This window comes from Mucilaginibacter sp. UYCu711 (assembly GCF_050433825.1).
Classification (GTDB): domain Bacteria; phylum Bacteroidota; class Bacteroidia; order Sphingobacteriales; family Sphingobacteriaceae; genus Mucilaginibacter.
Genome location: NZ_JBNPWM010000007.1, coordinates 288,357 through 346,027 on the forward strand (window position 1 = coordinate 288,357; position 57,671 = coordinate 346,027).

Annotated in this window: 42 protein-coding genes, 4 tRNA genes and 5 rRNA genes (2 of these 51 cut by a window edge); 27 read left to right on the plus strand and 24 right to left on the minus strand. The window is 44.0% G+C overall.

Features of this window, described 5'->3' with window-relative positions; translation table 11 throughout:
* The 4 genes from ABIB50_RS16740 to ABIB50_RS16755 all read right to left on the minus strand — a co-directional run.
* Positions 1–2,342 (minus strand): 23S ribosomal RNA (locus tag ABIB50_RS16740) (it extends 536 nt beyond the left edge of the window).
* A 262-nt stretch (positions 2,343–2,604) separates the two neighbouring features.
* Positions 2,605–2,681: transfer RNA gene (locus tag ABIB50_RS16745), tRNA-Ala, on the minus strand.
* Positions 2,682–2,777: 96 nt separating this feature from the next.
* A tRNA-Ile gene (locus ABIB50_RS16750) sits at positions 2,778–2,852 on the minus strand.
* A gap of 301 nt (positions 2,853–3,153) precedes the next feature.
* Positions 3,154–4,675 (minus strand): 16S ribosomal RNA (locus tag ABIB50_RS16755).
* The 16S and 23S rRNA genes sit together here with 2 tRNA genes alongside, the layout of an rRNA operon.
* A gap of 720 nt (positions 4,676–5,395) precedes the next feature.
* Here ABIB50_RS16755 and ABIB50_RS16760 point away from each other — a divergent pair.
* Together ABIB50_RS16760 and ABIB50_RS16765 are read left to right on the plus strand one after the other, a co-directional pair.
* Positions 5,396–6,766 carry a methyltransferase RsmF C-terminal domain-like protein gene (locus ABIB50_RS16760; RefSeq protein WP_429381437.1) on the plus strand — a complete coding sequence of 457 codons (1,371 nt, stop codon included), beginning with the start codon at positions 5,396–5,398 and terminating at the stop codon, positions 6,764–6,766.
* A gap of 82 nt (positions 6,767–6,848) precedes the next feature.
* Complete coding sequence (locus tag ABIB50_RS16765) at positions 6,849–7,898, plus strand: glycoside hydrolase family 130 protein (protein ID WP_429381438.1); 1,050 nt, start codon at positions 6,849–6,851, stop codon at positions 7,896–7,898.
* 69 nt (positions 7,899–7,967) lie between these two features.
* On the opposite strand, the gene ABIB50_RS16770 is transcribed toward ABIB50_RS16765, so the two are convergent.
* The gene (locus ABIB50_RS16770; protein ID WP_429381440.1) at positions 7,968–8,333 is read right to left on the minus strand and encodes a CoA-binding protein; all 366 of its coding nucleotides are present in this window, start codon (positions 8,331–8,333) and stop codon (positions 7,968–7,970) included.
* 142 nt (positions 8,334–8,475) lie between these two features.
* Between ABIB50_RS16770 and ABIB50_RS16775 the strand changes: the two genes are divergently transcribed.
* The 3 genes from ABIB50_RS16775 (at position 8,476) to ABIB50_RS16785 (ending at position 9,785) form a co-directional block, all read left to right on the plus strand.
* Positions 8,476–9,051: an RNA polymerase sigma factor gene (locus ABIB50_RS16775; protein ID WP_429381441.1), complete on the plus strand. Its 576-nt coding sequence runs from the start codon at positions 8,476–8,478 to the stop codon at positions 9,049–9,051.
* A gap of 11 nt (positions 9,052–9,062) precedes the next feature.
* Entirely contained in the window at positions 9,063–9,473 is a 411-nt protein-coding gene (locus ABIB50_RS16780) for a hypothetical protein (RefSeq protein ID WP_429381443.1), read from the plus strand.
* A gap of 96 nt (positions 9,474–9,569) precedes the next feature.
* Complete coding sequence (locus ABIB50_RS16785; RefSeq protein WP_429381445.1) at positions 9,570–9,785, plus strand: hypothetical protein; 216 nt, start codon at positions 9,570–9,572, stop codon at positions 9,783–9,785.
* Positions 9,786–9,813: 28 nt separating this feature from the next.
* Here the strand turns inward: ABIB50_RS16785 and ABIB50_RS16790 are convergent, their stop codons facing one another.
* The 7 genes from ABIB50_RS16790 to hsdR all read right to left on the minus strand — a co-directional run bounded on the left by ABIB50_RS16790 (position 9,814) and on the right by hsdR (position 21,462).
* Positions 9,814–11,403, minus strand: a complete 1,590-nt coding sequence (locus ABIB50_RS16790; protein ID WP_429381447.1) for a DUF1501 domain-containing protein — start codon at positions 11,401–11,403, stop codon at positions 9,814–9,816.
* A complete protein-coding gene (locus tag ABIB50_RS16795; protein ID WP_429381449.1) occupies positions 11,400–13,037 on the minus strand; it encodes a DUF1800 domain-containing protein in 1,638 nt (545 codons plus the stop codon). Before ABIB50_RS16795 ends, ABIB50_RS16790 begins: the two co-directional genes overlap by 4 nt.
* Positions 13,038–13,094: 57 nt before the next feature.
* A complete protein-coding gene (locus ABIB50_RS16800) occupies positions 13,095–13,571 on the minus strand; it encodes a DinB family protein (protein WP_429381450.1) in 477 nt (158 codons plus the stop codon).
* A gap of 6 nt (positions 13,572–13,577) precedes the next feature.
* Complete coding sequence (locus tag ABIB50_RS16805) at positions 13,578–15,125, minus strand: NAD(P)/FAD-dependent oxidoreductase (protein ID WP_429381452.1); 1,548 nt, start codon at positions 15,123–15,125, stop codon at positions 13,578–13,580.
* Between the two features lie 483 nt (positions 15,126–15,608).
* Positions 15,609–17,582, minus strand: a complete 1,974-nt coding sequence (locus tag ABIB50_RS16810) for a restriction endonuclease subunit S (RefSeq protein ID WP_429381453.1) — start codon at positions 17,580–17,582, stop codon at positions 15,609–15,611.
* The gene (locus tag ABIB50_RS16815; protein ID WP_429381455.1) at positions 17,582–19,018 is read right to left on the minus strand and encodes an N-6 DNA methylase; all 1,437 of its coding nucleotides are present in this window, start codon (positions 19,016–19,018) and stop codon (positions 17,582–17,584) included. Before ABIB50_RS16815 ends, ABIB50_RS16810 begins: the two co-directional genes overlap by 1 nt.
* Positions 19,015–21,462: an EcoAI/FtnUII family type I restriction enzme subunit R gene (hsdR, locus tag ABIB50_RS16820; RefSeq protein WP_429381456.1), complete on the minus strand. Its 2,448-nt coding sequence runs from the start codon at positions 21,460–21,462 to the stop codon at positions 19,015–19,017. Before hsdR ends, ABIB50_RS16815 begins: the two co-directional genes overlap by 4 nt.
* 245 nt (positions 21,463–21,707) lie before the next feature.
* Here hsdR and ABIB50_RS16825 point away from each other — a divergent pair, with 245 nt between their 5' ends.
* The 7 genes from ABIB50_RS16825 to ABIB50_RS16855 all read left to right on the plus strand — a co-directional run bounded on the left by ABIB50_RS16825 (position 21,708) and on the right by ABIB50_RS16855 (position 29,093).
* Entirely contained in the window at positions 21,708–24,098 is a 2,391-nt protein-coding gene (locus ABIB50_RS16825) for an alpha-L-rhamnosidase C-terminal domain-containing protein (protein WP_429381458.1), read from the plus strand.
* Positions 24,099–24,240: 142 nt separating this feature from the next.
* A complete protein-coding gene (locus ABIB50_RS16830) occupies positions 24,241–24,597 on the plus strand; it encodes a hypothetical protein (RefSeq protein ID WP_429381460.1) in 357 nt (118 codons plus the stop codon).
* Between the two features lie 531 nt (positions 24,598–25,128).
* On the plus strand, positions 25,129–25,290 hold the full coding sequence (locus tag ABIB50_RS16835) for a hypothetical protein (protein WP_429381461.1): 162 nt from the start codon (positions 25,129–25,131) through the stop codon (positions 25,288–25,290).
* A 287-nt stretch (positions 25,291–25,577) separates the two neighbouring features.
* Entirely contained in the window at positions 25,578–26,645 is a 1,068-nt protein-coding gene (locus ABIB50_RS16840; RefSeq protein WP_429381463.1) for an endo-1,4-beta-xylanase, read from the plus strand.
* Between the two features lie 21 nt (positions 26,646–26,666).
* On the plus strand, positions 26,667–27,029 hold the full coding sequence (locus ABIB50_RS16845; RefSeq protein WP_429381465.1) for a hypothetical protein: 363 nt from the start codon (positions 26,667–26,669) through the stop codon (positions 27,027–27,029).
* Positions 27,030–27,094: 65 nt separating this feature from the next.
* On the plus strand, positions 27,095–27,805 hold the full coding sequence (locus ABIB50_RS16850; RefSeq protein WP_429381467.1) for a redoxin domain-containing protein: 711 nt from the start codon (positions 27,095–27,097) through the stop codon (positions 27,803–27,805).
* Positions 27,806–27,977: 172 nt separating this feature from the next.
* A complete protein-coding gene (locus tag ABIB50_RS16855; protein ID WP_429381469.1) occupies positions 27,978–29,093 on the plus strand; it encodes a serine hydrolase domain-containing protein in 1,116 nt (371 codons plus the stop codon).
* 57 nt (positions 29,094–29,150) lie between these two features.
* Here ABIB50_RS16855 and ABIB50_RS16860 read toward each other — a convergent pair whose 3' ends face one another.
* The 3 genes from ABIB50_RS16860 to ABIB50_RS16870 form a co-directional block, all read right to left on the minus strand.
* A complete protein-coding gene (locus tag ABIB50_RS16860; RefSeq protein WP_429381470.1) occupies positions 29,151–29,846 on the minus strand; it encodes a DNA/RNA non-specific endonuclease in 696 nt (231 codons plus the stop codon).
* A 98-nt stretch (positions 29,847–29,944) separates the two neighbouring features.
* On the minus strand, positions 29,945–31,129 hold the full coding sequence (locus tag ABIB50_RS16865) for a glycosyltransferase WbsX family protein (RefSeq protein WP_429381472.1): 1,185 nt from the start codon (positions 31,127–31,129) through the stop codon (positions 29,945–29,947).
* A 274-nt stretch (positions 31,130–31,403) separates the two neighbouring features.
* Entirely contained in the window at positions 31,404–31,613 is a 210-nt protein-coding gene (locus ABIB50_RS16870) for a helix-turn-helix domain-containing protein (RefSeq protein WP_429381474.1), read from the minus strand.
* A 152-nt stretch (positions 31,614–31,765) separates the two neighbouring features.
* Here ABIB50_RS16870 and ABIB50_RS16875 point away from each other — a divergent pair, with 152 nt between their 5' ends.
* From ABIB50_RS16875 to hemH, 8 genes are all read left to right on the plus strand, one after another.
* On the plus strand, positions 31,766–32,677 hold the full coding sequence (locus ABIB50_RS16875) for a serine hydrolase (protein ID WP_429381476.1): 912 nt from the start codon (positions 31,766–31,768) through the stop codon (positions 32,675–32,677).
* Between the two features lie 51 nt (positions 32,678–32,728).
* Positions 32,729–33,547 (plus strand): alpha/beta fold hydrolase, encoded by an 819-nt coding sequence (locus ABIB50_RS16880; RefSeq protein WP_429381478.1) that lies wholly within the window; start codon positions 32,729–32,731, stop codon positions 33,545–33,547.
* Complete coding sequence (locus ABIB50_RS16885; protein ID WP_429381480.1) at positions 33,544–34,167, plus strand: lysophospholipid acyltransferase family protein; 624 nt, start codon at positions 33,544–33,546, stop codon at positions 34,165–34,167. Before ABIB50_RS16880 ends, ABIB50_RS16885 begins: the two co-directional genes overlap by 4 nt.
* Positions 34,168–34,791, plus strand: a complete 624-nt coding sequence (locus ABIB50_RS16890) for a 1-acyl-sn-glycerol-3-phosphate acyltransferase (protein WP_429381481.1) — start codon at positions 34,168–34,170, stop codon at positions 34,789–34,791.
* Positions 34,791–35,879, plus strand: a complete 1,089-nt coding sequence (locus ABIB50_RS16895; protein WP_429381483.1) for a glycosyltransferase — start codon at positions 34,791–34,793, stop codon at positions 35,877–35,879. Before ABIB50_RS16890 ends, ABIB50_RS16895 begins: the two co-directional genes overlap by 1 nt.
* Positions 35,858–36,556 carry a carotenoid biosynthesis protein gene (locus tag ABIB50_RS16900; RefSeq protein WP_429381485.1) on the plus strand — a complete coding sequence of 233 codons (699 nt, stop codon included), beginning with the start codon at positions 35,858–35,860 and terminating at the stop codon, positions 36,554–36,556. Before ABIB50_RS16895 ends, ABIB50_RS16900 begins: the two co-directional genes overlap by 22 nt.
* A gap of 249 nt (positions 36,557–36,805) precedes the next feature.
* Positions 36,806–37,657 carry a 4-hydroxy-3-methylbut-2-enyl diphosphate reductase gene (locus ABIB50_RS16905; protein WP_429381487.1) on the plus strand — a complete coding sequence of 284 codons (852 nt, stop codon included), beginning with the start codon at positions 36,806–36,808 and terminating at the stop codon, positions 37,655–37,657.
* Positions 37,658–37,765: 108 nt separating this feature from the next.
* On the plus strand, positions 37,766–38,782 hold the full coding sequence (hemH, locus tag ABIB50_RS16910; RefSeq protein WP_429381488.1) for a ferrochelatase: 1,017 nt from the start codon (positions 37,766–37,768) through the stop codon (positions 38,780–38,782).
* 98 nt (positions 38,783–38,880) lie between these two features.
* Here hemH and ABIB50_RS16915 read toward each other — a convergent pair whose 3' ends face one another.
* Entirely contained in the window at positions 38,881–39,903 is a 1,023-nt protein-coding gene (locus tag ABIB50_RS16915) for an aldo/keto reductase (RefSeq protein ID WP_429381490.1), read from the minus strand.
* Between the two features lie 57 nt (positions 39,904–39,960).
* Here ABIB50_RS16915 and ABIB50_RS16920 point away from each other — a divergent pair, with 57 nt between their 5' ends.
* Complete coding sequence (locus tag ABIB50_RS16920) at positions 39,961–40,290, plus strand: hypothetical protein (RefSeq protein ID WP_429381492.1); 330 nt, start codon at positions 39,961–39,963, stop codon at positions 40,288–40,290.
* A gap of 125 nt (positions 40,291–40,415) precedes the next feature.
* Here ABIB50_RS16920 and ABIB50_RS16925 read toward each other — a convergent pair whose 3' ends face one another.
* Positions 40,416–41,396 carry an acyl-ACP desaturase gene (locus tag ABIB50_RS16925; protein ID WP_429381494.1) on the minus strand — a complete coding sequence of 327 codons (981 nt, stop codon included), beginning with the start codon at positions 41,394–41,396 and terminating at the stop codon, positions 40,416–40,418.
* A gap of 48 nt (positions 41,397–41,444) precedes the next feature.
* Entirely contained in the window at positions 41,445–42,590 is a 1,146-nt protein-coding gene (locus ABIB50_RS16930) for a glycoside hydrolase family 5 protein (protein ID WP_429381496.1), read from the minus strand.
* 61 nt (positions 42,591–42,651) lie between these two features.
* Here ABIB50_RS16930 and ABIB50_RS16935 point away from each other — a divergent pair, with 61 nt between their 5' ends.
* From ABIB50_RS16935 to ABIB50_RS16960, 6 genes are all read left to right on the plus strand, one after another.
* Positions 42,652–43,998 carry a sensor histidine kinase gene (locus ABIB50_RS16935; protein ID WP_429381498.1) on the plus strand — a complete coding sequence of 449 codons (1,347 nt, stop codon included), beginning with the start codon at positions 42,652–42,654 and terminating at the stop codon, positions 43,996–43,998.
* A gap of 11 nt (positions 43,999–44,009) precedes the next feature.
* The gene (locus ABIB50_RS16940; protein ID WP_429381499.1) at positions 44,010–46,091 is read left to right on the plus strand and encodes a cellulose biosynthesis cyclic di-GMP-binding regulatory protein BcsB; all 2,082 of its coding nucleotides are present in this window, start codon (positions 44,010–44,012) and stop codon (positions 46,089–46,091) included.
* Positions 46,092–46,189: 98 nt separating this feature from the next.
* The gene (locus ABIB50_RS16945; protein WP_429381501.1) at positions 46,190–48,031 is read left to right on the plus strand and encodes a glycosyltransferase family 2 protein; all 1,842 of its coding nucleotides are present in this window, start codon (positions 46,190–46,192) and stop codon (positions 48,029–48,031) included.
* Positions 48,028–49,605 (plus strand): hypothetical protein, encoded by a 1,578-nt coding sequence (locus ABIB50_RS16950; protein ID WP_429381502.1) that lies wholly within the window; start codon positions 48,028–48,030, stop codon positions 49,603–49,605. The genes ABIB50_RS16945 and ABIB50_RS16950 overlap by 4 nt, the downstream gene beginning before the upstream one ends.
* A 74-nt stretch (positions 49,606–49,679) precedes the next feature.
* On the plus strand, positions 49,680–50,510 hold the full coding sequence (locus ABIB50_RS16955; RefSeq protein WP_429381504.1) for a DUF3667 domain-containing protein: 831 nt from the start codon (positions 49,680–49,682) through the stop codon (positions 50,508–50,510).
* 86 nt (positions 50,511–50,596) lie between these two features.
* On the plus strand, positions 50,597–51,667 hold the full coding sequence (locus tag ABIB50_RS16960) for an AI-2E family transporter (protein WP_429381506.1): 1,071 nt from the start codon (positions 50,597–50,599) through the stop codon (positions 51,665–51,667).
* A 2-nt stretch (positions 51,668–51,669) separates the two neighbouring features.
* Here the strand turns inward: ABIB50_RS16960 and ABIB50_RS16965 are convergent, their stop codons facing one another.
* The 6 genes from ABIB50_RS16965 to ABIB50_RS16990 all read right to left on the minus strand — a co-directional run.
* The gene (locus ABIB50_RS16965) at positions 51,670–52,566 is read right to left on the minus strand and encodes an alpha/beta fold hydrolase (RefSeq protein WP_429381508.1); all 897 of its coding nucleotides are present in this window, start codon (positions 52,564–52,566) and stop codon (positions 51,670–51,672) included.
* A gap of 120 nt (positions 52,567–52,686) precedes the next feature.
* Positions 52,687–52,798, minus strand: a 5S ribosomal RNA gene (rrf, locus tag ABIB50_RS16970).
* A gap of 258 nt (positions 52,799–53,056) precedes the next feature.
* Positions 53,057–55,934, minus strand: a 23S ribosomal RNA gene (locus ABIB50_RS16975).
* Positions 55,935–56,196: 262 nt separating this feature from the next.
* Positions 56,197–56,273 (minus strand) — tRNA-Ala (locus tag ABIB50_RS16980).
* A gap of 96 nt (positions 56,274–56,369) precedes the next feature.
* Positions 56,370–56,444 (minus strand) — tRNA-Ile (locus tag ABIB50_RS16985).
* A 301-nt stretch (positions 56,445–56,745) separates the two neighbouring features.
* Positions 56,746–57,671 (minus strand): 16S ribosomal RNA (locus ABIB50_RS16990); it runs 596 nt beyond the window's last position.

Consider the following 57,671-nt stretch of genomic DNA (forward strand, 5'->3'; position numbering starts at 1 on the left):
AGTCAAGCAAGCTTATGCTATTGCACTCCGCGTACGGTTACCAAGCGTACTGAGCTTACCTTTGAAAGCCTCCGTTACCTTTTTGGAGGCGACCACCCCAGTCAAACTACCCGCCAAACAATGTCCCCCTCAATGAAGGGTTAGACACCAAATACAGAAAGGGTGGTATTTCAACGTTGACTAACCGACTCCTAGCGAAGCCGGATCACAGTCTCCCACCTATCCTACACATCCTGTATCCGATATCAATGTTAAGTTGTAGTGAAGGTGCATGGGGTCTTTCCGTCCCGTTGCGGGTAACCGGCGTCTTCACCGATACCACAATTTCACCGAGCTCATGGCTGAGACAGCGCCCAGATCGTTACACCATTCGTGCAGGTCGGAACTTACCCGACAAGGAATTTCGCTACCTTAGGACCGTTATAGTTACGGCCGCCGTTTACCGGGGCTTCGATTCAATGCTTCGGTTTAACCCTAACATCCCCTCTTAACCTTCCGGCACCGGGCAGGTGTCAGGCCATATACGTCATCTTTCGATTTTGCATAGCCATGTGTTTTTGTTAAACAGTCGCCTGGGCCTTTTCACTGCGGCTGACATTGCTGCCAGCGCCCCTTCTCCCGAAGTTACAGGGCCATTTTGCCGAGTTCCTTAGCCATGATTCACTCGAGCACCTTAGGATTCTCTCCTCGACTACCTGTGTCGGTTTACGGTACGGGGTTTTATAACCTGAAGCTTAGCAGGTTTTCTTGGAAGTCTGATTACCTGAACTATCCTCTTACCCGAAGGCTCAAGGTACTATCAGCTTTCAGCAAATCTGGCGTACTTAACTACCAAACCTATACCTACGGCCTTTAACGAACTATTCCGTCAGTTCGCGTCAGTTTCACTACTCCGTCACTGCATCGCAGTTATAAAACGTACTGGAATATTAACCAGTTATCCATCGGCTACGCCCTTCGGCTTCACCTTAGGCCCCGACTAACCCTGATCCGATTAGCGTTGATCAGGAAACCTTAGTCTTTCGGTGGGCGGGTTTCTCTCCCGCCTTATCGTTACTTATGCCTACATTTGCTTTTCTATTCCCTCCACAGTCGGTTATCCTCCTGCTTCACCGGTAATAGAATGCTCCCCTACCAGATGCATTACTGCAAATCCATAGCTTCGGTATACTGCTTAATGCCCGTTTATTATCCATGCCCGATCGCTCGACTAGTGAGCTGTTACGCACTCTTTAAATGAATGGCTGCTTCCAAGCCAACATCCTAGCTGTCTGTGCAATCGGACCTCGTTAGTTCAACTTAGCAGTAATTTGGGGACCTTAGCTGATGGTCTGGGTTCTTTCCCTCTCGGCCATGGACCTTAGCACCCATAGCCTCACTCCAGCGTATATTAATAAGCATTCGGAGTTTATCTGGATTTGGTAGGATTTGACTCCCCCGCACCCAATTAGTAGCTCTACCTCTTATTAACTCAACCGCCAGGCTGTTCCTAAAAACATTTCGGGGAGTACGAGCTATTTCCCAGTTTGATTAGCCTTTCACCCCTACCCACAGATCATCCGGAAACTTTTCAACGTTTATCGGTTCGGTCCTCCAGTACCTGTTACGGCACCTTCAACCTGTCCATGGGTAGATCACAAGGTTTCGCGTCTACCCCCTCTGACTATACGCCCTATTCAGACTCGCTTTCGCTTCGGATCCGTGTCTTAAACACTTAACCTTGCCAGAGAGGAGTAACTCGTAGGCTCATTATGCAAAAGGCACGCCGTCACGGAACAAGTCCGCTCCGACCGCTTGTAAGTACACGGTTTCAGGTTCTATTTCACTCCCCTGTTCGGGGTTCTTTTCACCTTTCCCTCACGGTACTGGTTCACTATCGGTCTCTCAGGAGTATTTAGCCTTACCAGATGGTGCTGGCAGATTCCCACAAGGCGTCTCCGACCTCGCGGTACTCAGGATACCACTATCCTATCATTACTTACTTATACGCAGCTCTCATGCTCTATGGCCAGGTTTCCCACCCTGTTCTAATTCATTTTGATATTCATGTTGTGGTCCTACAACCCCGGTTATGCCGTAACATAGCCGGTTTGGGCTCTTTCCCTTTCGCTCGCCACTACTCAGGAAATCATTATTATTTTCTCTTCCTCTGCTTACTTAGATGTTTCAGTTCAGCAGGTTCGCGCATTTATGCAACTATTCTTCAAATAGTTAGGTTTCCCCATTCAGAAATCTACGGATCAATTCATATTTGCTGATCCCCGTAGCTTATCGCAGCTTATCACGTCTTTCATCGCCTCTGAGAGCCAAGGCATCCCCCGTGTACCCTTTCTTACTTTCTTCTACTATACCGCCTTTTGCTCGGTATGTATGCTTTTTGATTCTTGTTGCGTCCGTCAGATCAAAGTACTTAGTATCAAGTATCAAGACCGAAGCCTATCCTCTCTATTTTCGTAAATATCTCTTTCAGAGCCTCAACAGTCCTCTATACTGTTGTCTTCTCTTTATTTTACTTCTTCCAATATGTCAAAGAACGTTTACCCCGGACTGTCCTAAAACAGTTCCTTTATCAATATCCATCCCTTGGTAGGGTTATGGTGGGTATGGTGGAGAATAACGGATTCGAACCGTTGACCCCCTGCGTGCAAGGCAGGTGCTCTAGCCAGCTGAGCTAATCCCCCGAAAGATTCATGTATGAATTAGTGAGTGACTGAATTAGTGAATGGTTAACAATTCAATAATTCAATAATTCTTTCCTTCAGTCATTGCCTTTATTGTAGTCCCGAGCAGATTTGAACTGCTGACCCCTACATTATCAGTGTAGTGCTCTAACCAAGCTGAGCTACAGGACTATTTGATTTAGTTCGCAGTTCTGAGTCTTGAGTGCTGAGTCTTTACGACTCCGACTTCCGACTGCTACTGCCAACCGTGTCCCTGCTCCCTTTCGGTTACAACCACTGATGGCTTCATCTTTGGGTTTACGTTTAATAGATATAATTAATGAGTTATTGAATTAATGAATTATTGATCGTGAATATCGCTATTCAACTAATCTCTAATCACCAATCTCTAATCACTAACATCTATTTTAGAAAATAATCATGTAGAAAACAGTTTTGCACTACTTTAAAAGGAGGTAAGGTATTGCTCCAGAAAGGAGGTATTCCAGCCACACCTTCCGGTACGGCTACCTTGTTACGACTTAGCCCCAGTTACCGACTTTACCCTAGGACGCTCCTTACGGTTACGCACTTCAGGCACTTCCAGCTTCCATGGCTTGACGGGCGGTGTGTACAAGGCCCGGGAACGTATTCACCGCATCATTGCTGATATGCGATTACTAGCGAATCCAACTTCACGGGGTCGAGTTGCAGACCCCGATCCGAACTGTGATCAGCTTTGTGAGATTGGCATCCTGTTGCCAGGTAGCTGCCCTCTGTACTGACCATTGTAGCACGTGTGTAGCCCCGGACGTAAGGGCCATGATGACTTGACGTCGTCCCCTCCTTCCTCTCTATTTGCATAGGCAGTCTGTTTAGAGTCCCCACCTTAACGTGCTGGCAACTAAACATAGGGGTTGCGCTCGTTGCGGGACTTAACCCAACACCTCACGGCACGAGCTGACGACAGCCATGCAGCACCTAGTTTCGTGTCCCGAAGGACTAAAGCGTCTCTGCTTTATTCACTAACTTTCAAGCCCGGGTAAGGTTCCTCGCGTATCATCGAATTAAACCACATGCTCCTCCGCTTGTGCGGGCCCCCGTCAATTCCTTTGAGTTTCACCCTTGCGGGCGTACTCCCCAGGTGGAATACTTAACGCTTTCGCTTAGACGCTGACCGTATATCGCCAACATCGAGTATTCATCGTTTAGGGCGTGGACTACCAGGGTATCTAATCCTGTTTGATCCCCACGCTTTCGTGCCTCAGTGTCAATAAAACCATAGTAAGCTGCCTTCGCAATTGGTGTTCTGTGACATATCTATGCATTTCACCGCTACTTGTCACATTCCGCCTACCTCTAGTTTATTCAAGCCCATCAGTATCAAGGGCACTGCGATAGTTAAGCTACCGTCTTTCACCCCTGACTTAACAGGCCACCTACGCACCCTTTAAACCCAATAAATCCGGATAACGCTTGGATCCTCCGTATTACCGCGGCTGCTGGCACGGAGTTAGCCGATCCTTATTCTCAGAGTACATTCAGCTCATTACACGTAATGAGGTTTATTCCCCTGCAAAAGCAGTTTACAACCCGTAGGGCCGTCTTCCTGCACGCGGCATGGCTGGTTCAGACTTCCGTCCATTGACCAATATTCCTTACTGCTGCCTCCCGTAGGAGTCTGGTCCGTGTCTCAGTACCAGTGTGGGGGGCCATCCTCTCAGATCCCCTAAACATCGTAGCCTTGGTAAGCCGTTACCTTACCAACTAGCTAATGTTCCGCATGCCCATCTTCGTCCTATAAATATTTGATTATTAAATAATGCTATTCAATAATGTTATGCGGTCTTAATCTCTCTTTCGAGAGGCTATCCCCCTGACGAAGGTAGGTTACATACGTGTTACGCACCCGTGCGCCACTCTCATGGAAAGCAAGCTCTCCAATCCCGTCCGACTTGCATGTATTAGGCCTGCCGCTAGCGTTCATCCTGAGCCAGGATCAAACTCTCCATTGTAAAATGTTATGTTTGATTGCTCTGACCCTATTATTAAAATAGAATCTGTTAATCTGTATTATATATCTTTATACAATACCCTAACCTATTCCTCTTGTTCCTGCAAACCGTATCTTCGTGTTGAGCTCCGAGTTTTGAGTCATCAGCTATTACTAACCACATCCTCTCTACTATCAAGCTGCCTACTTCAGTCCGGCCCGCTTTACTACATGATTTTCTATTTCCTAAAAGAACTTTATCGGTAACACTGTCGCAGTGAACCTGTATTTATGTTTCTCATCCTAAGATGATGACTTTTTCAATTTTGCTAACCGAAATTCGCTTTCGATTTTTTCGCCTTTCGACTACCCCGTTTTGGGATTGCAAAGGTACGAACCTTTTTCATCTTTACCAAAAATATTTTAAAATAATTTTGGAGGGTTTTTCAATATGTTTTAGAACTTTCCGCTACTTCGTTTGCGGGTTGCAAAGGTACATTTTAAATCGATATCTGCAAAGTGTTATTTCACTTTTTTAATATTTATTTTAAACCTCCTCTTTTCAAAAAACAACCGCTCTTTTTGCTTGAGCGGGTTGCAAAGGTAGAAATAATCTGCCGCCCGGCAAAGAAATTCTTCGCTTTTTTCAACAATGTTTATAACCTGCTGGAAAACAGCGATTATAAATTGCACTTACACTCAAACATTCAGTCAATTTTGGATTTCGTATATTTGAAATCACATGCAAGACCACCAGTTTCCAGCAAATTTCCTCGAATCGTTAAACAACGAACCGGGCTTTGACCGCGAAAATTTTGTTGAAGTTCATCAAAATAATTCCTCCCCAACGTCAATTCGCATCAATCCATTTAAAAAATCGGCGCAAAAAACCGGCGAACAAGTGCCCTGGTGCGCCGAGGGCCTTTATTTAGACGTACGCCCGTCGTTTACTTTCGACCCGCTTTTTCATGCCGGCAGGTATTACGTGCAGGAGGCATCGTCCATGTTCATCGCCCATATATTAAAACAAATAAAACCTTCCGACCCGGTAAAAGTGTTGGACCTATGCGCCGCGCCCGGTGGTAAAAGTACTTTGCTTAACTCGGCCATGACGCCCGACGACCTGTTGGTTGCCAACGAAATTATTAAAACCCGTGTACCCATACTGGCCGATAACCTGAGCCGCTGGGGTACCGCCAATACCATAGTAACTAATAACGACCCTAAAGATTTTAACCGCCTAACCGGTTTCTTTGATATTATATTAGTTGACGCACCCTGCTCCGGCTCGGGCATGTTCAGGAAAGACCCGGCAGCTATGGACGAATGGAGCGAGGCAAACGTTAACCTTTGCCACCAACGCCAGGAACGGATATTGGCTGATATTTATCCGGCACTGGCAGAGGACGGATACCTTATATATAGTACCTGTTCTTACTCGCACCAGGAAAACGAGGAGATCCTGGATTGGCTCTGCACCGAATTTGATTTAGAAACCGTGCGTATACCTATTAATAAAGAGTGGGGTATTGTTGAAACACAATCGCCGGCCAAACAGGCTTGGGGATATCGGTTTTATCCCGGCAAGGTTAAGGGCGAGGGTTTGTTTGCATCGGTACTTAAAAAGAAAGAAAGCAGCGGCACCTTGCTATCGTTTAAAAACAACCGTAATCAAAAAGTAGATAATACCGCCTTTGAACAGATCAAAGCTTATATTAATAAACCAGAAGACTATTATTTTTTTAAAGTGAACGACGACTGGTTAGCCATCAACAATCAGCATAAAGAAAGCCTGAACTTACTGCAACACCATTTATATATCAAAAAGTCGGGCGTGCGGATTGGGAAATTGGCCGGTCGCGATCTGATACCCGACCATGACCTGGCGTTAAGCAACATAGTTAATAAAGGTATGGTTGCCGAAATCGAGTTAGATTACGATCAAGCCATCCTTTACCTGCGCCGCGAGAATTTGGTTATGGACGAAGTTAAAAAAGGCTGGACGTTGATGAATTTTGAAGGACAAGCCATGGGATGGGCCAAGTTATTGCCTAATCGTATTAATAACTACTACCCCAAAGAGTTGAGGATACTGTCGCAAGGGCCGAGGTAGGGATTACACGATCGGCCTATATAAATTTTCTCCAAACCTTATGCTATAATATACTGTTAAAAAAACAGACACTATATATAGTATGAAAGATATCGCCCAACGTTTTCCCGAAAATCCTTTATTATCTCCTATTGATCTTAAGTGCAGCGAAGACGGCCTGCAGATCATCTGTCTGCTTAATCCGGGTGTATTTAGGTTTGAGGGTAAAACCTGGCTCATCCTGCGGGTGGCCGAGAATGCCATACAAAAAGAAGGTTCCATATTCTTCCCTATAATAAATGAGCTTGGTAAAGTCGAAATAATGGAACTGCCGTCCGAGCATCCGGAACTGATAACTACTGATCCGCGGGTTATACGCTATATGGGGCTGGATTACCTGACTACCCTATCGCACCTGCGCCTGCTTTGCAGTGATAACGGCATACATTTTTACGAGCCGGAGGGCTATGGCGCGTTATTCGGCACAGGTAAATTAGAATCATTTGGCATCGAGGATTGCAGAGTGACATTTTTGGAAGGCAAATATCACCTTACGTTTACCGCAGTATCGGCCAATGGTGTTGGTGTGGGCATGCGTACTACTACCGACTGGAAGACTTTTGAGGATCACGGCATGATCATCCCGCCGCATAATAAGGACTGCGCTATTTTTGAAGAGAAGATAAACGGACTGTACTATTGCCTGCACCGCCCAAGCAGCGTGGATATTGGTGGCAATTACATCTGGCTGGCACAATCGCCTGATGGTGTGCATTGGGGCAATCATAAATGTATTGTAAAAACCCGTAAGGATAACTGGGACTGCCAACGCGTAGGCGCCGGCGCCGCACCTATCAAAACCGACAAGGGCTGGCTGGAGATCTATCACGGTGCCAACTATGATCATCAATATTGCCTGGGCGCTTTCCTGTTAGATCTGAAAGATCCGTCAAAAGTGATTGCCCGAACAGATGCACCTATTATGATACCCACCGAACAATATGAGCTAAGCGGTTTCTTTGGCAACGTGGTATTTACCAATGGCCATATTGTTGATGGCGATACGGTGACTATATATTATGGTGCGAGTGATGAGTTTGTTTGCGGGGCGAAGTTTTCTATTAAGGAGATATTTGGGGCGTTGGGGGTGTAAACAAAAAAAGACGCAAATATTGCGTCTCTACATTTCCATTATTGTTCCCCCTTCAGGAGGTTAGGGGGCTTAATACTCTCCTATAGATAACAACACCAACGTACATGCATATTCCGTAGCAATTCCCTCGGCATTGGCCAAGCGTTGCAACTCGTTGTTTTCCGTTCCGGGATTAAAGATGATGCGCTTGGGTTTGGTGGCTAATATATAATCATACAAGGGTGGCTGGTTTTGCGGGCCAACGTATAAAGTGATGGTATCTATATCGGTATAGATCTTTTCGGGCTTTTCAATAGGCACACCGGCTACCTCGCCGCTTTTTAAGCCTACATTAACTATAGTGTGGCCATGGTTCACCAATCTATTGGCGGCCAGGTAAGCGTACCGGCCCGAGTTTGGGGTAGCGCCTATTATCAAAGTTTTTTTATCAGACATAATTATGCTAATGGGTCAAATATTGCGCCAAGGTGTAATATTTCGCGGTTTTGACAGTCAGAATAGCATCACAATAAAATAATTAAAAAAATTTAAAATGTTTTTAAACGTGAATCGTCTTTACCTTTAAACAAGTAATAAATTGATAACAGCATTAATGCCCGAAGAAAGAGAAAGCCATATCATAAGCACCATTAAGGCTTATGGTAAAAATTTGCTTGGCTTTATCCGTAAGCGGGTTAAGAGTGATGCTGATGCTGAAGATATCCTGCAGGATGTGTGGTACCAGTTTAGCAACCTGGTAAATTCTGAACCAATTGAACAGACAGGCGCCTGGCTGTATAAAGTGGCAAGGAACAAGATCACCGACAAGCATAAAAAGAAATCAGAAACCTTACTTGACGACCTGTTTAGCAGCAACGACGAAAGCGACGATGATACATCAAGCTTTAAGGACCTGCTGATGCCCGAAGAGAGCACACCTGAAACGGAGTACATGCGCAATATTTTTTGGGAGCAACTATTTAGCGCGCTGGATGAGCTGCCCGAAGAACAAAAGCAGGTATTTATATGGCAGGAGATGGATGATATGACCTTCCAGGAAATATCAGAACTGACGGGTGTTAATGTTAACACGCTGGTATCGCGCAAGCGGTACGCGGTGCTGCATCTGCGCGACAGGTTACAACAGTTATACAAAGAGATTACACAATATTAAAATTTAAAAACATGAAAAATCTATTTTACAAGGGCCGGTTTATATTTATACCCATCGCGGCAGCGGCCTTTATATCAGCCATCAGTTTTGTAGTGATGCAATTATGGAACCATTTATTACCTGATATTTTACACGTAGCTACCATAACTTTCTGGCAGGCCATGGGTATATTTATACTATGCAAAATACTGTTTGGCTTTGGCCATAAAGGCGGCCGCGGCTGGGGCGGACGTGGCGGCGCACCATGGATGCGTGCCAAAATGGAAGAGCGCTTTAAAACCATGACGCCCGAACAAAAAGAAAAATTTAAACAAAAAATGCGCGACCGTGCTAATTGCGGCCCATGGGGACGCCACGAGCATCCTTTTAACCGCGACTGGGATCAGTTTGATACTGAGGCCCCGAAAGCAACACAAGAATAATTAGTTGCAGTAGCAGCGGCGGGTAGCAGTAAATTATCAACTGCTACTTGCTACTGTAACTGCCGTTTTAATACAAACTCACAAACCTACACTATTATGGACATACTTATATTCTCAACAAGTGTAAACAAACCCGAGGACGTTGAACAGGTGCAGCCGATACTAACTTCGGTGCAGGCTATTGAAGACTGGAACTTCGACCTGGAAGATTGCGATAATATCCTGCGCGTAGTATCGCATGATCTGCCACCGCGATATATTGAATCGTTATTAAATAACGCGGGGTTTAAGTGCGAGGAGTTAGCTTATTAAAATTCTTTACTTTTTAAAGGGACAGAAATTACCTGGCCAATATCATAGTGCGTACTTGTTGCAGGCTGCCATTTTGCAGCCGCGCATAGTAAGGTCCCGGAGTATGGCCCTGGCTGTTGAAAATAACTTTATGGCTGCCTTTTTCTGTAATTCCATCTGTTAATGTCCCTACCAAATGGCCTTGCGCATCAAACACCTGTATAAGCGCGTGCCCGCCTTGCGATTGAAAATTTATTGTAGTTGACCCGGTAAACGGATTGGGATAATTACTGATGAGATTAGTGCCGGCCTGAACATTAGCGATATCTTTAACTGCCGATGCACATGGCGCGGTATCTTTTACACAAGGCAACTCCTGGAAATTTTTGAGTATGATATTGTTCAAAACATCGTCAGACACGCAGAACCAATTTTTTAATACCGAAGCATAAACCGATCTGAAATCATACTGCATCGGTATGTTATCATTAACTCCAACCGTAGCACTTATAACCGGGCTGGTACCCAGTACACCGGGTTGTACATAATCGCCAAATAAAAATAGCGGTGCAGCAGCACCATGGTCGGTACCCGCACTGGCGTTTGACCTGATACGGCGGCCAAATTCAGAAAAAGTCATTCCCATTACCCGCTTAGATGCACCCAGGCCTTTCAGATCGTCCATAAAAGCTTTAACTGCGTCTGACAACCGGAGTAGCAGGTTAGCATGTGTCCCGGTTTCCGTCGCACCCGCATTAACCTGTGTAGCGTGTGTATCAAAACTGCCTATACTAACCATATATACACGGGTCTTTAATCCGCCGGCTATTAAGCGAGCCACTATTTTAAGCTGATCTGCCAGTGTATTATTAGTGGGGTAAGTTCCTTGTTTAGTAACTTTTGCGGCGGCGGCTTTTATAACCGTTCCATATTGCTGTGTTTGTTGCGATACCTGGCGTATATAAGTTAATTCTTTACCGGCTTTGGTATTTGGGGCAACATCCTGTATGCCATTTATTAAATTATAAAAATTGTTAGGATCTGTTATAGCTAAACCCATGTTTACAGCGGGGCCTTGCATAGCTGGCGATACTGTAGATCCAATTTGAATAGCCAGTGGGTCGGGCATTATGGTGTTGGGGTAGCCCACAGGATAATTAGAATATTCCTGGCTCAGGTAGCGCCCGGCCCAGCCGGTATCTAAGGTTACATCAGCATTTGCGCCGGTAAGCCAGATATCTGTCGCCCTGAAATGTGAAAAATTAGGATTAGGATAGCCTACCGATTGTACAATTTTTGCAAGGCCTTCATTATAAAGGCTTTGTAGTCCGGTCATCGCCGGGTGCAATCCTGTCATACTGGTACCATCAAGTGCCAATATTTTCTTTTGAGGCAGTATGATATTTGAACGCGCGTTGGCCAGGTTTCCATACTGATCAAACGGAACAACCATGTTTAAGCCATCATTACCGCCATTCATTTGGATAATCACCAAAACATGGTCTGTCTCTGTAGGCGCTGCAGTTAATGCTGATATAAGCGATGAAGGGCCAAATGCTTTAAACATATGGCCATTTATCAATGCGGGCATTACTATACCAGCCGGCCCTGCTGTTTTTAAAAAATCCCGTCTCTTCATGATAACTGGTATTCAGGAAGGTCCATAATATATTTATAAAACGCTGTAAGCCGCGTGCTAACTATTTTTTTGTTGGTCGCGTCGGTAGGTAATGATTTATAGGCAAACCAGGCATCGCTCCAATAATGATCTGCCAGCTGTGCCGACAAGAGTATCGATTTTAAAAAGTCTTTAACCTGTTGTGATACGTTAACCACGTATAGCTGTGCAAGTGCATCGGCTACCAGTGCATTCGGATCTGCAGGGTTAGGCAATGTATCAGTAAAAGCAATAGGGTCTATTACGATAGTTTTACCGTTACGTGTATAGCCCTTTGCGATCATATTATCGGTAAACTGGTTGCGTTTGGGCAGCGTATCGGTGTTTATCCAAAGCTCGTGATATTGCGGCTCAAGGTAATAAGCGGGCCAGCCGGCAACGTTGGGCGGGTCGCCAATGTTTTGCGAAATGGTAGCAGCCTGTGCACGAATATAGTCCCACATATAATAAGCGTTCACATAGTCGCTCTCTGCCGGAAACATTATTCCAAAATCGCGGCAAACGCCAACATACAAATCAATAGGGCTTTTAATGATACAGCCCTTGTTTACAGGGTCAAAGAAATGATCGCTGGTTAATAACGCTTTTAAAACAGGTTTTATCTCGTAATTATTATTTCTAAAAATAGTTGCCAGCGGGGCTATAACATTGGCTTCTGTGGCCGCGTCAATATCGTAATAAACAAAAAATCGATATAATTTTCGGCATATAAATAACGCGCATTCCTGCATTCCAAATATCATATCCAGCATATCATCCAGCTCGGTAGCACCTGCCACGCCCGTTTTGCCGGTAATTACCTTGCTATTATAAAATGCCGAGAATTGCTTGTTGGTAACATCGTGTTTTGTAGCATCAAATGTTGATGTTATTGCGGTTGCATTAACGTTAAAACCGGTAAGTACTTTCGCAGCGGCCTTCACATCATCCTCGGTGTATTTTGAATTGGGTCCTTTTCCTATGGTAAATAGTTCCTGCAACTCGCGCCCATAATTTTCATTGGGCGATATCTTTACATTTTGATGGCCGTTTAAATAGCGCAGCATAGCCGGGTCGAGCGTAATTTGCTTAACCAACTGTTTAAAGTTGCCTAAAGCATACTGGCGGAGCAAGGCATTATGCTTGTATTCATACCGCGCGTCTCCAATTACAGATACTTGTGTCGAAAAATGGTTATGCCAAAAAAGCACCATTTTCTCTTCGATAGTTTGTTGTTGGGCCAGCATGCGGCCCACCCACCAGGATTTTAAGCTTGTAGCGCGGCGGCTGTCGGCAGTACCATCTGTATAGGGCGCATTTACCCAAGTTTGACCCGCCGGAACACCGGCATCAGTATAACTGCTATCATTATAATTATTTATGGGAGGAGCAGGTATTGCAGCGGCTGTTAATAAGTTATCAACCACAGCACTTAATGATTTGCCGCTTTGATTTTGGAAATCAACCGTCCTTACCCCAAAAAGTGTACGTTTTAATAAATGAACCAGCTCTGCCTTATCGAAAGTGCCGGTATAAGCGGAAATACCTGAAAGCGAGCGAAATGTGGACATTTTAGGGATTGCACGAGTTACGTACAAATATATTAATTGTAACATACTTATTACGATTAATATATAATTAAAAAAATTTCGCCGTACGATTAAGGAAGAAGTTTACCCAATAATGGCCCTAACCAACAGCGCAATTTGCCCGGCGTGGTAAATTTGATGCTGGACGAAGCCGTATAGTAATTCTTTATAAGTAGTGACTGGTTCGTCGTTACGCTCATCAATTATTGGTTCGTCCCATTTTTCTTCGGGGAAATCCCGGATGGTTTTGATCAGGTTAACGTTAACCAGTTTAAAATCATCTATCCAAAGTTGCCATTTATTTTCATCAGGATCGCCGGGATTCGGCCAGTTGCCGCTTACCGGTAATGAAGCCGGCTTATCATTCATACGGTCCATCACCTCTTCAGTCCAGCTTACCATGTGCAGGACGAGTTCGGCTATAGTATGGGCATGGCCCACGCGCTCGTAAGCGCTTTCAAAAGTTACCTTATCTAAGATGTCATATATAGGGTCACCATACCAAGGTTGGCCCGATAGGGTGTTTTCTAATTCAAGGGTTAGCTTTTCGTTTGTTGTCATAGTCTGTTAAATTATTTTTCCTGCCGCTACCGCACAATTTATCCCATCAATAGCAGCAGAAATTATGCCACCTGCGTAGCCTGCGCCCTCGCCACAGGGGAATAATCCAGCTATCTGCGGATGCTGGAAAGTCTCCTTATCCCTTGGTATTTTTATAGGTGATGAGGTGCGCGATTCCACCCCCACCAGTATAGCCTCATTCGTATAATACCCCTTCATCTTCTTGCCGAACATCGGCAGGGCATTGCGCAACCTGTCGTTTATCCAGTCGGGCAGCACCTCTTTTAGCTCGATGCTTTTGGTGCCGGGCAGGTACGAGTTTTCGGGGAGGTCTATAGACAGCCTCCCGTTCACAAAGTCAACCATCCGCTGCGCGGGCGCAACCAGTTTACCGCCGCCGGCTTTAAAGGCCAGCTGTTCAATACTATGCTGGAAGTCCAGCATCTTGAACGGGTCGGCATTATCACCTTTAACATCTTCCATGTTGATCTGTACCACCGTGCCCGAGTTGGCGAAGGGGTTGTTCCGTTTCGACGGACTCCAGCCGTTCACTACGATCTCGTCGGCTTCGGTAGCGCAGGGGGCAATGATACCGCCCGGGCACATGCAGAACGAGAACACCCCCCGGCCATCCACCTGTTCTACCAGGTTATAGTAGGATGGCGGCAGCGCCTCGTCGCGCACTTCGCAATGGTATTGGGCGCGGTCTATGATCTCCTGCGGATGCTCTATGCGGACACCCAGCGCGAACGGCTTGGCCTCCATCAGGATCCCCTGCCTGCGCAGCATTTCGAACACGTCGCGGGCCGAGTGCCCGGTTGCCAGTATAACGGCGTTAGCTTTCAGCACCTCGCCCGATGCCAGCTTTACACCCCCGATCTTATCAAACTGCACCAGCAGCTCCGTCACTTTGGCGTCGAAGAGCACCTCGCCGCCGGCTTGCAGGATCGTCTCGCGGATGGCGGTGATGATCTGGGGCAGCTTGTTGGTACCTATGTGCGGGCGGGCATCAACCAGGATATCTTCGGTAGCGCCGTGGGCCACAAAGGTTTTGAGCACCGCGTTCACATCGCCGCGCTTGGTGCTGCGGGTGTATAGCTTGCCGTCCGAGTAGGTGCCTGCCCCGCCCTCGCCAAAGCAGTAGTTGCTCTCGGGGTTAACCAGGCCCTGTTTGTTGATGTTGGCCAGGTCGCGGCGGCGGTCTTTTACGGCTTTGCCACGCTCTATGATGATGGGTTTTAGTCCCATTTCGATGCATTGCAGGGCGGCAAACAGCCCGGCCGGGCCGGCACCGACTATGATCACCGGCTTGCCGTCTTTAACGTTAGGGTATTGTTGGGTATAGGTCTCGGGGTGGTGGGCCTCATCTATATACACCTTTACCTGCATGCGGTAAACCACGCGGCGGCCCCGCGCGTCAATGCTGCGTTTATATACCTGTACCCCGGTAACTTTTTGTGGTGATATGTTTAATGCCGCGGCGGATAGTCGTTTTAAAACTTCCTGGTCGTCCTGCTGGCCGGGGGGGCATACTATTTCTATTTCCTTTATCATGGTGCTGCCCGGTTTTTATCCGGGGATGGCGCAAATATAATGGTAATTGTAGTTAGGTTAGGTGCGCGTTGTTTCACGCGTGTGTGAAACAAATGAAACAAGTGAAACAACATTTCGACTTAATTTATTGGTAATTAACGCTTTACAAAAAACTCATGAAACAAAATGAAACAAGATTCAGCTTTAACCGATTGATAATAAGGTATTAATAAAAATATTAATTGTTTAAACATGCAATTGAAAAGTAAATTGTCCTGACAAACCAGCGCCACCACTTTGTTAAATCAGGTTGCCGTACTTTGTAATGCCGGGAAGATAAAGAGGAATATTTTTGGCAAGAAAACACCAGGAGTGTCATCCTTCGGGCGTTGCTAACTGCCAACTCATAACTGCAAACTGAACAAGGGCGTTGCCTGCGGCCGGGTTATCCGCTCATACGCCTGCAGGCCTTAGGCGCGAAAAGGCCGGTATCCGCTTCTACCCCTAACGCGAACGCGGCACGATTCCTTGTACTTCCATCCATCTGAGTGCATCTATAATTTCCGCGTTAGTATATTTGCTTTTATGTTCGGACCAGTCGTAAAACTCTGCAATTAAAGATGCATCGTTAATTAGTTGTTTCTTTTCTAACATTCTCTCCCAACATGCATAAAGTGTTGCAACTATTTCAATTCGTGCTGATGTTGTGTTTTCAAAAATATCTATCAAATGATAAATAGCTTCCAAATCATTTTGGAATAGTTCTTTGAAATCTTGTTTATGCCCGCCTGCATTTTTTAACATTTTATATTTTAACGGTTCATCCTCATTGTACTTAAACCACTCTCGTTCCTCTAATTCATTATCAATGTATAACTGCAGTTCCCGGTCATAAGGCCCCATGGCTCTCCGTAAGAATTTAACCGGGAGGTTCATGTTTTGCGCTCTATCACACAAATAAATCATCTTTTGTAATTTAACATGGCCAAGTGTTTGCTTTTGACTTAACTTCCATACTATTTCAGCCGAAAGAAGTAATGTTTTATATTGGTTGTCTGGTTGAACCAAAAAGTTATGTTTTTTATAGGTTTTATTATCCGATAATCCTCTTAATGCTTGCTGTTGCAATTGCTGATTTTGTTGTTGACTAATCCTTATGCTGTCATCTAAAATATCGCAGATTTGCATCAGTTCTTCTACCTTCTGTACGATACGATATTGCTCGGCAAGCGGAGGAAGTGGTACAAATGTATTTTCAAACTGTTCATTTGTTATACTTGGAGAATTAAAACCTACCATCAATTTTTTATATTTTTCATTTAGATCGGGAGACAATAAAAAATTAAAAATATATTTGTCAAAAGCTATAATGGTTTTAAATACGCTGAAACCCGTTGACCCTATTAAATTAGGTTTATCAACTTTGACAAAGGCCATGTTTTTCAGATAGGGCCTAACCGTTGAATAAAGTATGTATCCTTGTTCTAACACTCTTCTTGCACGAGTTGATAACTCGCTAACTTTTCTGACTTTTATTTCTTTAATGATATGCTCACTATTATCAATTGCATCGATGTCTATATAGTTAATATTAGTTTCTGGACTAAATTTTTTATGAATGTCAAGATTTTCACAATAATTAATAATTTCACCCAACCTGCACCAAGCCCAATTACTAGGGATTACAAAGGGCACATCTTTTTGATTAAACGGTAGTAATTTCTTACCGTTTTTAAGCTTCTTGCTTCTTGTTAGGTGCTCCCTTTCAAGTTTTATTTGTTGTAGTAAAATATTAGCCGGTTCATCGTTAAGATCTTGCTCAACTAATTTTCCTTGAATTGCATCCTGTAACAATTGTTGACGTAGTTTTTTTAATGTTTCGAGTTGATCATTAAGCTCAATTGCCAGCAATTCATTGGAAGTCATTAAAGCTATTATTTGTTTTAACCCATATTTGTCATTACCAATATTAAAGTTCTCAAGCTCAAAAGTTTTTAAGACATCAACAATTTCTTTTTGTTGATCCAAATCAATTATTGGGATCATAATATTTGATATCCTTTTTAGGCTTATAACCGGTTGTGCAGATGTGTTCGCAAATTGGTTAATTTCACAAAAATTCAAATACTCAATTAGGAAATTGATATTATATTCGGGAGATATATCTGTTGCAAATAGCGCGTTATCAGTCACCCATGATTTGGGCTGGATTTCAAAAACACAACCGCATCTAGCGCCGACGCGACCTATACCTAGCGTTCTCGAGTGTATATTATATTCGTTGTGACTTTTATTCGTTTTACCGCCGCCGCCGTATACAAAATAATCACCTACTACCATTGCACTACTGGGCAAATAATCGCCACTTGAAAATTTAACAACCTTGAAAATTGGTTGGTGTTTATGTTTAGCTAAAGAATAAAAAATTTTACTCCTTACAGCTGTGTGCTTAATATTCTCTATATAAGTTTTTACCATTATTTTAACGCTTCCCTCAATTGTTCTAGCAATAGATTACTTTTCTCAATCGACGCACGTAATAACTCCATCAACTCGGTGCTGTTCTGCGAGTACTTTTCTTCTTTTTTGGTTGGATTTTTTATGTCCAAATCATAACCTCGCTCAATAATGCTATCAATATCTACTTGCCAGGCAGAGTCATTTTTATACCGATTATTCCACCATAATTTTATCGGTTCGAATTCTTTTAGTTGAATGGGGCGTGTTTTACTATAAGCTTTATAGTTTTCTGGCATTTTATGCTCATAATACCAAACAGCTTTGGTAGATGTGCCTTTTTCAAAAAATAGTAAATTAGTTGCAACAGTAGCATATGGCTGAAATACAGAACTTGGTAGCCGAATTATAGTGTGTAAATTGCAATCTTCTAATAGTTTTTGTCTAACTCGTTGCTTTATACCATCACCTGTTAAACTACTATCAGGTAATACAATGCCTGCTCGCCCTCCTTGTTTAAGTAATTGCATCATTAATATCAAAAACAGATCAGCGCTCTCTTTTGTGCGATAAGTTTGAGGAAAATTGGTTTCGTTATTATTGGCCACGATTCCTCCGAAAGGTGGATTGGCTAATATTACATTAACGCGATGTTTTTCAGTAAAGTTACTTAGTGGCTGATCCAAAGCGTCACCGAATCGAATATTCGGCACTTCAATATCATGAAGTATTAAGTTGGTAGTTGCTAACAAATAAGGTAATGGTTTGTATTCCCAACCAGCAATGTTTTCTTCAATGCTTTTCCGTTCATCCACGTTTTTAACTTGTTTCTTCAAATGTTCGATGGCGCAAGTTAAATACCCGCCGGTCCCACACGCTGGATCCAGAATTTTTTCACCGAGTTGAGGGTTTATAATATCGGTAATAAATTGCGTAATAGCACGTGGCGTATAAAACTCGCCACTTTTACCAGCACTTTGTAATTCTTTTAATATGGTTTCGTACAATTCGCCAAAGGCATGACGGTCTTTAGCGATATTAAAATCTATTTCATTTAGTTTGTTCAACACTTTGCGAATGTTGATGCCGCTTTTCATGTAGTTGTTGTTCCCGTCAAATACTTCGCGTACAATAATTGCGCGTCTATTACCGGTACTTAGATCTATGCTACGTAAAACCGGAAATAACTGACGATCAACAAACTCTAATAGTTCATCCCCAGTCATGCCCTCATCGTCACCTGCCCAATTACCTTTTTCTTTCACCCAGTGAAACTTATCTGGGATAGGCGATACATATTTATCGTCCTTCATTTCAAGCTCTTTGTCCTTATCAGAAAATATTTTCAGAAACAACATCCACCCCAATTGTTCAATACGTTGCGCATCGCCATTCAACCCGGTATCCTGCCACATTATATTCTGGATACTCTTTATTACTCCTCCTATATTACTCATGCTGTTTGATACAATTCCTTTTCTAAATCCTTAATCGCGTCCTGATAATTGCGTTTGCCGCCAAAAATACCATTTACTATTTCATATGTCGAGCCAAATTCATCAAGGGGAGCTATCCTTAATATTTCCATGCTTTCGATATCGGCTATACCTTCGCCTGCATATTTATCTAATAATGCTTCCAAAACCTGTTTTGCCTGGTCGCCATATTTGGTAAAGTAGTTACGCTTCTTTACATTATTTGCCCGCTCTTTCCGGGTAAGCGGTGGTTGGTCATACGCTACATGGCATATCAGATCAAAAAGGTCAACCTCCTTGTTTACAGCGTTATATAATGCTTCAACCATTACGCCTTGTTCTTGTAATTCGGCGATAATAGCTTCCTTACGTTCGGTATTATTCCATTTATTCAAAAAATCATCCAGTGAAGTAAATTGTTGTTTAATTATTTCCTTGGTGTGGTCTTGTAAGCTAATAGTAATTGGTTTACCAAATTGGTCGAAATACATTTCGCGGCTTATTAAAACCGACACATCCACGCCATTAACATATACCTTTGTCCGTTTTTTATGACCGTGGGGCCCATCAACTAAATCTCTTATTTCAGGCTCTTCTATTATTATTTCTGTACCAGTAATATCATCTATTATCGGCGTGGTGTCTTCTTCCTCTTCCTCAATGATATTGCCTAAATCAGTTTCCTCGGATACTGGTTTAATACGGATTGGATCGCCATCGAAATCTTCATCAGCGAATAAGTCGGTAGCATTTCTGAAATCTAAAATGGTGAAATACAGCTTGCCAAATTCTTCATTAATACGGGTACCACGGCCAATGATTTGTTTAAACTTAGTCGGGGAAGCTATATTGGAATCTAATACTATGACTTTGCAGGTTTGCGCATCTACGCCGGTTGTCATTAATTCAGATGTCGTTGCAATTACCGGGTATGGTTCTTCGGGATTTATGAAGTTATCTAATTCCCGTTTACCTTCCTCATTATCACCGGTTATCTGCATTATATACTTGTAGTTGGCGGCTACCAAATCAGAGTTTTGTTTTGCCAATGCTGTTCGCATTCGCTCGGCGTGGTCTATATCACTACAGAATACTATGGTTTTTGCAAACCGGTCATAGCCCTTTAAGAACTCTGTGAGTTTTTTTGCAACAAGTTCAGTACGCTCATCAACTACTAGCGTTTTATCGAAATCTTTACGGTTATATATCCTGTCCTCAACTTCAAATCCCTCTTTGTCTTTTTTTCCATATTCCGGTCGCCAGCCTTCAGCGTCAATATTTAAAGCAACTCTTATCACCCGGTAAGGTGCAAGAAACCCATCATCAATACCTTGTTTTAAAGAGTAGGTATAAACCGGTTCGCCAAAATATTCTGTATTACTGGTTTCTTTTGTTTCTTTTGGTGTTGCAGTTAAACCAACATGCGAGGCGTTTTTAAAATAGGATAATATCTCCCGCCAGGTACTATCTTCTTTTGCGCTTCCTCGGTGACACTCGTCTATTATAATCAAATCGAAAAAGTCCGGCGAAAAATCTTTGTAGGCATCTTCTATTCCAGGCTCGTAATTACTTAGCCCTTGATACAACCCCAGGAAAACCTCAAATGCTTTGTCAGTGGAATCTATGCCTCTTTTTTTAGATGATACTAATTCCTCTTTGCCGTCACGGGTTTGAACAACCCTCTTTCGTATGACAGTCATTTTACCTTTGAAATGCTTGAAATCACCGCGGCGGGTTTGATCAATCAATGCTGTTCTATCAGCCAAAAAAAGTATTCTCTTTTTTAAACCGGACTTCCATAATCTATATGCTATTTGAAATGCAGTATAAGTTTTACCGGTACCGGTAGCCATAACTAACAGTAATCGGTTTTGTCCTTTTGCAATAGCTTCTACCGTTCTGTTAATAGCAATTTGTTGGTAATATCGTGGCTTACGGCTTGTACCGTCAAAAAAGTATTCCTGCGAAATTATTTTTTCTTCGTCCGGAGTGGTAATTCCCTTGTATTGTTTATACTTTTCCCATAATGCCTCGGGCGGAGGGAAATCGTCTATACCTAATTCTGTTTCTACATTATCGGTTGCCGTTCGATCATGAAATAGAAATCCATCGCCATTACTGGAAAACACGCACGGTATATCTAATATTTTACCATAATCTAATGCTTGCTGAATACCCGACCTAATAGAATGCTTATTATCCTTTGCCTCAATTATCGCAATAGGTATATTGGGTTTGTAGTAAAGAATGTAGTCCGCCCTTTTTTGTTTGCCTCTGGCGGTAAGTTTACCACGCACATATATCTTTCCATCAGTAAAAGAAACTTCTTCTAACAGCTGCGTTAGTTTATTCCAACCGGATTTTTCAACCGCAGGTGTGATAAACTTGGTACAGATATCCCTTTCCGATAAAGTTTTTTTATCCATTTACGTGATTACAGGCAAGTATTTACAAATCTAATTTTATTTAGCACATTTTTGTTAAAATCTATACGGGCTTTTGCGCTGGCCGCGTTAACGATGGGAGCGTATACCGGCCCCGCGCCTAACGCCTCGTGTGCGTATGAGCGTACAGCGTAGGCCGAAGGCAACGCCAAAACCAATAGGACAGTACAGGATGCACATTCCACCAAAATATCCCTATCTTTAATTTCCAACTTGTATATACCTGCATGAAACCTATTATTATCGCTTTACTGCTTATCGGCAGCTTACTGCCTGCTCCGAAGGAGTCCTACGGACAAAACACCGCGCGCGCCCAGGGCCCCGAGTCTTATAAACCCTGGAACGCTTTCTGGATAAATGCCCGTGGCGAAACCGGCAGAGATTATGGGGTGTTCTGGTTCCGCAAGCAAATTGACCTGGCTGCGAAGCCGGCTACGTTTAGGATTAATGTATCGGCCGATAACCGGTATAAGCTATATGTTAACGGTACGCTGGTGTCGTTGGGACCGGCGCGGGGCGATACGTATTACTGGAACTATGAGCAGGTAGACCTTGCACCGTACCTAACAGCAGGTAAAAACGTGATTGCCGCGCAGGTTTGGAACGAGGCCGAGGTAAGGCCCGAAGCACAGATTAGCCTCCGCACCGCCTTTATTTTACAGGGCGCAACCGCCGCCGAAGAAGTGCTGAACACCAACAACACCTGGAAAGCCATGCGCGACCCGGGGTATAAACCGCTGGCCGTATCGCTTGGCTATGGCGCTTATTACGTTGCCGGCCCGGGCGAACTGGTTGACCAAAGCAAGATCATCAAGAACGCCACCGCTGCCGACTTTAACGACACCGCCTGGCCGGCCGCCGCCAATATGGACCGCGGCAAACCCAAAGGCATGGCCGACGCGTTCGGCTGGATGCTGGTGCCATCGCAGATCCCGCAAATGGAGCGGGTTTACCAGCGGATCCCCTTGGTGCGTAAGGCAGTGGGGGTAACCGTTCCGCAGGGGTGGCCGGCGGCTAAAAGGGCGTTCACCATCCCGGCTAATACAACGGCTACGCTGATATTGGACCAAACCTTTTTAACCAATGCCTACCCTACCATTAACTTCAGCGGCGGCATGGGGGCGGGCATTTCGCTCACCTATGCCGAGTCGATGTTTGATAACCTGAAGAAATACGGCATCCGCAAGGGCGACCGTAACGCTGTGGAGGGCAAGGAAATTGGCGGCCGCAAGGATAGCCTGCTGGCCGATGGCAGCGCCAACCAAACTTTTACCAGCCTGTACTGGCGCACCTACCGCTATATCCGTTTAATTATACATACCCAGGCCGACCCGCTAACGATAACCGACCTGTACGGCACCGCCACCGGCTACCCGTTTGTAATGAACGCGCGGCTAAAAACCGACAACCCCGAAATGCAGCAGATGCTGGATATTGGCTGGCGCACCGCCCGCATGGACGCTATTGAAACCTATATGGATTGCCCGTATTACGAACAGCTGCAATACATTGGCGATACCCGCATACAGGCCATGATAAGCTACTACAACAGCGGCGACGACCGCCTGATGCGCAACGCCATAAACCTGATGGACCAAAGCCGCCTGGGCGAAGGCATTACGCTAAGCAGGCACCCGAGTTATAGTCCGCAGATCATCTCTACGTTTTCGTTATGGTACATTGGCGTGCTGCACGATTACTGGATGTACCGGCCCGACAGCACTTTTATTAAGAGCAAGCTACAGGGCGAGCGCGGCGTACTGGCCTGGTTCGCCAACTACCAGCAGGCAGATGGCTCGCTGAAGAACGTGCCTTACTGGACGTTTGTTGATTGGTCGGCAGGGTTTGGTAACGGCATGCCGCCCAAGGGAAGCAAGGGTGGCAGCGCGGTGCTGGACCTGCAATTGCTTACCGCCTACCAGCAGGCCGCGCAAATGGAAGCCAAACTGGGTATGCCTGCCTTTGCCAAACTATATGCCGCCAACGCCGCGCAGCTGGCCAAAACCATACAACAAAAATATTGGGATGCCGGTAAAGGCCTGTATGCCGATACCGAGGATAAGAACAAATTCTCGCAGCATACCAACTCGCTGGCTATACTTACCGGGCTGGCCGGTAAAACCGTTATGCCCGGCATAGCGCAAAAAATGCTTACCGATGCCGGCCTTACGCAATGCACCATTTACTTTAAATACTACCTGCACCTGGCCCTAACCCGCGCCGGCCTGGGCAACGACTATATGAAATGGCTTGACCTGTGGCGCGAGGACATGCGCCTGGGCCTTACCACCTGGGCCGAAATGAGCGACGTGCCCAACAGCCGCAGCGACTGCCACGCCTGGGGCGCCAGTCCGAATGTGGAATTTTACCGCATTATCCTGGGCATTGACAGCTACGCCCCCGGTTTCGCCAAAATAAAGATAGAGCCGCACCTGGGCGCCCTTAAGTCCGCCGAAGGTGAAATACCGCACCCCAACGGCAAAGTAGCCGTAAGCTATGTGCAGCAAGGCACCGCCTGGCGCATCAGGCTAACACTGCCTGCAAAAACAACCGGCGTGTTTGTTTGGAAAGGGAAGCAGTTGGCGTTGAGGAGTGGAGAGAATTTGTTTAGGATGTAGGGTAATTAGGGCGTTACCCTGCGGGTCAGGCTTTCCGCTCATACGGCTACAGGCCTTAGCCACAGGCAGGTATCCGCTGCAATCCTTAACGTAATCGTTCCCTTTGGCATACCGTTTGTTACCTCTTACAAAAAATAAGACTATGAAAAAGGCAGCATATTTAACAGCTTGGATTTTGGCATTTGCAATTACCAGCACATTTGCAGTAGCAGTAGGCACTACCGGTACCGCGAATGGAACAGGCACTAAAGGCATGGTAACAGACACCATCAAAAAACATACAACCTGGCATACAAAAAAGGCAAAACGCGCGGCACGCAAAGCCGACAGCATTGCATTAAATAAAGGCAGTGCAACACTTAGCGACGGTACAGATGCAAGAGGAAGCGGTAATAACGGAACTGGTGGTAACGGAACCGGCAACGGCGGTAATGGCGGTGTAGGCACCGGCAAGCCCCAGGGTGGCGGCACTGGCAGCGGGGTTAAAGTAAAACCTTAAAAGTAATTCGCTTTAATTAAAAAGTATTAAGGGCCTTTATAAGGCCCTTTTTTTGTTGCCGGTGGATAGCCAAAATATTCCCCCTCTCGAGAGGGCGTGCGGGATTGTGCGGCTTGCAGGGGTGTGTTAAACGTGCGAAAGGACACACCCCTCCGCCCCTCTCGAGAGGGGAATCGCACGGCCCCACCATTCTCAAATAATCAATATCCCAATAATGAAAGCGACCGGCCTAATCTCTGATTAACCAATCTCTAATCACTAATACCTATTTTTTTTCATCTTTTTTTCATCCGGCAGCACCTCGCCAACCATTTCCCTAACCAACTCTACTTTAGTTAACTATTGATTAAATACAGCGACTTGTAAAGTCAAGTAAATGTATACACAAGTATAATTTGGCTGTTTTTGGTATCGTTCAACGAAAATAAAGCCTGCAAACGGGTCGTTATATATCCGGATAACCGCCGGGTCCTATTACTAAAAAGGCCTTGGCATCCGGACAATTTTATTAAACATCTAAAATTAAAAACTATGAAAAAGCGATTAATTATGCTGGCACTCGTATCGGCATTCGGTTTACAGGAATTTGCCTTCGGGATGCAGCAAGACACTACTAAAAAACAAAAGAAAACGCACGACACAGTAAAGCGCGACACCACTAAAAAGGACACGCTTAAAAAGATTAAGCCATAACAATTGGTAATTAATATTTAACATCCTGCGGTTAGCTACGTTGCCGCCGGGGTGGGATATTTGAAAGGCCCCGGATTTTTGTTCGGGGCCTTTTTGGTGTTGGCGATCATGATGCAAATTGATTAGCTTATATAGAGATTGCTTCGTTCCCTGCAATGCCGCGCAGAAGAGGTTTATTACCATCCAGAGCACAAGGTTCCGCCGGTCGAAGTCTCCCAACTTCAAACCATTATAACTACAGCATACGGGTTTAATTTTTATAACTTAGTGGCTTACTTGCTGTGGGTATGTTAAAAGTTATTTTAAAAGGACGATTATTATTGTTCCTCATCATTTTTAAGGGTGCGGCTGCCGTGGCTCAGTCGGGTAGTGATAAAGGGCTTAAAGATTTTTATAAAGGCTATTTCCCTGTAGGGGTGGCTGTAACGCCCGCGCAACTGCGCGACCCGGCACAGCAGGCATTGATACTGCAACAATTTAACAGCCTGACGCCCGAAAACGCCATGAAGATGGGCCCCATCCATCCCGAAGAGAACCGTTATTACTGGAACGATGCCGACGCTATTGTCAACTTCGCGCAGCAGCATGGGCTGAAGGTGCGCGGGCATAACTTATGCTGGCATACCCAAACACCTGCCTGGATGTTTCGCGACAAAGAAGGCAAACTGGTTACCAAAGAAGTTTTGCTGGAGCGGCTAAAGCAACATATTTACGCGGTTGTTGGCCGGTATAAAGGCAAGATATATGCCTGGGATGTGGTGAACGAAGCCGTTGCTGATGAAAATGACCGGCTATACCGCAACTCGTTATGGTACCAAATCTGCGGCGACGATTATATTTTAAAAGCATTTCAATACGCCCATGAAGCCGACCCGGACGCTGTGCTGTTTTATAACGAATATGGCACCGAGCAACCCAAAAAACGCGACCGCGTTTTCCAGCTGCTTAAAAAACTGGTTGATGCCGGCGCCCCGGTTAATGGCGTAGGCTTACAAGCTCACTGGTCGTTAACCGACCCAGGTGCCGGGCAGATCAACGATGCTATAAAGTTATATACGTCGTTAGGTATTAAAGTGCAGATAACCGAACTGGATATATCCGTTTATGGACCTGACCGAAGGGATACAACCGGTTATACACCAGAGCGCGAACAAAAGCAAACCGAACGGTACGGCGCTATCTTTAAAGTATTCAGGGACAATAAACAATATATAACCGGGGTTACCTTCTGGAACCTAAGCGACCGCCATAGCTGGCTGGATAGTTTCCCGGTGCCTGGCCGTAAAAATTACCCGCTCCTGTTCGATCAAAATTTACAGCCAAAAAAGGCGTATCAAAGTGTAGTGAGTTTTTAAATTTTTCGACCATCAAACCCCATGCATTTCACCAAACTTGTACCCAGCGTTTTTTATACCGACATCAATATCGGCCTTAAAACTTTTGTGGACTGCCTTGAATTTACCCTGGGCCACCAGGAGTTGAGCGCGGCCACGCCTTTTTGCGTGGTTAGTAAAGACAACCTGGATGTAATGATATTCCAGGACCCGACCCAGGCCAAGCATGACCACCCCGAATTGCGGCTGGTAACAAACGACATTGAAGAAGTTTATAAAAAGGTTGCCGCGCAGTTCCCGGAGCTGCTGCACCCTAATCTGGATAAAGTTAACCTGAGGCCCTGGGGAGCCAGGGAGTTTGCGATCATTGACGGGCAGATCGGTATCAGGGTAATGCAATGGTAATGGATTGCCCTTGCATAATTAACACCTATCCTGTATCTTGTACTAGCCTTAACCTAACCGGCATCATGAAAAAACTGATCATATCCTTCGCTTTATTATTATCGGCAACGTTTTGTGTGCAGGCACAAACAGCGGCGCCTAAACCCACCATGAATTCGGTTGTTATTGATTCGTCGGGCATGAAATACCCCGCTTTCCTATGGCAACGAATGCTGCAAACCGGGGATTACTGGTTAAAGCCCCTTCAACCATCAAAACAAGACACCCCGTTTTTATTGGTGGAATATACTGAGGAACAAAAAAACGCCTACTTCGCGCGCTTGCCCAAACCAGCCGAGAGTACCAACTTTAAAACCGGCCAGGTTATCAAGCCTTTTAAAATCAGGGATATCAACGGCAAAAAACTGGAGGCTAAAGACTGGGCCGGCAAAACCCTGGTATTTAATTACTGGTTTATTGGCTGCCCGCCCTGCCGCGCCGAAATACCTGAGTTAAACCGGCTGGCCCTTAAATATAAGGACGATCCGAATGTGGTTTTTGTAGCCTTTGCGCTGGATGGTGTTACCGAGGTTGAAGATTTTGTTAAAACCAACCCGTTTGCCTACAGGCTGGTAAGCAACGCCGATGATTATGCGCATCAATTTAATATCCACCTGTACCCAACCAACGTGGTTATTGATAAGGAAGGCAAAGTACGCCTGCATTATGTTAGCTACGTTGCTAACGGGCCGTACTGGATGAATAAAACCATACAGGAAATTGAAAAAGGGATGTAGTACAATCTCGCGGGCCGGCATTTTGACCCTGCAATAATCTGTACCAAAACTGAACAACTATTGTATCGAAACCGCGCATATAAAATCAACTTATTTTTAGAATGAATTGACCATTAGCAACTTACAACAATCGCATAATATTAGCTGAAAACATGGCATAGATATTAAAACAATGGCGATTAAAAACTTAACAACCCGCGCTGTAAGCATTTTGCTAGTAGCGTTAATGTTTACAATGCCGGTTAGTGCGCAGTCGGTTGATGCTAACGTAAGCAAATTCATTGATGAACAGATCAAACTCCATCATATCCCCGGTATGCAGGTGGTAGTGGTGCAATACGGTAAAATTGTTTATTCAAAATCTTTTGGCATAGCCAATATAGAAAACGCTGTGCCGGTTACCAGTCAGACGTTGTTCCCGGTTCATTCAATCACCAAAGCGTTTGTGGGTGTAGCTATAATGCAATTAATAGAAGCCGGAAAGATCAACCTTGATGCACCTGTTTCCCGTTATTTAGATAGCCTGCCTTCTCCTTGGGAGCCTGTTACCATCAGGCAGCTGCTTACACATACCTCGGGCTTGCCTGATATTTGGGATGGTAATTCGACTGCCATTGATATTGATGCAGACTATGCGTGGCAAAAGGTTTTAAAAGCCCCGCTTAATGGACAGCCGTTAGAGAAATTTCAGTATGTTCAAACCAATTATATCCTACTGGGTAAAGTTATTACCAAACTTAGCGGCATGCCTTTTACAGAATTCATAAGGCAGCGCCAATTTAAACCCTCCGGTATGACCACCAGTGGGTTTGGCGATGCCCACAACATTGTACCTCATCTGTCGGGCAGTTATACTTACAGGCATATTGTTAACCATCAAGTAGAGGTATCTGACACGCTGCAAAATGCCATCCTGGACTGGCCGCCCTACCTTTGGACCGCGGTGGGCCTAAACACCACAGCCGATGAATTGGCAAAATGGACCATCAAACTTCAGGACGGCACCTTATTAAATAAAAAAAGCCTGCTAACGCTTTGGGCGCCTGGCATACTTAAAGATGGCACCCACCACGGTTTTAGCCCTATACTGGATGGATATGCTTTAGGCTGGCCGGTTTCGTCGCGCCCAATGCACCCGGTTGCCGGGCCTACCGGCGGCGGCCGGGCCGCATTTTTTATCTATCGCAATGATGACCTCACCGTAATTGTATTAACAAATATGATCTTTTCGGCACCTCAGAGTTATATTGATGGCATTGCTTCTTTTTATATTAAAGGCTTAAAGTAGGGGCACAAAATCAAGTCCTTACAATCCCTCATCAACGCAATCCATTAATCAACGACATCAACGGTCCAGACCCGTCAACTCATACCCCAATGTCCCCTTCAAAACATTAAGCGGCAAGTCCCAAGCCTTACCGGTAGTATCATTTGGGAACAGCAGGCAAAAAACCGTTCGGCGGCTTGCCGAGTCGATTACCACTTTATAACAATAATCGGGCACGGCAACGTGTTTACCAGGCTTAATGAGCTTGTTGGTAAAGATGCCACCGGCAGTAATATAAAGCGTGTTGGTTTGCGATAAGGTGCGGATGCGGGTTTCGTATACCTTCCAGATGCCGCGGTTAAGTCGCGGGCTTTGGGGTAGGCAATTGTAAAAGCTAAAGGTTTTTTTGTCGAGCTTACAATCGTAGGCAAAGTCTTCGGCGTTGGCCAGGTGGCCTTCGTCGTAACCCGAATGCGTGTAGTCGGCAGCAGTGGCGGTTAGCGCACCATCGGCCTTAAACTTATAATGCGCCCGGTTGCAGTCGCCGCCGCCATGGCTCAGCTTATACGTTACGTATAAAGGTTCTTTAAGGTCGTACGAATAATGCAAGGTATAATTACCCATGTTAACCACCGTATCCGCACACTCTGCAAAATGCGGGACCGTGAATGGCGGGGGCGCTATGAATTGCTGTGTGGTAACCGTGGGGGCCGGTTGCTGTTGGCATCCTGCAAGTATAACTGTCAACACCAATAATTTTGTAACACGCTTCACCCGGCTAATTTAGCGAATTGGGTAGCCCCGACGGAGCAAATCAAATTAATTCTTTGCTTTCCACAAAGTTGTAGCCCCCACGGGGATATTGGTTTCGCCTATTTGTTATCTACAAACACATGTTTAATAGCATCCAGGTAACCGTAGCCATAAACATTATCGGGTTGCAGGTAGCTGGTTTCGGTCCATTCGTTCCAGCTGTTAATGGTAATGAGCGGGGCCTGTTTGGGGTGCGCGTCAACATAGGCCCTGGCCATTCTTAATCCCTTTTCAAAATTTTCGGGTGTGTTGTTGCGTACCACCGCGCTTTTACCGGTGCGGGGGCTGTTGTCCCACCCTACACTAATGTGCGGGTAGTAAGGCATATCAAAAGTAGCGTCAATATGATCCCATTCCTTTTTAACATTGGCAAGGATGTTTACATAATCATCGTTAACATTTACAAAATGGGCAAACTGGTAATGGGTGCTGCTGGTAAAACCCAGTTGCTTTACAAAGGCATTTTGCGGCTTTTCTGTCTTGCTGCCATCAAAACCGCTATAGTTTAGGTTAATGCCCCACATGGTTAATTGCAATTCCAGCCCCGGAAAGCCTGCGCGTTTTGTTTCTTCTTTAAACCATTTCAGCGCGGCGGCGGCTTTCTCAATACCTCCTAAACCTGTTATAAACTGCGGGATATCATAGATCATGTAAACCGGCTTGCCATCTATCTTATAATAATTAGGCTGCTTAAAATACTTTTCGATGGTGCGTTTGGCAATTTTTTCAAACTCGTCGCGGCTTACCTGGCCCTGCCATATCACGTTGTTCTCGTTAAACTTATTTATACGGGTATCCCAGGTGTTTACCACGTCGTGGTTGGCCCACATCAGGTAAAACTTCATTTTGTCTTTGTTATCAGCTTTCAGGAAACCGTTGTTTAAGGTCGTCTCCATAAACGGGCGTCCATCATACCAATACCAATCAAAAATAAAAACGTTTACCCCATGTTTGGTGGCCTCGTTTATCTCCATGGCCATTATCGACGGGTCGGCCTCATTAATTGTACCCCAGGTTGGTTTGCGGTTCCAGTAAAAGCCCGGGAACCTATCCTGCACGTTGGTAACGGTCTCCCACTCGCCAATACCTTTTGGCCAGAACGGGCGCAGGCGGGGGTCGTCATTAACATAGGCAGGGTATAAAAAGGCGGCTATGTCGTATTTTTTTGTTTGGGCTAACGCGATCTTATTTATCAGCATCGCAGCAAAAACTAACAGCAGGAAAGTGCTCCTTTTAAAACTCATACAGAATGTAAAATAGGTGTATAATTGGTTATTTCAAAGCTGTTGTTTTTTGATCATAAAACCATCATGCACTGTCTGATATTTTAGTTTGGCTTTGGCTGATGTATGTAAATTGCCCCCTTGCACCGTCACACTAAAAAACCGCCGGGCCGGTAACCATTAGTAATGATTGCCGGCCTGGTGGTAGTGTTATTATTTGTCGCGGTGTCAGTATTGGCGATGATGTGTTATTCTGCCCAACCTTCCTGTGCGAAGGCATGGCAATTACATTGGTTCAAATTAGCTGTTTTGGCTGTACGTTTAATATGCCGGCAATTTCATATAAACGAGCTAACGACATTTTTGTCTTCGCCGTTTCAATTTTACTATACGCGTTCTGTGTTATTTTTAACGTTTGGGCCATTTGGTTTTGCGATAAACGAAGGCGGGTACGTCTTTCTTTAATGTTGCCGGCAACGGCTTTTAATTGTGCATCTACGTTCATGGTGATTTAAGTTAGTTAAAGTTAACGGTCTGTTTTTAAATATTAAACTCTTTAAAATAATGAACAAAGTGAACAGGAAAGCATTAACTGTACTACCTGATGACATTAGGTAACTAAAATTTATCTTGTATATTTAGCTAAACAAAATACCTATGCGCTATAAATTACTATTGTTTCTATTATTAATTGCTCCGGCAGTTTTTGCACAGACCGATAAAAAACTAACCACCCGGTTACAGGATGTTGTTAAAGGCTTTAAAGGCGATATTGGTGTGTACGTGCAAAACTTAAAAACAGGCAAAACTGCCGCTATTAATGCCGATACGTTGTTCCCGACAGCCAGCATGGTTAAGGTGGCGATACTTTGCGGCTTGATGGATAAAGTTGAAAAAGGCGAATTGAAATATAACCAAAAGCTGGGCTATCGCGATTCGTTGCTTTATGCCGGCAGTGATATTTTAGGATCTTTTAAAGATAAGGATACCATTATGCTAAGCAAGGTTGCCATGTTGATGATAACCATGAGCGATAATACCGCCAGCTTGTGGCTGCAAAAGTTAGCCGGTGGTGGCACCGATATTAACAACTGGCTTTATCAAAATGGGTTTAAATCTTACCGCGTAAATAGCCGTACGCCCGGCCGCAGCGATATGCAAAAGCGGTATGGCTGGGGTGTAACAACACCTTACGAAATGTGTAAATTGTTTACCATGATCCGCAATGGAACAGCCGTTAGCCCCGGCGCAAGCGAACGGATGTACCGTATTTTGGGACGGATATTTTGGGACGAGCGGGCACTGTCGCAAATACCGCCGTATGTGCATACCATATCCAAACAGGGTATGGTAGACGCGGCAAGGTCTGAAACCGTATTGGTAAACGCCCCGCATGGCGATTACGTTTTTTGCATCGCCACCAAAAACAATAAAGACCAGACCTGGACCCCTAATAACGAAGCCGAGCAGCTGATCCGCAAAATCTCGGCCCTGTTATACCATTATTATGAGCCCAAGGATAAGTGGGCACCCGCCGAAGGCGTAGCTAAGTATATGCTGAATGAATAACAAGGCAGGAAACTTTAGCTAAATTTCTACTTTATCCTTATAATTGCCTTAATGGGCTTTCTACACCTGGCCGGCTTAGGCAAAGTACATTTTCATGAATATGGTAAAGGGCAAAAACCAATGCTTGCCTTTCATGGCTACGGCATGACGGGTAAGCAGTTTCATGTGCTGGAGAAATCTATTTTAAAGGGTTACCACATTTATGGTTTCGACCATTTTTTTCATAACGAAAGCAAGATAGCCGACTGGACCGAGCAGCAGATCATAACCGGTATGCCCAAGGCCATGGTTAAGGCGTATGTGGAAGAATGGTTCAAGATCTATGGCAGGCAACGGTTCTCGGTAATGGGCTATTCTATCGGGGCCAACCTGGCGCTTATATTAGTGGAGGAGTATGCCGACCTGATAGACGAAATAATTTTAATGGCACCCGACGGCTTATCTGTTTATAAAGGCTTTCATTTTTTAATGCACCGGCCGGTTGGCCGCTGGCTTTTTAAACACGTAACTAAAAGCAGCTGGCTGGCTACAACCATACTGAATACGCTGAAGAAGATTGGTTTTATTGATGCCAGCCTTCATCAAATTGGATACAGCGAAATGGACACCCCAAAAAAAAGGCTGGATGTTTATTATACATTGAACCTAATCAGGCTGTTAAAGCCCGATACCGAAAAAATTGCCGCGCTTATCAATCAGCATAAAATACCATGTAAGCTAATATTTGGGCAGCACGATAACTTGTTCCCAAAAACGGCTGCCCTGCCCTTTATACAAAAACTAAACAATGCCGAGGTGCATGAGTTACCTTTAGGGCATTGGCTGGTTATACCTGCTCTTGACGAATATTTAGCTAATTTTGAGATATGATACCCGCACGCAGAGTAAATTTATTTAGCAACTGGTTTGCTTACTACATGCGTTTTAGAATGCGCAGCTACTTTAACCGGCTGGTAGTAATGCCATTTGAGCCGAAAGAAGGGCACTCCATATTATTGCTGTGCAATCATTTTAGCTGGTGGGATGGTTTATGGGGTAATTACCTGGCTTATTGGCACCTTAAGCGTAAACTTTACATCATGATGCAGGAAGACCACCTGCGCAAGCGGATGATGCTTAACCTTTTCGGCGGTTTCTCTATCAACCGCACATCGCGCGAAATGATCAAATCATTACAATATGGCGCCAATTTGCTTAACGATAAAGAGAACCTGGTAGTTGTTTTCCCGCAAGGGCAATTGATATCCAACCATACTACCGAGATATTAGTTGAAAAAGGCATCGAGCGCCTCATCAAAAACATTAAAGGGCCCTGCCAGATAGTGTACTCGTGCGCGCTGATAGATTATTTTGAAAGCTTAAAGCCGTCGGTGTTTTTCCACCTGTATGACTGCGGCGTAGCGGGCGAGGTGCCTTTTGATACCCTGGTTGAAAACATCAACGCTTTTCATACCCAGGCATTAAAAGACCAGGTAAATGTAGAGCATTAAATGATCTACCCTAAAAAAAATATCCTGTTTAAATGGAGCATTTATGCTTATGTATACTGGTTAGCCCGCCGCAATTTTAAGGAGATCAATTTTAACTCCGTAGAGGTCGATAAGAACAAGTCGGTATTATTAATAGCCAACCATTTTAGCGCCTGGGATACGATTATTTTATTCTGGATAAATCAGAAACTGCTTAAAAAGGAGTTTCATATAATGATTCTGGAGAGTACCGCTATAAAAGAGCCGTTCTTAAAATATGCAGGCGCATTTTCGATCAATAAAACATCAAAAGATATGATCCACTCGCTTGATTTTGCAGCGAAGCTTTTAGATGATCCGGCCAACCTGGTGCTGATATTCCCGCAGGGAAGGATCTATTCTAACATGGTGAGCGAGGTGCCATTTGAAAAAGGGATTATGCAGGTGATAAAAAAGGCTGCCGGTAAGTTCCAGCTGATCTTGGCTGCTACATTTATCGAAAATTTTGACAATTTTAAACCGGTTGCCAACACATCTTTAAAAACAGGTGTCGCTAATAGTTTTAATAGTATATTAGATTTGCAGGAGGCTTACCAGCAACATTACACCAAGGGCCGCCAACAACAAATACAAATAGTTAAATAGTGATAACCGTTATAGCCGTTACCTTCTTCTTTATGATCCTGCGGTTTGCGGTAACACTGTTTAATTTTATATCCGACCCAAAACTGCGCCGCGTTAACCGGCATTATGAGGATCTGGTTTCTATCCTCATCCCGGTCAGGAACGAGGAGGGGAATATCCTATCGCTGCTGCAATCCATCACCCAACAAGATTATCAGAATTATGAGGTTTTGATCCTGGATGATGAATCGACAGACAACACCTATAAAGTTTGCGCCGGTTTTGCCGCGACGCATTCAAACTTCCGGATAATAAAAGGCGAGAAATTACCCCATGGCTGGCTGGGTAAAAATCATGCCTGCCACCAGTTAGCTAACGAGGCCCGGGGCAATTTCTTTTTATTTGTTGACGCCGATGAACAAATAAGCGTGGGGCTGATAAACAGCGCCATACACCGTATGCACGCCAACAAACTAAGCCTGCTAAGCTTATTTGCCAACCAGCAAATGCAAACCATTGGCGAGCGGCTGGTAGTTCCACTTATGCATTATATCCTTTTAAACTTACTGCCCCTGCGGTTAATATACCTGGTTAAAAACTATACCGTTGCGGCAGCCAGCGGCCAGTTTATGCTATTTAATGCTGATGATTACCGCCGCCATCAATGGCATAAACAGGTTAGGGATAAAGTGGTGGAGGATGTAGAAATAATGCGGCTCATCAAATCAACCGGGCGCAATGGCGAGGCTTTGCTGGCAAACGGGATGATCAGCTGCCGGATGTACAAAAACTATAACGAGGCTATTAATGGCTTCAGTAAAAATTTCCTGGCTGCATTTAATTATAACATCCTGTGGTTTTTGATATATATTTTATTGATCATAGGCGGCCCCATGATTGTGATCATGACGCTTGATTTCCAGTTGATATTTTTTATGGCCGGCCTGATTGCTCTTACCCGGGTAATGGTTTCGCTGGCTGCAGGGCAAAATGCCTGGTACAATATTTTACTGCACCCGGTGCAAATGTTTAGCATGACCCTGGTTGCCTTTTTAGCCATACAACGCTACCTAACCAAAACCATGATATGGAAAGGCCGGAAAATATAAAGAGCCTCAAAGCAACTATGTCGGTAAGGCTCATCATTATATTTCATTTGGTGGGGATTGCGGGCCTGTCCATCGCCGAAACCAAGCCACTTTTTTTGATGCTGGTACCGTATCATTTATTACTGATGACGCTGGTATTGTTTTTTACGCATGATGGATTTGGCGCCAGGTTCATATTGTTCTTCTTGTTGGTGTTTATCATAGGTTTCGGGGTAGAATGGGCGGGTGTACATACCGGGCAGCTTTTTGGCAGTTATACCTATGGCCCAACATTGGGGTTTGGCGTTGATGGCATCCCGCTGATAATGGGCGTAAACTGGTTTTTATTGGCTTACAGCGTGGGGGTAACCTTGCAATACAGTGGTATCAAATATATTGCATTAAGGGTGTTATCAGGCGCGCTATTATTGGTGTTATTAGACGTGGTGATAGAACCCGCCGCTATCAAGTATAATTACTGGCATTGGGCCAATGGCGTGGTACCTGTTAATAATTATATCTGCTGGTTTGTTTTAGGTGCGATATTACTATTGGTGTTTGAGCTTTTAAGATTTAAAAAGCAAAGTATTGTTGGGGTGGTATTGCTGATAAGCCAGTTTATCTTCTTTATCGCGCTACTGTCCCAGCCCGTGCTAACGCCTGCGGCCGAACCAATAAAAACGGTTAAGCCACGTTAGTAACAGGAAAGCATTTCGTCAAGGAGGCTCCTCCGGAGCCTTCAGACGTATTTATTTTTCTCTATAAACAGGCGACTCCTCCGGAGTCCTGTATTTAAAAAGCAACAGTTCCGGCGGAACTACCTGTTTATAGTATATCAATCGATATTTTAATGGCTCCATCGGAGCCTCCTGTTTTTAAAAACGATTCACCAGTCGTTAATGATTATCTTCAACCGTTCAAATAAAAATTACGTAAATTTGCAGGCAATGGGTTCATATAACTTACAGGTTACAATAGATAAGGATTCCGGATTTTGTTTCGGAGTTATCTATGCTATTGATATGGCCGAAGATATTTTAGCCGAAGATGGCTATCTGTATTGCCTGGGCGATATTGTGCATAACGATGAAGAGGTAGAACGGCTAAAAGCCCTCGGCCTGCGCATTATCGACCATTCGGCATTAAAAGACCTGCATGGCGAAAAAGTGCTGATCCGCGCGCATGGTGAAGCACCTGAAACTTATCGTACTGCTTTAGAAAACAATATTACGCTGATTGACGCATCGTGCCCGGTAGTTTTAAAACTGCAAAACCGCATTAAAACATCGTTCGACCAGAAAGAGAAGATCCTGATATTTGGTAAACATGGCCACGCCGAGGTAATTGGCTTGCAAGGGCAAACTAACAACGAGGCACTGGTTTTCCAGGATATTGCCGAGCTGGATAACGTGGAACTGCCGCAAAACATCACCCTTTATAGCCAAACAACCAAAAGCATGGAGAAGTTTTACCAGGTAAAGGATGAACTTAACAAGCGCGGCTATAACCTGAATGCTAACGACACCATTTGCCGCCAGGTATCAAACCGCGATAAGGACCTGCCAGTATTTGCAACAAGCTTTGATAAAGTAGTTTTCGTATCAGGTGTAAAATCATCAAATGGTAAGGTGCTGTTCGAGGTTTGCCGCAAGCATAACCCAAATACTTTCTTTATATCATCAAGCAGCGAGTTAAAGCAAGACATGTTTGCCCCGGGCGATACCATTGGGATAGCCGGCGCTACCTCTACACCAATGTGGTTAATGGAAGAAGTTAAGGCGGAGCTGGAGAAGTTTTAGGCCGATCTTAAGCAAGTAGGGTGTCACGCTGAGGCACTTGTTTTTAATCTTCATGTAATAAATCATCCTCATATCAGCCAAGGCTATTTTTTTGTTATTTTTGCAGCGATGTCTAAAAAAGGAATTTTACTGGTTAACCTGGGTACCCCTGATAGCCCAAGCACTGCGGATGTACGTAAATATCTAAACGAGTTTTTGATGGATGAGCGGGTTATTGATGTTAACCCGGTTTTGCGTACTGTTTTGGTGCGTGGGATAATCACACCGTTCAGGTCAGCAAAATCGGCTAAGCTATACCAGCAGATCTGGAGCCAGGAAACAGGCTCGCCTTTATTACATTACAGCAAGCTGCAGCACCAGGCATTAAAAGATCGTTTAGGCGATGAGTACCAGGTTGAGCTGGCCATGCGCTACCAAACCCCTTCTATCGAGTCGGCATTAGCGCGTTTAAAAGACAATTTGGTGAGCGATATTAAAGTTATCCCGATGTTCCCGCAATACGCTTCGGCAAGTACGGGTTCGGTACAGCAAAAGGTGATGGAGCTGGTTAAAGGCTGGCAAACTATCCCCAATATCACTTTCATCAATTCATTTCATGATGACGACCTGATGATCCAGACCTTTGCCGATAATGCGAAGAAACATCAGCCCGAAACTTACGACCATATCCTGTTCAGCTTTCACGGCCTGCCACAGCGCCAGATAAAAAAATGCGACCATACCCACAGCTACTGCCTGCAGGTTGATGGCTGCTGCGATACATTAAACGACACCAATAAATTTTGCTATTCGGCACAATCATACGATACGGCACGTTTAATTGCCGAAAAAATGAACATCGCCAAAGAAAACTATACCGTTTGCTTTCAATCGCGCCTGGGTAACGACCCGTGGGTGCAGCCTTATACCAGTAAAGTAATTGAGGAGCTGGCACACCAGGGCAAGAAACGACTGCTGGTGTTTTGCCCTGCCTTTGTTGCCGACTGCCTTGAAACCGTTTACGAAGTTACCGAAGAGTACGGCGGCGAGTTCCGTGCCTTAGGTGGTGAGCATGTGCAATTGGTAGAAAGCCTGAATGACGCACCAACGTTTATTGACGCGTTGGAGCGTATGGCCAGAGGGTAATAACTTAACAATTGCCATTCTGAGCAAAGCGAAGAATCTCAAAACTTTGCATTCGACGCGCGGCAGATTCTTTGCTTTGCTCAGAATGTCAATATTCTTTAGTTCCGTTTCTCCACCCTATCATAAAACCCGCCAAACGAGTTCATCCTTACTCCTTCCTCTTTAAAAAACTCACCGGGGAAACCCAGGTCTATTGACGACACTTCATCCAGCTTTTGCAGGTGTTCTTTTGTGAGCGATACTTTTATCGTTTTTAAATTATCTTCTAACTGGCTCACCTTGGTTGCACCCACAATTGGGATGGATGAAAAACCCTGGCTCATTGTCCATTGCAACGCCACATGACTGGCTGATACACCCAGTTCATCAGCGATAGCAACAACAGCTTTAGTAATGTTTACGCTTCGGTCATCTAACCGTCGGCTTTCGGGTTTTATGCGGCCCTGTTCGCCGCGCAGGTATTTGCCGCTTAGTACGCCGCCACCCAAAGGCGCCCAGGGTGTTACCGTCATACCGAAGTGTTTGGCCATGGGTATCAGCTCGCGCTCGGGTGTGCGCTGTATCAGGCTATATTCAACCTGTAAGGCTATAAACTGGCTCCAGCCCATTAGTTCGGCAAGGGTATTGCCCTTGGCTACCTGCCAGGCCGGGGTATCGCTTATGGCGGCATAAGTTATTTTTCCCTGGCGGATCAGGTCGTCCATTCCGCGCAGTACCTCGTCCATTGGTGTTAAGTCATCCCAAATGTGCAGATACAGCACATCAATAAAATCCGTCTTTAATCGCCGCAGGCTTTCCTCTACACTGCGCATCATGTTCTTGCGGCTATTGCCCGATGCGTTGGGGTTGGTCAGGTTATCTTTTAAAGCATACTTGGTAGCCAGCACAAAGTAATCGCGGTCGTGGTTATGTACGTATTCGCCAATAATTTTTTCGCTGGTGCCCAGTTTGTATACGTTGGCGGTATCTAAAAAATTACCCCCGGCATTGGCGAAGGCATCCATTATGGCAAAGCTGGTTTGTTTATCGGCGCCCCAGCCGGCTTCGGTACCAAAGCCCATGGTGCCCAGGCATAGTTCTGAAACTTTAAGGCCCGAGCGGCCAAGTAATTTGTAGTTCATATTGTAAGTGATTTAAACAAAACTAAACAATATTGGCCTTTAGGTTGTAATTTAAATATGAAAACAATAACCCTGCATACCCGCATTGACCCCGACCAGTTGTATGATCATATCCAGCAAAAGCTAAACCCTTTGTTTTGGGAGCAGCGACAGCAAAGGATAGTTTTCCAAGTGGTTAAAAACGGCGATGGGGTGGATATTTTGCAGGAAAAAATGTATGACGGGGCGCTTTTTCATTTGGACGTTAAAGGCCTGCAGCTTTTAATAACCCGCAATGAGCATCATGTAGACGATGTAAATTCGTTAACTATCGAATCAATACTAAACAGTTTGTTTGACGATTTGACGGACGATATCCGCGGCGTTGATTTGGTTACAGAAGGATAGGCCCCCTCTAAACGGCATAGCTTTCATGAACACCTAAAAACAATAATGTAGTGAATATCTCCCCCGGTAGGGGAGACTTTAATAGCAGCTTTAAGCCCTCCCTACCGGGGAGGGTTGGGTGGGGCCTATCCGGCTATCCAGCTAAATTTATATTCTAACGACGGGCTCTTCATTCTTTCCGCAATACGGATCAAACGGTTAGGCAGGGCCACCACATAGTCGCGTGCTTTTTCGCCGCTTTCGGTCAGGCCGGTCATGCTTTCAATGTGCCAGTCGGTAATCAGTTCTTTTAAAATATCTACATAATCCACCGCGGTATAAATACCCAGGCGTTCGGCCGCGTCGGTAAAGTGCCCGAAAGTTTGGCCTATCTTTAAACCAACTTCACGCAGGAAGTGGGCCGGCATTACAATTTTTTTGCGCATCATATCCTCAAACGCCAGCATCGCTTCGTTAGGGTCAACCTCAAATATCTTTTCGATAAAATACTTATAGGCTTTTGCATGACGCATCTCGTCTGACGCGATAACACCGCACATTTTTGACAGTAAGTTATCGCCATCTTTTTTAGCCTGCGACGCTACCCTGCGGTGCGATACATTGGTTGCCAGCTCCTGGAAAGAAGTGTAGATAAAGTTACGGTACGGGTCATGACCGGTACCAATATCAAAACCATCTGCAATTAAATATTGGGTTGATACCTCCATGGCGCGCATATCCACACGGCCCGAAAGATATAAGTATTTGTTTAACAGATCGCCGTGGCGGTTCTCTTCGGCGGTCCACTGGCGGGTCCATTTCATCCAGCCGCCTTCTTCGTTCTTTGATACGCCCTCAACCATGGTTAACCATGATTCATAAGTAGGCAAAGCTTCTTCGGTGATGGTATCACCAATTAAAACAGCCATCAGGTCATAAGATAAACCCTGGGCAGTTTCGCGCATTTCCTTAACCTCACTAAAAAAAGTATCCTTTGTCGAATCGGGTAAAAAATCAGATGGCTGCCAGATCGTGTCAATGGGCTTCAAATATTCCTGCATTTTTTCGAGCATGAATTTTTCAATATGCGCCATTACTTCTTTCCTTTTTTCTTCAAAAAATATCATAGTAACTTATTAGTTTACAAAGGTAATAATTTAAACATTCAATAAATATCATTTTTTACCGGAATAGCCTATAGCATCTTTCATACAATCAGGCAAATTCCGGATGGACGGCGTCCCGTTAAAAATAGAAAAATTGCTGTTGTATTCCCACATCACACCGGGGATGTTTAATTTTTTTAATGTTTTGCGGATAGCCTTTATGTAACGGCAGCGGCTATCTGCATCGGCGTATTTATTATATACACCGTACTCGGTACATATTAGCGGTACATCATATTTGGCGGCCCATTTTTTAGCTATCAATAATTTATCCGTTAAGGATTGTTCGTTCCCGTCGGTGCGGTACTGGTAAAAATTTGTTTCGCCCCAGGTGCCCTTTGCCTTAGGATTTATAGTGGGAAAAGTTTCCGCATTATAAGGAAATGTTACCCCGATGGTTGATACCTGGTCGCCTACCCAGGCTGCCCCCTGGTGAGTAAATAAAAAAGGCTCGTAAAAATGTACGGTGTAGATGATATTCTCATCGGCAAGGCGCTCTGTACGGCTTAACTCATAAATGCTGTTAAAGTTTGAAGCGCCTACAATAAGGGTGCGCTTTTTGTCGGTTTTACGTATGGCGGTAACAATGTTATAGGCAGCGTCCTTCCAGATAGCAGGGCTGATGTGCGGAGGCTCGTTGTATAACTCAAAAAACAGGTCGTCAGCACTTTCGTTTCTGTAATGTTGTGTTAACAGCAGCCATTTTTTTATAATTACAGGCGTTTCGGTTAAATAATTATTATCGTTTAACTCGCCGTAGTGGTAATCTATAATCAGCTTTAATCCATATAAATGGCATTGTTTAACCATTTTATCAATGTTAGCAAGCACAGCTGCAACCGGTATATTTTTCGACTCAAAGTATTTAAACGCTACGGGCAGCCTTATACTTTTAAAACCTAAGGTTTTAAGCAGCGCCAAATCCGTATTTTTAACCGCATTATCATTTAATATATCTTTGGCCCAGGTTTGCTCCAGCCATGAAATACTAATTCCGTTATCCAGGCTTTTGGCCCGTTTAAAGGCCAACAAGCGTTCGGGCGAAACTATTGGATTACTTTTTGCTATTATAGTGTGCACGAATATGAGCAGTATTGCAAATACAGTACTTACTATTAGCCTTACAGAATTATTGTGTAATATTACTTTTTGCACTTATTTAATTATAAGTTTATTTATTAAATCGCCTAATCTTTTTATAATTTAAAACCTATTAATGTTTGTTCAAATTACTAAAGAAGAATTTTCGAAAGAAGTTTTAAAAAAAGCATGGTACCAAACGAATAACATTATTTGGACTATTCTTTTTTTATACCCTTTGATCACCATTATCGATGTTATCTACAATCCGGGTATCTGGGTACAGTTTTTAATTGTACGCCTTATAACAGATATCATCATATACATTTTATACTCCTTCTTTAAAACTAAAAAAACTCATTACCGCATATTATTGCACATCACGTTTGTCATGCTTTCATGCACGTCGGCAGTATTATGTAATATAGTTAATATACAACAGTTAAATGTGTATTTCCTGGTGTACTCGGCCATTATATTGTTCTTTAATATCCAGGTATTTTGGGAGCCGGTGCACTCCATCATCCAGTTGCTGGCAGCCTTAGTATTGCTCACCATATTTTTTAACGCGTTTAACGACTATTCGGTTGATGATTTTATAAGCAACGGGGGCCAGTTCTTTTTTATAGTTGCATCCATATCATGCCTTATACCAAGTGCACGCTTTAAGGTTATTGAACGCGAGGCCCGATCGCAGTTATTGATTGAAAAATCAAACGAGCAGCTTAAAAATCAGAACCACGATATCGTCGAAAAAAACGCCATTATTGATACTCAGTATGAGCGCCTGTTAAAAATGGACGAACAAAAAAACAGCTTCATCAATATAGCCGGGCACGACCTTAAAAACCTGATAGGTTCTATCATCATGAGCAATAACATGATAAAGGAGGAGGATTACCGCTTAAGTGCCGATCAAAAAGAATTTGCTGATTATATTACCGAATCGGCCGAGAAGATGCAGTATATGCTTAATAAGCTGATGGATGTGAAAGAGATCGAATCGCCGGAGATGAAATTCAACCTGGAGATCTTTGATATCAATGTTGAGGTTAGGCGGATATTCCGTGGTTTAATGGAAACCGCCCAAATGAAGAACATTCATTTAATTGATAATATTTTAAAATTGCCTTTAAATGCTAAACTGGACAAGGTATTTGCCGGCCAAATATTCCAAAACTTATTATCAAACACCATCAAGTTTTCGCAAACTAATAACAACATCCGGGTGGTTACCAGCCTGCAGCGTCAAAAGTTTGTTTTTGAAATCATTGACGAAGGCATAGCTATTGGCCAGGAAGAACTGGACATGATGTTTAACAAGCTTAAAACTTTAAACGAAGCTAATACAAGTAAAGAAAGCCGCTTAGGGTTAGGCCTATCAATAGCCAAGCTTATTACCCAGGAAATGGGCGGCGAGCTATTTTACCGCAGCGACGACAACGGCAATTATTTTAGAGTAGAATTTTACGTAATTAACTAATACCAGCACCAATGAACAAATTTTTTACAGCACTGGCCCTTTTCTTTTTATTAAGTACTTCAAGCTTTGCACAGCGGATAGTTTCATTCCACGCCATGGGGCATGATGATGATGCTATTATAGGTATGAGCGGCAGCAGTGCTTACTATTTAAAAGTTGACCCAAGTATTGAGTTGAATGGAAGTAAGCTGGTATTGTTTGTGCAGCCATCACAGGCGTTGCTTAAAAATTTATCCTACATAAACGTAATTATAAATGACAGGCCCGCATTTAGCAGCCGCCTATCACAGGATTCTGTTATGACAATTACGCTTAATTTAAGCAGGCAGGATATGTCGTCAGACAAATTTCTGAAGATCCAGGTTAAAACCTTATGTACCGTAACCGACGATAAATGTAAAGACCTGGACAACCCGGCAATGTGGATGAAGATAAAAAGCTATTCCTACTTATCGTTAGTAAAAAGCACTACCAATTTCTTTACCAACGTAAACATTGGCAACTGCTTCGAAACTATGAAAGCTATTGTGTATCCGGCCAACCCAACCCTGCACGATTTAAAAGCGGTGGCGTGGTCGTACTCAAGGTTAAAGAAAGCTGATGTTAAAAACATTGCCGTTTACCAGGAGGGCCGCGTGCCTGATAGTGTAAAAAATTACATAGTAGTAGGTAATTTATCAACGCTGCATGCAGATAGGCGGGCAATGTTAAAAGTTATACCACAACGTGGCGAAGGCTTGTTTTATTTAAATAAAGCGGTAGTAAGAACCATTGATACCCTTACAAGGCTGGTAAATGTTAAAGGCAAGTTAGTAACTGTAAAATCATTGGCCGAAACGGACGCCCCGTCTGAAATATTGTTTGTTAGCGGTGGTGATGATATTGGTTACGAAAAAACCATTACCGCATTAGGTAACATCAACATCCTTAACTCAACCTTTGGCGATTATTTGATCATTGACAAAGCCGAGAACAAATTCTTTAAAACCATTGACGAGAACCGTTCAAAATTATCATTCAGGCAAATTGGTGGCACCACCAACTTTATGTCGGGTATTGGTAACTTAAAAAGCGTTTACAACTTTAAAAACTCTGACTTTAGCTTTACACCAAAAGAAGTGGAGATCCGTGTTATAGCCAACTACAGCAGTTTGGCACAGGGTGACCGTGGTTATTTAAACCTCTACCTTAACGGTATGCTGATCAGTTCTGAAAAGTTGGATGCATCCGGTAAGTTAAATACATCTGTAACTATTAACCGTTACCAGCACCATAAATACAATACACTCGAAACCGAGTTCAGGTTCTACTCAAGCGGTGGTAATTGTTCTGCCAGCTTTAACGGCTTTTTTGCCGAGGTTGATGTAGACAAATCATACCTTGAATCAAAAAACCCTTTCATCACCAGCGATTTGAGCTTCTACCAATATCCTGAAACATTTAACGCCGGTACAACCCGTATTGTAGTAAGTAAAAAATATGCGCCATATGCCTCGGCAGCAATGGGCGAAATTATTTTCGAGCTGAACAATAACATCAATGCTAACAACTTCCCTGAGTTTGAGTATTCTGACAGCATTGATCCAAACGATCTGAAGAAAAACAACATCATTGCCCTGTTATCACATGATGACCCACTGATGGGAGATTTCCCGGATGCGCCAATCAGATTCGACCGAAAATTCAGACTGTATAACAACGAGAATAATAAAATAGTGTACTCCCTGTCCGACTCGGTATCAAACGGCCTGGCACAGATCTTTTACGGGCGTAGCAACAACGCGGTGTTGGTTATTACCGCTACCGGTAAAAACCTGGCCAACGCGTTTACAGCTGCTTCGCGGTCAATTACAGAGCAGCTGTCAACCCTGTCAAGTAACGTGGCTATTTCTGATGTAAATAACAATAAGTATTTGTTTAACATCAGCAAATCAAGCGAGAACCTGGAGTATATTGATACCAAGAGCGTACTTACCCGTTTCTGGGAAAGCTATAACCTGTACATTTTGTTAGGTATGCTGGTATTGATATTACTGTCATTCTTATACATACGAGCCAAGGTTCAAAAATCAACAGATATATTTAGTGAGTAATTTGTTGCGACAACAGTATTTATGTATTGTGCTGATCAATATTTAAAGCGATAGTAGTACACCAGTTGTTTTGCACTTTACATTTTATTTAACTTATAATGCAGATATCCATACCCGAGCTTTTGATCCAGGACGGCTTCATCACACAGGCCGATCAGGACAAGATCGATGATTTTTCAAAAAGGTCTGGGCTATCCTACATTAAAATATTATTGAATTTTGGTTACCTGAGCCGCAAAAATTATGAGCGGTCGCTCAATAACGCGGGTTATGCGTTTAAACAGATTCGTGAGGAAGATTACGACCTGGACGTATTAGCCAAAACCGAACTAAAATTTGCCGACGCCCATTTAGCCCTGCCTTTACGTGCCGAAAACGGCAGGATAGTAACCTTAATGGCCAACCCAAGCGATGAGCTGTTTAAAGATTATATCAGGTTTACTTATGACATGGAGCCCGAAATTATCCTGGCTTCTGATCTTGACATTACCTGGCTGAGCCACGTTTTATTAGGGCAAAAATATGTTAAGTCGGCAGTTTTTGAGTTATTGAACCGCGATCCGGATAGTTCTGCATTAACCACCTTTACCACACCACAGCTCATTTTCACCTTCGGGCTAATTGCACTGGTAGTTTCTGGTTTGATGCTAAGCTTTGTAAATACATCAATAGCCATCAATGTGTTGCTAAGCGTTTTCTTCCTGATATCAATTATATTTAAGCTGTTCCTGGCGCTGGTGGGGTCAAGGTTTGAATTGCATCAGGCCATTACCCGCGAAGAGGTACGCCAGGTTGTTGATGACGACCTACCCATTTATACTATACACTTACCGGTATATAAAGAAGATAAGCTGATAAAAAAGCTGATATGGAACTTGCAGAGTTTAGACTACCCGCGCGAAAAGCTGGATATAAAACTACTGATAGAAGAGGACGACGATAAAACCCTGAACGCGGTTAGAAATTTAGATTTTCCTGCCGTGTTTGAAGTTATTGTAGTGCCTTTTCATATGCCCAAAACCAAACCCAAAGCTTGTAACTACGGCCTGCACTTTTCAAGGGGTCAATACTTAACAATTTATGATGCCGAGGACGTACCGGATACAGATCAGCTTAAAAAAGTGGTAGCACTGTTTGATAAACTACCCGCTAACTATGTATGTATCCAATGCGCTTTAAACTACTTTAACCGCGGCGAGAACTTCCTTACGCGGATGTTTACGCTGGAATATTCTTACTGGTTTGATTATATGCTGCCGGGGCTGGATACATTTGATATCCCTATCCCGTTAGGTGGTACAAGTAACCACTTTAAATTTGAGTTTTTGATTGAGCTGGGTGGCTGGGATCCGTTTAACGTAACAGAGGATGCCGATTTGGGTGTACGTGCCTATGCAAAGGGTTATAAGGTGGCTATCATCAACTCTACCACTTATGAGGAAGCTAATAACGAAATATTTAACTGGGTGCGCCAGCGCTCGCGCTGGATAAAGGGTTATATGCAAACCCACCTGGTACATATGCGCAACCCGGTAAAGCTTTGGAGAAAAATTGGCTGGAAAGGCTTCTTAGGGTTTAACTTCTTTATTGGTGCCACACCTGTTACCTTTTTAGTGTACCCGCTTTTATTAGGTATATTTTTATGCTACCTCATTTTTGATTTGGCATCTATACGGTCCTTCTTTCCTGATTGGGTTTTGTTCATGTCTATAATTAACCTTATGGTGGGTAATATCTTAATGATATACATAAACATGATGGCCGTATTTAAGCGCCGCTATTATGAGTTGATATTGTTTGCCATTGCCAACCCCGTATATTGGTTACTCCACTCGTGGGCGGCTTATAAGGGTTTGTACCAGTTAATTGTTAAGCCTTTTTATTGGGAAAAAACAAACCATGGATTAAGTAAAGTTCATAACCAACCCGCGGGCGAATGAGACTAAAGTTTAAAATAAATCTAAGCCGCAGCCAAACCCTGTTAATTATTACGCTGTTAATAGCTATATACTACCTGGTATGCGGTATTTATTTAAACGACCTTGGTTACCTTAACCAGGAAACGCTTTTTTATGTCGAAAAAGTAAGGATTATATTTGAAGGGGTTGGCTACAAGCTAAAGGTAATTGGCCTAACGTCACCGCCGATTCCGTTTTTTGCAACATTGGCATTTACCAGTATCAGCTCCTTATTAGCGCCTGTAATAGCATCTGCTATTGGCACGGCTGCACTTTTTTATTTATTGGCCAGCACTTTAGTAAAAAAAACCAGTGACGATTTTTACCTGCTGCTGCTTATCATCCTGTTTTTGTTCCATCCGGGGTTGTTATATACAGCCTGCTCTGGCAAGGCAACGTATATGGTGCTCATATTTTTTTATATGTTCTTTTTAAACATATTTAAATATTATAGCTCAAATACCACCTTCCATGTATCTATAGCCAGTATTTGCCTGGTGCTGCTGCTGTTTTGCGATTATAAATTTATCTGGCTTACGCTGTTTTTTATCCCGCTTATATTTTCAATATCGCTGCAATCATTAAACCTTGCCGAGAAAGAATCCATATTCCGGATGACCCAGAGTTTTAACAGCCCATCGTTAAGGCGTAAGTTGATCAATAAAACATTCGCGCTTTACATTATCCTGTTTATTTTGCCAATAACAGCTATTGTTTGCTATAAAATGCTTAACCTAACCAATGCCAACGATGCGGATTATTTTTTAAGCAGCCCTTATTCCAACTGGAACGTTTTAGCCGAGCGCCTATCATACGAAAAAATAGCGCTAAACCCCGACTTTAAAAACCCTGAAATATCATTAATAATTACGGCCCGGATGATTATATTTTGCCCGCTAATTGTATTTGCGATATTCCTTTTCAGGCGCCATCCCTATCAAATATTAACTTTATTAACGCCCTTTGCGTTTGTAGAGTTCCTGCATATTAAGTATGACAAGGTATTTTTATTACATCAATACTATTTGATATTCCTTATACTGGCATTGCTGTGTTTTTTCATAAAGGCACAACCCGTTAAAAATACTATCCTGATCAAATCAGTTTTAAGTGTACTTATATTGGTGCAACTGTATACCGGTTATTATTTTTTAAATCATTCGTTAATTGAGGATGAGAAAAATTTCATCACCCGGTTAATAAACCGCACTCCCGACGATCAGCAGGAAGAGAACCGCGATATGGCGAACTATATAAACGGGTTGCCAGATGGTTCAAAAGTAATGATAGATGATGGCATTGCCTATCCAATTGTAGCCTTTACCAATAACATTGCCGACCTGGTTTTACCTTACCAGGAAAGCTTTTTGAGTGCTATTGAAACGCCGGGCCAATATGTAAACTATATACTAATTGCAAACTCAAAAAATTTATTAAATGGCTATAGCATATTAAATCCAAAGTATAGCCCAGTAATGTTCCAAACCGGTAATAACTACTCTACCCTGCAAAAAGCTTACGAAACCGATCATTGGATATTATATAAGCTTTATTAAGCCAGCGGCACAAGCCACAACCTGCTTATTTTTACCGTGTTAAATTATTATATTTGGTTATAGCTTTAACTACTATGGCCTGTACCAACTGTGGACACAATCTTAAGGAAAACTTTTGCCCCTATTGCGGCGAAAAACGATTTGATAAAAAAAATCTTACCGTAAAGCATTTTACCGAAGAAACTTTTGAGGGCTTCCTCCATTTGGACAATAAGTTTCTATCATCATTAAAACTGCTGTTTACCAAACCGGGCCTGTTGTCATTAGATCATGTAGAAGGGCGCCAAACCCGGCACATGAAACCCATCGCTTTTTTCCTGGTGCTTAACTTGCTCTTTTTTTTGGTGATGATTATAGTTAACCCGTATAGCCTGTCCTTGTATAACTATATAACGTATCATCCCTTTATCAATTACAATACGCAACATATAATACATGAAAAGCTAAAAACATTGCACCTTACCTTGCCAGAATATACCCGCGTTTTTGATGTTAAAATGCATTCTGATTCAAAGGGGTATATTTTTGCCTTTATCCCGGTGTATGGTTTAATAAGCTGGCTATTATTTATCAAGTATAGGCGGTTGGCTGTTGAGCATCTTGTCTTTGCAACTCACTTCGTAGCCTTTATATTGTGCTATTTCTTTTTACAGATCTACCTGCTAATCATTCCTTTTTACTACTTCACCAAGATCCCATATTCGCCCGATTTTGATAATATTAGCAGTTTAATGACGGCGATAATAATAGGTGGCTATTTTGCTATTGCCAGTCGCAGGTTTTACAAAGCAAGTATGGTATGGTCGGTAATTACAGGCTGTATTATTGCGTTCAGCTTTTTTGAGCTTATCCAGGCGTACCGGATGCTGTTGTTTTTTAAAATCGTTTATTTCAAGTATTTTTAGGGAAAACTCTTACAGCATTAACTGTGCTTAGCTAAACATTTAAAACAATTCGCCAGGTTACTCGTATTGTTGTTAGGTAAATCAATATGGCAACCAACAAAAACCAATCGCAAGAGAAAGCAACACTATCCTATACCGAAAAAGTATGGCAAACCGTAGGCATTGTAGCCTTACTGGTGGTAACTATATTAATAGTAAGGGTAGCCTTTGATATTTTACTGATGGTACTTGCCGGCTCATTAATGGCCGTGTACTTTCATGGCTTGGGCGATGCCATACAACGCCGTACAAAGCTAAAGCGCATGCCGGCAATGTTGATATCCACCATCGGCACCCTCATCCTGTTAGGGACTTTATTTTGGTTTATGGGCACCAAAATACAACAGCAGGTTGCCGAATTAAGCAATACACTGCCGCATACCATTAATAATGCAAAAGCCAAACTATCCCAAACGGCTGCCGGCCAAAAGGTATTGGAGAGTTTATCGGGCGATAACTCACAAAAGTTAATGAGCACCGTGCAGGGGTTTTTCAGTACCACCTTTGGTGTGCTGGGCGATATGTATGTTATTTTATTTCTGGGGATATTTTTTACTTCAAACCCCTCGCTCTATAAAGATGGGATATTGATCCTGGTACCACGCAGTAAAAAAGCGATAGGTAAACATATTATGGATAGGATCAGCCTGTCGCTTAAAGGATGGCTAAAAGGCACTTTGTTCTCCATGTTATTGATTACGATATTATTAGGCACCGCGCTAAGTATTGTAGGTATGCCGGTGGCGTTGATATTAGCCTTAATAACCGGTTTGTTAGAGATTGTGCCCAGCTTAGGATCATTTATAGCTATGATACCCGGTGTGTTATTAGCGCTCACCGTAAGCACCAACATGGCCATACTGGTAGCCATAATATATATTGTGGCGCAAACTATTGTCGCCAATATAATTACACCGCTTATTCAAAAGAAGATGATTAACCTTCCGCCGGCATTAACACTTATCAGTCAGTTAATAATGGGTACAGCATCGGGAGCGTTAGGGGTAATATTGGCGGTACCACTGTTAGCAATATTAATTGTTTTGGTTGATGAGCTATATGTTAAAAAGATAGCCCATAATGATGATGTGGAGTTAGATAAAAAACTGCTCGATTAATATCAGAGCTTTGTCTTCAACAAAATAGCCTTAATAACCGATTGAATAGCCTGCACTACGATAGCCGGATTATCATTTTGAACTTGGTGGCTGCTTGTGCTATCCAAAATAAACTTCGAGTTAGCAGATAAACCGGTTAAGCTTTCAACCTGGCTGTCGCGTTCGCCTCGTAGCATTTTCCACTGCTCATCGGGTGTGCCGGGTGGCTGTTTCCTAATACCAGCTCCTATTACTATTAATGGTCGATTTTCCAGTTTCTTAAGATCGTTTTTACCGGAGATGTACATATTCTGAAATTCCTCAGCCATATAATCGGCAGTACTATCATATCCCGGGCTGGTAGCAAGCGTTATTTGAGGTTGGGGGATAGTTTTTCCTGTGGCTTTTTCACGTATGCGCACCCACCCGCCATATTTCATACTACCTAACATAGCGTCTTCATGAGCTGGATCTACCAATACCAGGCCTGCCACATCTTTACTGTAATTTTTGGTGTATAACCGTATCAGTAACCCGCCCAATGATTGCCCGACAAATATAATAGGCCCATTCACTTTTGTTGCTTTCAGCAATTCATGCAGTTCAAAAACTTCCTGCGCCATAGTTCTGGGCAGTGGGCCGGCTTCACTTTTCCCGTAACCGGCGCGGTCATACGCTATTGCGTGTATATCTGCCGGCAATAAAGCCATTACTTTCGCCCAATCGCGCGACGAACCTCCGCCACCTGCCTCAAATACAATAGTAAACCTGGCTTTCGCCGGTCCCTTTTGCATCATAAATAATTTATGATGTCCGATAATTACATACTGCGTTTGCGGCGTATCCAGGGATGCTGCATTGCTTTTAGCTGCAATTAGTGATATACCAATAAGTATAAAAGTTTGTGTAAATGCTTTCATTATTCTAATCTACGAATATTTCGTAAGTAAACGAACTTGTCGTAATTAAATATCTCGACTTACAAAAAAGCTTCTAAGCGCAAAAAAGCCTTCACTCTTTCGAATGAAGGCTTTTATAAAATTGGGCACCGACCTACTCTCCCACGTTTTACCGCAGTACCATCGGCTCTGGCGGGCTTGACTTCTCTGTTCGGAATGGGAAGAGGTAGACACCGCCGATATAGGCACCTGAAGATCTTTGAGGTGAAAGCGAAAAGCATAAAGCTTAAAGCTATTCCTCATAAATTCAGTATATGTTTTGCTTTGCTTCAGACTTTCAGCTTTACGCTTTGGTCTTTTAGCGTTAAGCCAAACAATGACATATTATTGAAAGAAGTAAGTTTAAGAGAAAACAACAATACTTAGTTGTTGAGTGAGTGGTTGATTTGGATAGCAGTTTTGCAACTACTCACTATTCAACTTATTTCACCACTCACTCTAATTACCTGCTATGAGAAAGCTTCGGGCGATTAGTATTACTCGACTATGATGTCACCACCTTTATATCTGTAACCTATCAACGTAGTAGTCTGCTACGACCCTCAATGGAAGTCTCATCTTGTGGCTAGTTTCGCACTTAGATGCTTTCAGCGCTTATCTATTCCCAACGTAGCTACTCTGCAATACAGCTGGCGCCATAACAGATTCACCAGAGGTTAGTCCAACCCGGTCCTCTCGTACTAAGGTCAGCCCCACTCAAACTTCCAACGCCCACAACAGATAGGGACCGAACTGTCTCGCGACGTTCTGAACCCAGCTCGCGTGCCACTTTAATGAGCGAACAGCTCAACCCTTGGGACCTTCTCCAGCCCCAGGATGTGACGAGCCGACATCGAGGTGCCAAACCTCCCCGTCGATATGAGCTCTTGGGGGAGATCAGCCTGTTATCCCCAGCGTACCTTTTATCCTTTGAGCGATGGCCCTTCCATGCAGAACCACCGGATCACTATATCCGTCTTTCGACCCTGCTCGGCTTGTCTGCCTCACAGTCAAGCAAGCTTATGCTATTGCACTCCGCGTACGGTTACCAAGCGTACTGAGCTTACCTTTGAAAGCCTCCGTTACCTTTTTGGAGGCGACCACCCCAGTCAAACTACCCGCCAAACAATGTCCCCCTCAATGAAGGGTTAGACACCAAATACAGAAAGGGTGGTATTTCAACGTTGACTAACCGACTCCTAGCGAAGCCGGATCACAGTCTCCCACCTATCCTACACATCCTGTATCCGATATCAATGTTAAGTTGTAGTGAAGGTGCATGGGGTCTTTCCGTCCCGTTGCGGGTAACCGGCGTCTTCACCGATACCACAATTTCACCGAGCTCATGGCTGAGACAGCGCCCAGATCGTTACACCATTCGTGCAGGTCGGAACTTACCCGACAAGGAATTTCGCTACCTTAGGACCGTTATAGTTACGGCCGCCGTTTACCGGGGCTTCGATTCAATGCTTCGGTTTAACCCTAACATCCCCTCTTAACCTTCCGGCACCGGGCAGGTGTCAGGCCATATACGTCATCTTTCGATTTTGCATAGCCATGTGTTTTTGTTAAACAGTCGCCTGGGCCTTTTCACTGCGGCTGACATTGCTGCCAGCGCCCCTTCTCCCGAAGTTACAGGGCCATTTTGCCGAGTTCCTTAGCCATGATTCACTCGAGCACCTTAGGATTCTCTCCTCGACTACCTGTGTCGGTTTACGGTACGGGGTTTTATAACCTGAAGCTTAGCAGGTTTTCTTGGAAGTCTGATTACCTGAACTATCCTCTTACCCGAAGGCTCAAGGTACTATCAGCTTTCAGCAAATCTGGCGTACTTAACTACCAAACCTATACCTACGGCCTTTAACGAACTATTCCGTCAGTTCGCGTCAGTTTCACTACTCCGTCACTGCATCGCAGTTATAAAACGTACTGGAATATTAACCAGTTATCCATCGGCTACGCCCTTCGGCTTCACCTTAGGCCCCGACTAACCCTGATCCGATTAGCGTTGATCAGGAAACCTTAGTCTTTCGGTGGGCGGGTTTCTCTCCCGCCTTATCGTTACTTATGCCTACATTTGCTTTTCTATTCCCTCCACAGTCGGTTATCCTCCTGCTTCACCGGTAATAGAATGCTCCCCTACCAGATGCATTACTGCAAATCCATAGCTTCGGTATACTGCTTAATGCCCGTTTATTATCCATGCCCGATCGCTCGACTAGTGAGCTGTTACGCACTCTTTAAATGAATGGCTGCTTCCAAGCCAACATCCTAGCTGTCTGTGCAATCGGACCTCGTTAGTTCAACTTAGCAGTAATTTGGGGACCTTAGCTGATGGTCTGGGTTCTTTCCCTCTCGGCCATGGACCTTAGCACCCATAGCCTCACTCCAGCGTATATTAATAAGCATTCGGAGTTTATCTGGATTTGGTAGGATTTGACTCCCCCGCACCCAATTAGTAGCTCTACCTCTTATTAACTCAACCGCCAGGCTGTTCCTAAAAACATTTCGGGGAGTACGAGCTATTTCCCAGTTTGATTAGCCTTTCACCCCTACCCACAGATCATCCGGAAACTTTTCAACGTTTATCGGTTCGGTCCTCCAGTACCTGTTACGGCACCTTCAACCTGTCCATGGGTAGATCACAAGGTTTCGCGTCTACCCCCTCTGACTATACGCCCTATTCAGACTCGCTTTCGCTTCGGATCCGTGTCTTAAACACTTAACCTTGCCAGAGAGGAGTAACTCGTAGGCTCATTATGCAAAAGGCACGCCGTCACGGAACAAGTCCGCTCCGACCGCTTGTAAGTACACGGTTTCAGGTTCTATTTCACTCCCCTGTTCGGGGTTCTTTTCACCTTTCCCTCACGGTACTGGTTCACTATCGGTCTCTCAGGAGTATTTAGCCTTACCAGATGGTGCTGGCAGATTCCCACAAGGCGTCTCCGACCTCGCGGTACTCAGGATACCACTATCCTATCATTACTTACTTATACGCAGCTCTCATGCTCTATGGCCAGGTTTCCCACCCTGTTCTAATTCATTTTGATATTCATGTTGTGGTCCTACAACCCCGGTTATGCCGTAACATAGCCGGTTTGGGCTCTTTCCCTTTCGCTCGCCACTACTCAGGAAATCATTATTATTTTCTCTTCCTCTGCTTACTTAGATGTTTCAGTTCAGCAGGTTCGCGCATTTATGCAACTATTCTTCAAATAGTTAGGTTTCCCCATTCAGAAATCTACGGATCAATTCATATTTGCTGATCCCCGTAGCTTATCGCAGCTTATCACGTCTTTCATCGCCTCTGAGAGCCAAGGCATCCCCCGTGTACCCTTTCTTACTTTCTTCTACTATACCGCCTTTTGCTCGGTATGTATGCTTTTTGATTCTTGTTGCGTCCGTCAGATCAAAGTACTTAGTATCAAGTATCAAGACCGAAGCCTATCCTCTCTATTTTCGTAAATATCTCTTTCAGAGCCTCAACAGTCCTCTATACTGTTGTCTTCTCTTTATTTTACTTCTTCCAATATGTCAAAGAACGTTTACCCCGGACTGTCCTAAAACAGTTCCTTTATCAATATCCATCCCTTGGTAGGGTTATGGTGGGTATGGTGGAGAATAACGGATTCGAACCGTTGACCCCCTGCGTGCAAGGCAGGTGCTCTAGCCAGCTGAGCTAATCCCCCGAAAGATTCATGTATGAATTAGTGAGTGACTGAATTAGTGAATGGTTAACAATTCAATAATTCAATAATTCTTTCCTTCAGTCATTGCCTTTATTGTAGTCCCGAGCAGATTTGAACTGCTGACCCCTACATTATCAGTGTAGTGCTCTAACCAAGCTGAGCTACAGGACTATTTGATTTAGTTCGCAGTTCTGAGTCTTGAGTGCTGAGTCTTTACGACTCCGACTTCCGACTGCTACTGCCAACCGTGTCCCTGCTCCCTTTCGGTTACAACCACTGATGGCTTCATCTTTGGGTTTACGTTTAATAGATATAATTAATGAGTTATTGAATTAATGAATTATTGATCGTGAATATCGCTATTCAACTAATCTCTAATCACCAATCTCTAATCACTAACATCTATTTTAGAAAATAATCATGTAGAAAACAGTTTTGCACTACTTTAAAAGGAGGTAAGGTATTGCTCCAGAAAGGAGGTATTCCAGCCACACCTTCCGGTACGGCTACCTTGTTACGACTTAGCCCCAGTTACCGACTTTACCCTAGGACGCTCCTTACGGTTACGCACTTCAGGCACTTCCAGCTTCCATGGCTTGACGGGCGGTGTGTACAAGGCCCGGGAACGTATTCACCGCATCATTGCTGATATGCGATTACTAGCGAATCCAACTTCACGGGGTCGAGTTGCAGACCCCGATCCGAACTGTGATCAGCTTTGTGAGATTGGCATCCTGTTGCCAGGTAGCTGCCCTCTGTACTGACCATTGTAGCACGTGTGTAGCCCCGGACGTAAGGGCCATGATGACTTGACGTCGTCCCCTCCTTCCTCTCTATTTGCATAGGCAGTCTGTTTAGAGTCCCCACCTTAACGTGCTGGCAACTAAACATAGGGGTTGCGCTCGTTGCGGGACTTAACCCAACACCTCACGGCACGAGCTGACGACAGCCATGCAGCACCTAGTTTCGTGTCCCGAAGGACTAAAGCGTCTCTGCTTTATTCACTAACTTTCAAGCCCGGGTAAGGTTCCTCGCGTATCATCGAATTAAACCACATGCTCCTCCGCTTGTGCGGGCCCCCGTCAATTCCTTTGAGTTTCACCCTTGCGGGCGTACTCCCCAGGTGGAATACTTAACGCTTTCGCTTAGACGCTGACCGTATATCGCCAACATCGAGTATTCATCGTTTAGGGCGTGGACTACCAGGGTATCTAATCCTGTTTGATCCCCACGCTTTCGTGCCTCAGTGTCAATAAAACCATAGTAAGCTGCCTTCGCAATTGGTGTTCTGTGACATATCTATGCATTTCACCGCTACTTGTCACATTCCGCCTACCTCTAGTTTATTCAAGCCCATCAGTATCAAGGGCACTGCGATAGTTAAGCTACCGTCTTTCA

Coding starts and splice junctions, on each gene's coding strand:
- ABIB50_RS16760 (WP_429381437.1), top strand. CDS start 5,396: ATGCAAGACCACCAGTTTCCAGCAAATTTCCTCGAATCGTTAAACAAC.
- ABIB50_RS16765 (WP_429381438.1), top strand. CDS start 6,849: ATGAAAGATATCGCCCAACGTTTTCCCGAAAATCCTTTATTATCTCCT.
- ABIB50_RS16770 (WP_429381440.1), bottom strand. CDS start 8,333: ATGTCTGATAAAAAAACTTTGATAATAGGCGCTACCCCAAACTCGGGC.
- ABIB50_RS16780 (WP_429381443.1), top strand. CDS start 9,063: ATGAAAAATCTATTTTACAAGGGCCGGTTTATATTTATACCCATCGCG.
- ABIB50_RS16785 (WP_429381445.1), top strand. CDS start 9,570: ATGGACATACTTATATTCTCAACAAGTGTAAACAAACCCGAGGACGTT.
- ABIB50_RS16790 (WP_429381447.1), bottom strand. CDS start 11,403: ATGAAGAGACGGGATTTTTTAAAAACAGCAGGGCCGGCTGGTATAGTA.
- ABIB50_RS16795 (WP_429381449.1), bottom strand. CDS start 13,037: ATGTTACAATTAATATATTTGTACGTAACTCGTGCAATCCCTAAAATG.
- ABIB50_RS16800 (WP_429381450.1), bottom strand. CDS start 13,571: ATGACAACAAACGAAAAGCTAACCCTTGAATTAGAAAACACCCTATCG.
- ABIB50_RS16805 (WP_429381452.1), bottom strand. CDS start 15,125: ATGATAAAGGAAATAGAAATAGTATGCCCCCCCGGCCAGCAGGACGAC.
- ABIB50_RS16810 (WP_429381453.1), bottom strand. CDS start 17,582: ATGGTAAAAACTTATATAGAGAATATTAAGCACACAGCTGTAAGGAGT.
- ABIB50_RS16815 (WP_429381455.1), bottom strand. CDS start 19,018: ATGAGTAATATAGGAGGAGTAATAAAGAGTATCCAGAATATAATGTGG.
- hsdR (WP_429381456.1), bottom strand. CDS start 21,462: ATGGATAAAAAAACTTTATCGGAAAGGGATATCTGTACCAAGTTTATC.
- ABIB50_RS16825 (WP_429381458.1), top strand. CDS start 21,708: ATGAAACCTATTATTATCGCTTTACTGCTTATCGGCAGCTTACTGCCT.
- ABIB50_RS16830 (WP_429381460.1), top strand. CDS start 24,241: ATGAAAAAGGCAGCATATTTAACAGCTTGGATTTTGGCATTTGCAATT.
- ABIB50_RS16835 (WP_429381461.1), top strand. CDS start 25,129: ATGAAAAAGCGATTAATTATGCTGGCACTCGTATCGGCATTCGGTTTA.
- ABIB50_RS16840 (WP_429381463.1), top strand. CDS start 25,578: ATGTTAAAAGTTATTTTAAAAGGACGATTATTATTGTTCCTCATCATT.
- ABIB50_RS16845 (WP_429381465.1), top strand. CDS start 26,667: ATGCATTTCACCAAACTTGTACCCAGCGTTTTTTATACCGACATCAAT.
- ABIB50_RS16850 (WP_429381467.1), top strand. CDS start 27,095: ATGAAAAAACTGATCATATCCTTCGCTTTATTATTATCGGCAACGTTT.
- ABIB50_RS16855 (WP_429381469.1), top strand. CDS start 27,978: ATGGCGATTAAAAACTTAACAACCCGCGCTGTAAGCATTTTGCTAGTA.
- ABIB50_RS16865 (WP_429381472.1), bottom strand. CDS start 31,129: ATGAGTTTTAAAAGGAGCACTTTCCTGCTGTTAGTTTTTGCTGCGATG.
- ABIB50_RS16870 (WP_429381474.1), bottom strand. CDS start 31,613: ATGAACGTAGATGCACAATTAAAAGCCGTTGCCGGCAACATTAAAGAA.
- ABIB50_RS16875 (WP_429381476.1), top strand. CDS start 31,766: ATGCGCTATAAATTACTATTGTTTCTATTATTAATTGCTCCGGCAGTT.
- ABIB50_RS16880 (WP_429381478.1), top strand. CDS start 32,729: ATGGGCTTTCTACACCTGGCCGGCTTAGGCAAAGTACATTTTCATGAA.
- ABIB50_RS16885 (WP_429381480.1), top strand. CDS start 33,544: ATGATACCCGCACGCAGAGTAAATTTATTTAGCAACTGGTTTGCTTAC.
- ABIB50_RS16890 (WP_429381481.1), top strand. CDS start 34,168: ATGATCTACCCTAAAAAAAATATCCTGTTTAAATGGAGCATTTATGCT.
- ABIB50_RS16900 (WP_429381485.1), top strand. CDS start 35,858: ATGGAAAGGCCGGAAAATATAAAGAGCCTCAAAGCAACTATGTCGGTA.
- ABIB50_RS16905 (WP_429381487.1), top strand. CDS start 36,806: ATGGGTTCATATAACTTACAGGTTACAATAGATAAGGATTCCGGATTT.
- hemH (WP_429381488.1), top strand. CDS start 37,766: ATGTCTAAAAAAGGAATTTTACTGGTTAACCTGGGTACCCCTGATAGC.
- ABIB50_RS16915 (WP_429381490.1), bottom strand. CDS start 39,903: ATGAACTACAAATTACTTGGCCGCTCGGGCCTTAAAGTTTCAGAACTA.
- ABIB50_RS16920 (WP_429381492.1), top strand. CDS start 39,961: ATGAAAACAATAACCCTGCATACCCGCATTGACCCCGACCAGTTGTAT.
- ABIB50_RS16925 (WP_429381494.1), bottom strand. CDS start 41,396: ATGATATTTTTTGAAGAAAAAAGGAAAGAAGTAATGGCGCATATTGAA.
- ABIB50_RS16935 (WP_429381498.1), top strand. CDS start 42,652: ATGTTTGTTCAAATTACTAAAGAAGAATTTTCGAAAGAAGTTTTAAAA.
- ABIB50_RS16940 (WP_429381499.1), top strand. CDS start 44,010: ATGAACAAATTTTTTACAGCACTGGCCCTTTTCTTTTTATTAAGTACT.
- ABIB50_RS16945 (WP_429381501.1), top strand. CDS start 46,190: ATGCAGATATCCATACCCGAGCTTTTGATCCAGGACGGCTTCATCACA.
- ABIB50_RS16950 (WP_429381502.1), top strand. CDS start 48,028: ATGAGACTAAAGTTTAAAATAAATCTAAGCCGCAGCCAAACCCTGTTA.
- ABIB50_RS16955 (WP_429381504.1), top strand. CDS start 49,680: ATGGCCTGTACCAACTGTGGACACAATCTTAAGGAAAACTTTTGCCCC.
- ABIB50_RS16960 (WP_429381506.1), top strand. CDS start 50,597: ATGGCAACCAACAAAAACCAATCGCAAGAGAAAGCAACACTATCCTAT.
- ABIB50_RS16965 (WP_429381508.1), bottom strand. CDS start 52,566: ATGAAAGCATTTACACAAACTTTTATACTTATTGGTATATCACTAATT.